The sequence below is a fragment of the Actinoplanes couchii genome, assembly GCF_016862075.1.
Lineage (GTDB): Bacteria > Actinomycetota > Actinomycetes > Mycobacteriales > Micromonosporaceae > Actinoplanes > Actinoplanes couchii.
Window position 1 is genome coordinate 113,489 of record NZ_BOMG01000032.1, and the last position, 57,671, is coordinate 171,159.

Sequence of the window (57,671 nt, forward strand, 5' to 3'; positions counted from 1 at the left end):
ATGCTCACCGGCGCCGCCCGGCTGTCGGACTTCCTGGAAACACGCGCCGCCCCGCCCGTGGGGGATACGGGCGGGGCGGCGGGCCTGTGATGATCAGCGAGGGAAGTCGCGGTAACTACCGGTGTAGTAGTCACCCACCTGCTGACGGTATTCCGAGGTCTCGAAGGTCTCCTTGTCGTACTCCGGAGACTCCTTGATCTGGTCCTTCGTACGGTCGACGTAGACCTTCTTCTCGGAGTGGTCGAACGTCTGGACCGTGCCGGCCGGGAGGAGGACCTTCCGTCCGAAGATCCACGGCCCGGTGTCGACGACGAGGAACGAGTCGCCGACGTCGTGGCTGGCCTTGTCGATCGAGCCGATGTGACCATCGGTGGCCTCGACCTTGTAGCCGACCAGGTCCACACCGGCCAGATCAGTGCCGGTCCGGTCCACGCCGGTCGTGCCGTACTCGTCGGTGCTCTCCGCCGTCACCGGGTCACTGCCCTGGTTCGACGGTTCGCGCCATGCCCACGGGGTGAACGGCGTCGGTTGCATAACGGTCTCCTCAAATAGTTGACTTGTCCGTCGAACAATCGGTTACCCGGTCTCCCCGTGGGCTAACCAAACTTCTACCGATTGATGTCCCCACCGGACAGTGCGCCCAGCTCAGCGCGGTCCGGCAGACCTTCGCAGTCACCCGGGACGGTGACCGCGAACGCTCCCGCGGCGATCGCCGTGCGCAGCCGCTGCCCGGCGTCCACACCGGCCAGACGGTCGGCGAGATAACCGGCCACGAAGGCGTCCCCGGCGCCGACCGGGTCGACCGCCGTCACCGGCAGCGCGGGCACCTCGTGCCGGGCGCCGTCGATCAGGGCGACACAACCGCGCGCGCCGTCCTTGACGATCACCTCGGACGGGCCCAGCCCGGCCAGACCGTCCACCGGGTCCTTCGAATCCACGAAGATCGCCGCCTCGTCCGGGCCGGCGAAGACCACGTCGGCCCGGCTCACCAGATCGCGCAGAACCGGGGCCGCGTCGGTGCGGGACCACAGCTTGCTCCGGTAGTTGACGTCCACCGACACCGGCACCCCGGCGGCGCGGGCCTCCTCCACCGCCGAGAAGACGGCCGCCCGGCAGGAGGCGCTGAGGGCCGGGGTGATGCCGGTGACGTGCACGATCCCGGCCGCGCGGATCTCGTCGGCCGGGAGGTCGTCCGGGCCGAGACGGGAACCGGCGCTGCCGGCCCGGTGGTAGTCGGCCTGGATGAACTGGGCCGACCGCTGGTAACGGATCATCAGACCGGTGTGGGCGGTATCGGTCACCTTGATCACCCGTACCCCGGCGGCAGTGAGTCTGGTGGTGATCAGACCGCCGGCCGCGTCGGGACCGAGACGCCCGGCCCACGTCGCGGAACCGCCCAGCCGGGCCACGCCGATCGCGACGTTGCTCTCCGCGCCCGCGACGCCGAGGGTGAAACCGCGGGCGTGCTCGACCGGGCCGATCCCGTCCGCGACGAAGATCCCCATCGACTCGCCGAAGGTGAAGAGGCCGGACCGGCTCATGACCGGGCGAACCGGACGGCGTCCACCGCGTGCCGGGCCCGGGCGGCCAGCGCGGTGAGGCTGCCGCCGGTGGCCGCGTCACCGACCAGCGGGCTGCCGACACCGACCGCGACGGCACCCGCGACCAGCCATTTCGAGATGTCCTCCAGGCCGATGCCACCGGTCGGCATGATCCGCACGTCCGGCAGCGGAGCCCTGAGGTCCTTGAGGTACGCCGGACCCAGCCCGCCCGCCGGGAACAGCTTGATCAGCGGGGCGCCGGCCCGGTGCGCCGCGTGCACCTCGGTCGGGCTGAACGCGCCCGGGTAGTACGGCACCGGCTGCGGGCCGAGGCCGCTGACCGGCGACACCAGGAAGGCGGCGCCGGCGTCGACGGCGGCTTTCGCGTCGTCCTCGGTGAGCACGGTGCCCGCGCCGACCAGCACCGAGCCGGACAGTTGCCGCCGCAGGCCGGAGATCGCCTCCAGGGCGCCCTGCGAGGTGAGAGTGACCTCCATCGCGGTGATCCCGGCGGCGACCAGGACGTCGGCGACCGCGGCGAACCCGTCGGAGGTGGGTGCGCGGAGGACAGCGACGATGCCACTGTCGGAGATGGCGGCGGAGACAGGATCGAGGGAAGTGAGTTGATCGGTCACCCCGTCGATCCTGCCCTCTAGTTCTCGAGTTGCCTACGGCTGCCGTTCAGCGAGGGCTGTGACTTCGGTGGGGTGTCCATGATCCCCAGTTCGTCCCGGACTGCCGCCTCGAACTGCTGCATCACCAGCGGCACCTGGGCGAGCAGCTCCCGGAAGTGGGTCTGCGGCTGCACACCGACCACGCCGGCCGGGTTCATCTCGCCGTGCAGGCGCTCCAGCTGCAGGTGCACCGCCAGGGCGGCACTGCGCACCGGGCCGGAGGCGAGCAGGCGCACCGGCATCAGCGCCGGGCCGATCTGGTCGACGTAGTTCAGGGCGGTCGGCGGCTTCTCACCGGCGTCGAAGGTCACCCGCAGACGGTGCGTGGCATGTTCGAAAGCGGCCAGCAGCCGGGTGTACGCCTCCTTGCGTTCGTCATACCACCGCCGGTCGCGGATTGTCCGGTTGAGTAGTTCACTGTTACGGGCGAAGACCAGGTGCGCCGCCAAGGCGCCGGCGAGTGCGAACACCACCGCCACCAGGGGCAGTCCCCACCACGGGATCTGAGACACCCGCATACCGTATCGAGCCGTCCGCGGGCGGGCTGTCAACAGCTCCCCCTTCGAGTGCTTGACCTCAACCTTTCTTGACATTCGAGACTTCGGTCATGAGAGCCGCCGTGTTCGAGAGCTACGGTCCGCCGGACGTCCTGCACCTCACCGACCTGCCCGATCCGGTGCCCGGGCCCGGCGAGGTGCTGGTCCGGGTGCATGCCGCCGGGGTTCAGCCGTTCGACGTCGCGGTCCGGCAGGGCCGCATGCCGTGGGTCGAGGCGTCCTTCCCGCAACAGATCGGGCAGGAGTACGCCGGGGTGGTCGAAGCCCTGGGCGAGGGTGTCACCGGCCTCACGATCGGTGCTCCGGTGCTGGGCTCGACGATGCTGAACGGCGCCGCCGAGCTGCTGACGGCGCCCGCAGGAAACGTCGTCGCCAAGCCCGCCGAGCTGGACTTCCCGACCGCGGCGGCCCTGGTCGCCGCGGCGCAGACGGCGTCCGGCGCGCTGGCCGAGCTGGCGGTGAGCGCCGGGGACGTGCTGCTGATCCACGCCGGGGCGGGCAGTGTCGGCACCGTCGCCGCGCAGCTCGCGGGTGTCCCGGTGATCGGCACCGCCAGCCCGCGCAACCACGACCATCTGCGGAGCCTGGGGATGGTCCCGGTGGAGTACGGGCCGGACCTGGTGGCGAACGTGCGTGCCACCGGACTGCGGCCGACGGTGGCCCTGGACGCCGCCGGCGGGGAGGCCATCGCCCAGTCGGTCGCCCTCGGCATCGCCCCGGAGCGGATCGGCACGATCGTCGACGACAAGGCCGCCGCCGAGCACGGCGCCGCCGTGGTCCGGGCCGGCCGGTCCCCGCAGCGGCTCGCCGCGGTGGTCGCCCGGGCCGCCGCCGGTGGGATCCGGATGCGGGTCCGCCCGTTCCCGCTGGACCGGATCGCCGAGGCGCACGCCGAGGTGGAGTCCCGCCATAGCCGGGGAAAAGTGGTCCTGATGATCAGCGAGTGATCCAGACCGTCAGGCCGTCCAGGAAGCGGGCCAGGCCGAACTCGAACAGGACGTTCAGGTCGAAGTCGAAGTCCAGATCGCCGCCGAACAGCTGCTGGTAGTGCGGCGCCGGGTTCTGCGCGGCGAACCTGGCGAACGCACCGGCCTGCCGCTCCATCCACTCGTCGTCGGTGATCCCGGTGTCCCGGACCGCGAGCGCCTCCGGCTCCAGGCCGCTGGCCACCCCGCGGACGAAACTGAAGAGCAGCACCTGCACCAGCATCCGGTCGGTGACGCCGAGCCCGGTCGGCCCCAGCGCGCCCATCAGCCACTCGCCGAGACGCAGCGCGTTGGGCGCCGGCTGCGGCCGGGTCACCGACATCGACGGCCCGAGCCACGGGTGCCGCTGGAAGACCTCCCACAGGGCGCGGGCGCACCGGTCCAGGTCGGTGCGCCAGTCGCCGGAGTACCGGGCCGGCACCCGCAGGTCGCCGAGCGCCGCGTCGATCATGGCGAGGACAAGGTCGTCCCGGCTGGGCACGTGCCGGTAGAGGGACATGGTGGCGACGTTCAGCCCGGCGGCGATCCGGCGCATCGAGACGTCGGCGATCCCGTCCCGGGCGGCGATGGTGATGGCCTCGGCGACGATGCGGTCCAGCCCGAGGTCGGTCTCCCGGGGCGGGACCGGTCCGGCCACCACGGTTCCGACGCCGGGGCGGGCGGTGGTCAGCCCCTCCTCGCGCAGGGCGGCGTGCGCCTTGGTGGCGGTGGCGATCGCGACACCCCACTCGCGGGTGATGGCGCGGGCCGACGGCACCCGGTCGCCGGGCCGTAGCTCGCCGGACTCGATGCGGTGGCGGATGGCGGTGACGATCTGCCGGTACGGCGCCTCCACGGTAGTACACCTGCCTTCCCGTACTAGTGCGGTTTGCCCTTTTCAGCAACGCTTTCTAGCGTCTAGTACATCGATGTACAGGGTACGCAGGAGGGTGGGGAGATGCGTGTACTGATTTCCGGGGCCGGGATCGCCGGACCCGCGCTGGCGTTCTGGCTGCACCGGGCCGGCGCCGAGGTGACGGTGGTCGAGCGGGCCCGCGCACCGCGGCCGGGCGGGCACGCGGTCGACATCCGCGGGACGGCCGCGCGGACCGTGGTCGGGCGGATGGGGCTGCGCGAGCCGATCCGCGCCCACCAGGTCGACGAGCGGGGGTTCGCCATGGTGGACCGCGCCGGGCGGCGGCTCGCCGAGGTCCCGGCGACCGCGTTCGGCGGGGAGGGCATCGTCGCCGAGATCGAGATCGCCCGTGGTGACCTGGCCCGGGTCCTGCTGGACGCCACCGAGGGGGTCGGCTACCGGTTCGGTGACCGGATCACCGCGATCGACGGCGGCCGGGTGACGTTCGCGAGCGGCGACGCCGGTGAGTACGACGTGATCGTCGGCGCCGACGGGGTGCACTCGGCGACCCGGCGGCTGGTGTTCGGCCCGGACCAGCGGTTCGTCCGCTACCTGGGCGGCTACACGTCCTATTTCACCGTGCCCGATCCCGGCGATCTGGACCACTGGATGCTGATGCACAACGCCACCGGCGGCCGGGTCGCGATGATCCGCCCGGAGACCGGCGGCACCGCCAAGGCCTCGCTCTCCTTCATGCACCCGGACCCGGGTTTCGACCGGCTGTCCCGCCCGGACGCCGAGCGGGTGATCACCGATCGGCTGGCCGGGGCCGGGTGGCGGGTGCCGGAGCTGCTGGCCGCGATGCCGTCGGCGGGTGACTTCTACTTCGACTCGGTCAACCAGGTTCGGGTGGACCGCTGGTGGTCCGGCCGGGTGGTCCTGCTCGGCGACGCCGGCTGGTGCGGGTCACCGCTGGCTGGGCAGGGCACCAGCATGAGCCTGGTCGGGGCGTACGTCCTCGCCGGTGAGCTGGCCGCGGCCGGTGATCCGGAGCAGGCGTTCGCGGCCTACCAGCGGGAGATGGCCGATTATGTGCGGAGCGGTCTCGAACTGCCGCCCGGCGGGATGCGGATGCTCGCGCCCCGGTCCCGGGCCGGGATCGGGCTGCGGGTGCTGTCGGCGCGGATGATGACCCGCTGGCCGGCCCGGCAGATCATGGCGAAGCAGTTCACCAAGGGTGAGCGGATCACCCTGCGCGACTATCCGGCGCTTGCCGTTCAGCGCAGGTAGACCAGACCGTCCAGCACCACCGACGGGCGGCCCGTGGTGCCCTCGGCCTGCACCCGGATGGTGTGCGTGCCGCTGCTGCGCCAGGTGCGCGTCCACACCGCGCGGGCGTACTGCGGTGACGCCGACCGCAGATCGACCACCCCCTGGAACTGCTCGTCCACATAGATGCGCACCCGTCCCGAGGCCGCCGTCCGGCCCGCCACCACGGCTGCCGAACTGCCGGTGAAGGTCCAGCTCAGCGACGCTCCGGCGGCCGCGGTGACGACGGCTTCGCCGCCGAGATGCCCCTGGTCCCGGACCGGCCGCCAGGTTCCGGTCCGCGGCGCCTCGGCCTCGGTCAGCAACACGGGTGTACGGGTGACCGAAGCGGCCGACGCGTTCCCGGCCCGGTCGGTGGCCCGCACGTCCCAGGTCACCGGGTCGCCGAGCCGGGCGGTACCGGCCACCGAGCGGGCCGTCCTGGGCAGGTTCCCGGAGGCGGCGCCGGTCACCCGTACCGCGGCGAGCCCGGTCTTGTCGGTGACCGACCAGCTCACCCGGACCGGAGCGGTGGCGCCGACCCCGCCCTCGCGCAACGACACCAGCGGCGTCCCGGCGAACTTCGGCGCCACCGGATCGGCGATCACGTCGGCGGTGGTGGTGGCGATCCGGCCGGACAGGTGGACCGCCCGCACGGTGACCCGGTGCCGTCCGGGGGCCAGCCGGATCCCGGCCTGCCGGTGCCCGGACGGCGCGGCGGCGGCCGGGCGGCCGTCCACGTAGACGTCGAACCGGTCCAGCATCCGGGTCGGGGTGTCCAGATCCCAGGCCGGTCCGGCCGCGCCCCGGGTGTAGTACGTCCCGGCGTATTCACGAGCGCCGTTGACCCCGCGGTACCGCAGCCCGGCCGGGGCGGCGCCGGCCACCGCCCGGATCCCCGGCAGCTGCGCGTACAGCGAGTTCCCCGGGCACTCGGTCCGGCCGGCGTCGCGGTGGCCGGAGATCCGGTTCAGCACCGCGACGCTCCCCTTCGGGTACCTGTTGCTGCCGCCGGAGGTCAGTCCGGCCCGGCCCAGCGGCGGATTCCCCCACGCGCCCAGTTTCCAGGCGGCCAGTTGCGCCACCGCCGCCCGGGCCGCCTGCGGAATCCCGGCGGACCGGTAGTCGCCGATCACCGCGATGGCACTGGCGTTCTCGTTGAAGCCCATGGTGTGCGCGCCGAGCACCGAGCGGTTGATCCCACCGGCCCGGCCTTCGAAGATCTGCCCGCACTTGTCGACGAGGAAGTTGTAGCCGATGTCGTTCCAGCCCTTGCTGCGGACGTGGAAGCCCTCGATGCCGCGGACGACGGCTGGCGATTCGGCACAGTCGTAGTCGTTGCCGCTGGCGGTGTGGTGCACGAACACGACGTGGACCGCGCCGGTGTACTCGGGCGCCTCCTTGACGATCGCCTCGTCGGCGCGCCATCCGCCCCGGCTGACCATCCGGGGCACCGGCCGGGCCGGGCGCGCCAGACCCGGTGCCGTCACCGTGACCGCCCCGACCGCCTGCCGTGCGACATCCGGCCGGTCGGCCTCGGCCCGGTCGGCCTCCGGGTTGATCAGGTCGACCCGGAGATCCTCCGGGAACGGGCCGGCGGCTCGGGTCTGGACGCCGTCGGACGGGCCCACCCAGAGCGGATCACTGGCGCCACGGAGCGCCGCGCCACCGGAGGCGTCCGGGTTGTCGATCTCCATCGACCGCCAGGACGTCCAGGTTCCGGTCCCGGCGACCCGGGTCCGCACCTCGATCACCCCGGCCGGCACCGTCCGCGGATCGGCCCAGGTCACGCCGACCAGGCTGAACGGTTCGGTGACCCGGGCCGAAGTCTCGGCCACCCGCAACGCCGATCGGGCCCAGACCGTGCTCTGTGTCATGGGGAACGTCTGCAGGGCCGGCGCCGGGCGGCGCACCACGGCGGCGGCCTCACCGGCGGCCACGCCCGGACCGGTCACGGGCGTGTGCACGACGGCGAGCGTCCCGGTGGTGGCCACCAGGGCGGCGAACAGGCGGTACATGTGAACTCCCCCGGCCGCCGCTTCGGACGACCGGCGACCACCAGAACACCTTGCCGAATGTCAGCAGGGCGGGTGGGGAGTTCGGTGAAAAAAGCTCAGATCTATCGGTTGAGCAGCCAGATCGCGGCGTTCAAGGCCGTCGCGAAGGTGACCCATGCCCAGTAGGGCAGCAGCAGGCCGGCCGCGAGCTTGGAGACGGGCCGGAACTTCCAGACCGTCACTCCGATCAGGATCCAGAGAACCACGATGTCGATCAGCGCGAGCCCGTATCGCCCGAACCCGAAGAAGATCGGGGTCCAGATCGCGTTGAGGACGAGCTGGGCGGCGTACCAGTTCAGCGCGGGCGACCAGCCGGTCCGGCGCCACACCAGCCAGCCGCTGACCGCGATCATCACGTACAGCACGGTCCAGACCGGGCCGAACACCGACGACGGTGGCGCCCAGCTCGGCTGCTGCAGACTCCGGTACTCCTCGACGGTCCCGGCCACCCCGAGCCCGCCGAGCAGCGCGGCCACCGCCACCGCCAGCAGGAACCCGCCCAGCGCGAGCCAGCCGGGAACCGAACCGCGCCTGTGCACCACATGACTGGTCATGACCACCCCAGTACCCGGAAGGCCTACTGTGCCAATCATGGCCGTCGACTACCGCAACCAGACCACGCTGATCACCGGCGCCAGCTCCGGGCTGGGCGCCCTGTTCGCCCGGCGACTGGCCGCCCGCGGCTCGAACCTGATCCTCGTCGCCCGGCGTACCGACCGGCTGGAGAGCCTGGCCGCCTCGCTGCCCCAGGTGCGGGTCACCACGATCGGCATGGATCTGGCCCAGCCCGGCGCGGGCGCGAAACTGGCCGCCGAGACCGCCGAGCGGGGCCTCACCGTGACCAGCCTGATCAACAACGCCGGTTTCGGCACGCACACGCTGTTCCACGAGGCCGATCCGCAGCGGATCACCGACGAGATCACCCTCAACGTGACCAGCCTGACCGAGATCACCCGGGAGTTCATCGGGCCGCTGCGCGCCCACGGCGGCGGGGTCCTGGTCAACGTGGCGAGCATCGCCGCCTACCACCCGGGGCCGACGCTGGCGGTCTACGCGGCGACCAAGGCGTACGTGCTGAGTTTCACCGAGGCGCTCTGGGCCGAGGCGCACGGCACCGGGCTGCGGGTGATGGCGCTGTCCCCCGGCCCGACGAAGACCGAGTTCTTCGAGGTGGCCGGGGAGAACGCGGACGGTGGCATGCCCCGGATGAGCGCCGACCGGGTCGTCGACCTGGCGATGCGGGCCCTGGACCGGCGTAACCCGCCGCCCAGCCTGGTCACCGGCCTGCCCAACCGGATCGCGGTCGGGACGGGCCGGCTGGCCGGGCGGCGGTTCACGATCCGCGCCATGGGGACGCTGATGCGTCAGAGCATCCGGCGGTAGATCACGGCCTGCCAGGGGGCCAGTGTCAGGACCCCCGTCGGGCTCGCCACCTTGGTCAGGTTGGTCAGCACAAGCTCGGCGCCGTCCCAGCCGTCGATCTCGGCGCGGACCGTCTCGCCGGTGAAGTTGCCGATCACCAGCAGTTCGGTGCGGTCCAGGCGGCGGGTGAAGGCGTACAGGCGCTCGTCGTGCGGCAGCAGCATGGTGAAGTCGCCGTCGGCGACCGCCGGTTCGGTCCGGCGCAGCTCGATCAGCCGCCGGTAATAGTGGAAGACCGAGTCCGGGTCGGCCCGCTGCGCCGCCGCGTTGATCTCGGTGTGGTTCGGGTTGACCGGCAGCCACGGTGTGCCGGTGGTGAACCCGGCGTGCGGCGAGTCGTCCCACTGCATCGGGGTGCGCGCGTTGTCCCGCCCCTGGGCCCGCAGGAACGTCAGGACGTCCTCCGGGTCACGGCCCTCCTGCTCGACCGCCTGCCGGTACATGCCGAGCGCCTCGATGTCCTGGAACTCGTCGATGCCCCGGAACGGGTGGTTCGTCATGCCGAGTTCCTCGCCCTGGTAGACGTAGGGCGTGCCGCGGTGCAGGTGCAGGACGGTGCCGAGCATCTTGGCCGACGCCACCCGGTGCTCCGGGCTGTCGTCGCCGTACCGGGAGACCACCCGCGGCTGGTCGTGGTTGTTCCAGTAGAGGCTGTTCCAGCCCTTCTCCGCGAGCCCGGCCTGCCACCGGCCGAGGATCGCCTTGAGCTTGGTGAGCTGCAGCGGGACGAGCCGCCACGGTTCGCTCCCGCGGTCCACCCAGACGTGGTCGAACTGGAAGACCATGTCGATCTCGTGCTGGTCCGGGTCGGTGTGCCGGATCGCCTCGTCGACCGTGACGCCGGGCATCTCACCGACGGTGAGCAGGCCCTCCCGGCCGGCGAAGACCTCCCGGTGCATCTCCTGGAGGAACTCGTGCAGGCGGGGTCCGGCGAGAAAACCCGAGGACCCGTCGGCGTACGCGGAACCGACGGGCAGCTGGCCGTCGAGCAGGGCACCGTCCGGCCCGAACGTCTTGGAGATCATGTTGATGACGTCCATCCGGAAGCCGTCCACACCCCGGTCCAGCCACCAGCGCATCATCGCGTAGACGGCCTGCCGGACCTCCGGGTTCTCCCAGTTCAGGTCGGGCTGCTTGCGGGAGAACAGGTGCAGGTAGTACTCGCCGGTGGCCTGGTCGAACTCCCAGGTGGAGCCACCGAAGACGGAGCCCCAGTTGGTCGGCTCGGCGCCCGGCGCACCGGGTTCCATGCCGTCGCGGGCGGGCCGCCACCAGTACCAGTCGCGTTTCGGGTCGTCCTTGGACGACCGGCTGGCCAGGAACCACGGGTGCTCGTCGGAGCTGTGGTTCACCACCAGGTCCATCACGATCTTCAGGCCGCGCTCGTGGGCGCCGGCCAGCAGCTCGTCGAACGTCTTCAGATCACCGAAGAGCGGCTCGATGTCCTGGTAGTCGCTGATGTCGTAACCGTTGTCGTCCTGCGGCGAGGGGTAGACCGGGGACAGCCAGAGCACGTCGACACCCAGCTCGGCCAGGTGGTCCAGGTGGTCGATGACGCCCCGCAGGTCGCCCATGCCGTCACCGTCGGCGTCCGCGAAGCTGCGCGGGTAGATCTGGTACACGACCGACTTCTTCCACCACGAATCCGTCATTCGTCTTCTCTAACACGAGAACCGCGCGCCCACCCGGGATGCATACTGAGCACGTGGTTATGGGCGAAAATTCGGCTTTGTCATGAAGATCGCACTGTTGGGGCCGATCGCGTGGCGCACCCCGCCCCGGCACTACGGCCCGTGGGAGCTGATCACCGGCCTGCTCGCCGAGGGCCTGACCGCGCGCGGCGTCGACGTCACCCTCTTCGCCACCCTCGACTCGGTGACAAAAGCGGCGCTGGACGGGGTGGTCCAGACCGGCTACGAGGAGGACGACCGGATCGACGGCCGGGTGTGGGAGGCGATCCACGTCAGCCACGCGCTCGCCCGCTCCGGCGAGTTCGACCTGGTCCACAATCATCTCGACTGGCTGCCGCTGGCCTTCTCCCAGCACTGCGCCGCTCCGATGCTGACCACCGTGCACGGCTTCTCCGGGATCAACATCCTTCCCGCGTACGAGCGATCGAGGTCGAGTTTCGTGTCGATCTCCGACGCCGACCGCTGCCAGGATCTGGACTACCTGGCCACCGTTCACCACGGCGTGGATCTGTCCGGGCTCCCGTTCCACGCCGACGGTGGCGACGATCTGATCCTGTTCGGCCGGATCCACCCGGACAAGGGAACCGACATCGCCATCGAGATCGCGCGCCGGGCCGGCCGCCGACTGGTGATCTGCGGAATCGTGCAGGACCGCGTTTATTTCGCCGAACACGTGGAACCCGCCATCGACGGGGACAGGGTCGTCTATCTCGGTTCGGTCGGCCCGGAGGAACGGGGAACGATCCTCGGATCAGGAGCCGCACTCCTGCATCCGATCCGGTTCGCGGAACCGTTCGGCCTTTCCGTGGTCGAGTCGATGGCCTGCGGGACTCCGGTCGTCGCGTACCGGAAAGGGTCGATGCCCGAAGTGGTGGACGAGGGGGTGACGGGACGCCTGGCCGACTCGGTGGACGAGGCTGTTGCCGCAGTTCACGGGATCGCCGAGATCGACCGGGCGGCCTGCTCGGCCCGGGCCCGGGAACGCTTCTCGGCCGAACGCATGGTCGATGACTACCTGGCGATTTACCGAAAAATCATCAGTTGAATACCTGGATCTTGTTAACGTCGCAATGTGAATTGCGCGTTAAACGGGCCGATTTTCCGGTGACTTTGTGCCGTCCAGACGCGCGCTGAGTCCGTGCTGCGGGTTAGCAGCCCGGCCGAAGAGAAAGGCCTGGTCATGCCCGCGACATACGGGTTTTTGAGCACTTATCCCCCCAGCCAATGCGGTTTGGCGACATTCAATGCGGCCCTCGCGACCCATCTGGCCGGGAGCGCCGGGACATCGGGGGTGGTACGCCTTCTCGACGGCGACAACACCAGCGGTGGGATAGCACTCGACCGGGCCGCGCCGCGCGTCGTGCACACCTGGAACACCGACCGGCCCGGCGGCTGGGTGTCCGCCGCCACCGCGCTCAACCGCTACGACGTGGCGATCGTCCAGCACGAGTACGGCATCTACCCGGGCGACGCCGGCGCCGAGGTGCTGCCGGTGCTCCGGGCGCTGCGGGTGCCGTCGATCGTGGTGCTGCACACCGTGCTCACCCACCCGGACCCGCGGCAGCGCACCGTCCTGGAGGAGATCGCGGCGACCGCCGACGCCGTGGTGACCATGACCGACACCGCCCGGCAGCGCCTCACCACCCACTACCAGGTGGACCCGCGCAAGATCACCGTGATCCCGCACGGGGCCGGCAGCCACAGCGGCACCCCGCGCGAGGACCACGACCGGCCGCACCTGCTGACCTGGGGACTGCTCGGGCCGGGCAAGGGCATCGAATGGGCGCTGCGGGCCCTGGCGTTCCTCGACGACCTCCGGCCGCGGCCCCTCTACACCGTCGCCGGGCGTACCCACCCCAAGGTCCTGGAACATCAGGGCGACACCTACCGGGAGTCGCTCAAGGACCTCGCCGCCGAACTCGGTGTCGACGACTGTGTCCGGTGGGCCGACGTCTACCTGGACCCCGCCGACCTGTCCCGGCTGATCCGGTCCGCCGACGCGGTGGTGCTGCCCTACGACTCGACCGAACAGGTCACGTCCGGCGTGCTGATCGAGGCGGTCGGCGCCGGGGTGCCGGTGGTCGCCACCGAGTTCCCGCACGCCGTGGAACTGCTCGCCGACGGTCCCGGCCTGCTCGTGCCGCACCAGGATCCGGAAGCGATGGCGATCGCCGTCCGGCACGTGCTCGCCGAACCCGGGATGCCCGGCCGGCTCGCCGGTCTGGCCGGTGGGCCCACCCTGCGCTGGCCCGCCGTCGCCGCGCGCTACCAGGCGCTCGCCGCCCGGCTGACCACCGACCACCGGCCGTTCGCGGCCGAGACCATCCCCGCGTAGGCATGGCGCAGACCCTGCGGCTGCTTCCGCCGCCACTCCAGTTGCGCGACGTGCCCGAACCCCGCTGGGACCACGTGTTCCGGCTCTCCGACGACACCGGGCTGCTCGAACACGCCCGGGACGCGATCGCCCGGCGCGAGCACGGGTACTGCGTCGACGACGTGTCCCGCGGGCTGCTCACCATCGCCCGCGAACCCCGGCCCGGACCGCAGCTGACCCGGCTGGCCGAACGGTACCTGGCCTTCCTCACCCACGCGCAGGGCGCCGACGGCGGCTTCCGCAACCGGATGACCTGGGACCGGCGCTGGCTCGACGAACCAGGCCTCGGCGACTGGTGGGGCCGGGCCATGTGGGGGCTCGGCACCGCCGCCGCCCGCGGGCCGAACGCGTGGATCCGCCGGGAGGCCCGCACCGCCTTCCGGCAGGGCCTGCACCGGCGGTCCACCTGGCCGCGGGCGATGGCCTTCGCCGGGCTGGGCGCGGCCGAGATGCTGCAGGCCGGGCCGTACGACCCGGTCGTCGCCGAACTGCTCGGCGACGCGGCCACCGTGATCGGGCTGCCCGGCTCCGCGCCGGGCTGGGTGTGGCCGGAACCCGATCTGACGTACGCCAACCCGGCGCTCGCCGAGGTGATCATCACCGCCGGTGACCTGCTCGGCGACGAGAGCCTGCTCGCCGACGGGCTGCGGATGCTCGCCTGGCTGTGCCGGATCCAGGAACGCGACGGCCACCTCTCGGTCGTCCCGGTCGGCGGCTGGACCACGGACTCCTCCCTGGCCGACCGCTTCGACCAGCAGCCGATCGAGGCGGCGGCCACCGCCGACGCCTGTGCCACCGCCGCCGCGGTCACCGGCGACGAGCGATGGGACGCCCCGCTGTTCCAGGCCATCACCTGGTTCCTCGGAGACAACGACACCGGAACCGTGATGTACGACCCCGAGACTGGCGGATGTTATGACGGATTGACGGCCAATGGTCCTAATCTGAACCAAGGAGCCGAATCCACCCTCGCGCTCGTCTCCACCCTCCAGCATGCCCGCACGCTGGCGAGCCGAAGCGCGACCCGACCGTCAGGTGGTCCAGCATGACCGCAACGGTGAACAACACCACGGACATCACCCGCCACGACATCACCATGACGCCGGACGGCCGGCGCGTCGTGATCAAACTGTTCGTCCCGGGTGAGGACGCGTACGCCGTCCACAACCGGGCGTCCATGCTCATCGAACGGATCCTGCGGTTCGACGAGAGCGAGATCAACGCGATGCTGGACGACGTGCTCACCCGGTTCTCCGGGCGGCACCACGACATCCTCGGTGTCTTCCAGCACCACTACGACGTGGTCCAGCACCGGGTGCCGCCGGAGATCGAACTCTCCCCGGCGGCCCGCAGCCTGATCGGCGCCTACTTCAGCCACGAGTTCTCGATCGAGGCCGCCGCCCTCTGCAACCCGTCCATGGTGCCGCACCCGGACCAGAGCGAACTGCTCCCCGGCGAACTCCGGGTCGCCATCAGCCTGCGGCAGATCGGTGAAGGGCACATCTCCTCGATCGGCTTCTGCTCGGCGATCATCGGCCCCGGACCGGCCCTGCGGATGGAGGACCGGGACGGCCCGCTGATGATCGGCCACCGGGTCGGCGCCAAACACATGCGCCACCAGCTCTGCGCCGCCCTCGCCGAAGAAGAGATCGACAACGAGGCTTCCGCGTACGTGCTGAACGCCCTGCCGGAACGCTACGACGACCACGAGTTCGAGGAGATCCTCGGGCACCTGCCGGCCGAGCTGCTGGCCCGGCCCACCACCCCGACCGCGCTCGAGTCCGTCCGGCGCATCGTCGGCTCCGACTACGCGGTCACCTTCCCGGCCACCGTCCCGCTGCACCAGCGGGTGCTGTGGCCGTCCACGCCCACCGAGTCCCGCGGCATGGAGGACGCCCGGTTCGTGCAGGTGCTCGACCCGGACGGGCGGATGGCGTACCAGGCGACCTACACCGCGTACGACGGGTTCAACATCGCCGGGCGGGTCGTCTTCACCCGGGACCTGCGGCACTTCGAGGTCACCACGCTGCACGGGCCGGCCGCCCGCAACAAAGGCATGGCGCTGTTCCCGCGCTACATCAACGGGCGGAAGTACGCGCTGTGCCGCTCCGACGGCGAGACCCTCGGGCTCAGCGTCCGCGACGAACAGCACCGGTGGCAGCACGTCGGGCCGATCCTGGTGCCCGGCCGGGGCTGGGACCTGATCCAGGTCGGCAACTGCGGCTCACCGATCGAGACCCCCGCCGGCTGGCTGGTCCTCACCCACGGGGTGGGGCCGATGCGGCGGTACGCGATCGGCGCCATGCTCCTGGACCTGAACGACCCGTCCCGGGTGGTCGCCGACCTGCCGGAGAGCCTGATCGACCCGGACGAGCTGGAACGCGAGGGCTACGTCCCCAACGTCCTGTACTCGTGCGGAGGCATCGTCCACGACGGGCGCTTCTGGCTCCCGTACGCCTCCAGCGACGTCCGCATCAGCTTCGCCAGCATGCCCCTGGACCAGCTCCTGACCCGCATGCGCCCGGTCATCTGACCGTCCCGTCCCACCGTCGTCACATGATGCTCCCTTGCCGCGGTGAGTTGGGGTGCGCTCCGCACCCCAACTCACTTCACATCGCGGACCACTTCACATCGCGGACCACTCCGCGTTCCGGATCGCTCGCGCGTCCGCGCCCCACTCGCCGCACGATGCGGGTCGCCGGCCTTCACCGGGTGCGTTGTCGTGTGCTTTTCGCCGCCACTGTCATGTTTAGGCGTATCGGCGGAAAGTGATTTTTGGGGTTGGTCAGACCTCTACCGTGGTGCCGGTTCGGGCGCTCGTGCGGGCCGCGTCGAGGATCTCCATGGCGCGGACCGAGTCCCAGGGGTCGACCGGCAGGGGGGCGTTGCCGGCCACGGCCTGGGCGACCGCCGGGTAGAACGTGTCCCAGCGGCCCCGGCAGCTCTCCACCGGCGCGCCGGTCGCGCCCTTGAACAGGTGACCCCAGCGGTGCTCCGGCTCCACACCCCAGCGGTCGCCGAGCAGGGCCGGGGTCTTGCCGGCCTTCAGCAGCGTCTCCTGGTAGTCGAGTTCGGGCGAGATGAACGTGCCCGCCGTGCCGGTGACCCGGAACCGGGGGCCCGGGCCGGCCTGCCGCCACGAACCCCACAGGTGCGACTCGACGCCGCCGGTGTGGTGCAGGGCCACGAAGAAGTCGTCGTCGAGCCCGCCGTCCGGGCCGTGGACCTCCGCGAACACCCGGGAGACCGGGCCGTGCAGCTGGAGCGCCTGGTCGACCAGGTGCGAACCGAAGTCGAGCAGAGTGCCACCACCGGCGGCACCGGGCAGACGGTCCGGCGCCCAGCGCTCCATCCGCGACTCGAACCGCTTGACCTCGCCGAGCGAACCCTTCTCCACCAGCCGCTTGATGGTCAGCAGGTCGGAGTCCCAACGGCGGTTCTGGTACACCGTCAGCGGCACCCCGGCCTCCTCGGCCGTGGTCACCAGCTTGCGGGCGTCGTCGGCGGTCAGCGCGAACGGCTTGTCGACGACGACGGCCAGCCCCGCCTCGATCGCCTCGACGGCCAGAGCGGCGTGGGTGGCGGCCGGTGTCGAGATGGCCACGGCCTGGACCCCGGCAGCGGCCAGATCAGCGATCGAGGCAAACGTCTCGACCCCCGGCAACTCTGCGGCCACCTGGGCCTGACGCTCCTCGGACGTGGTCACCACACCGACGAAATCGATGTTCGCCGCCGACGCGATCAGCGGCGCGTGGAACACCCGGCCGCCGGTGCCGAAGCCGACCAGCCCGAACTTCACCCGTTCGATCATGTCGGAAATTTTTACACACCGGTTGCCTGCCTGTTGCCGATGATTTCATCGGTGACGTGTGATGCGCGAGACATCACGGAGCGTATGGCTTGATCTCCCGCCCGATCCGTGCGCGGATCGCGAACATTTGCCGCTTGATCTAGCAAAAGGGCAGGTACCGCGCCTGTCGGATGGATGACGGCGGCAGCCGATCGGCGCGATCCGGATGAACAATTGCGGGATGGAACCCGCGCAGAAGGACCGGACGCCCTTTTCCGACATCGACGGCCTCACGGCACAGATGTCGGAAATCGTGCTCGACGCGCTCACCGCGATGGGCCGCCATCCGGAGATCCAGCGGGTCCGCGACATCGCCCTCGCCGGCCTGCGCCCCACCCCCGGCCAGCGCCTGCTGGACGCCGGCTCCGGCAGCGGCGAGGTAGCCCGCGCCCTGGCCGCCCGGGTGGCGGGGGCGTCGGGTGGGGTTCTCGCGGTGGATCACTCGTCGGCGGTGACGGCCGCGGCGATCAGCCGGCACGACGGCAGCAACGTGCGCTACCTGACCGGTGACGCCGGCGACCTGGACCTGCCCGACAACCACGTCGACGGCGTCTGGTGCGAACGCCTCCTGCAACACGTCGACGACGCCGACACGGTGATCCGCGAACTGCTCCGGGTGACCCGCCCCGGCGGCCGAATCTGCCTGATCGACACCGACTGGGGCTCCCTCGCCTTCGACGGCATGCCGGCCGGACTGGCCGACCTGGTGCTCCGCCACGTACACGGTCACTTCACCCCCCAACAACACGACATGGGCCGTACGCTCCGCCGCCGCCTCGTGGCAGCCGGCGTGCGTGACCTGACCGCAACCCCGTTCACCTGCTTCTTCGCCACCCCCGAGTCGGCCGCCGTGGTCCTGCCGATGGTCAACCCGGACGTCCCCGCCGACGCCTGGGCCACCCCACCCGGCCTACGCGAGGAGTGGCTGGCCTGCGTCGAGGCCGCCGGCGCGAGCGGTACCTTCCTGGCCGTCCTGACCATCTGGGTGGTGGCCGGCTCCACACCGCGATGAGCCTGCCCGTTCAGGAACGAGCCGGCTCCACACCGCGATGGACCCGCCGGTTCAAGGGCGGACCAGCCCCACGCCGCGATGAACCCGCCCGTTCAGGGACGAGCCCCACGCCGCGATGAACCCGCCCGTTCAGGGACGAGCCGGCTCCACGTTGCGATGCATCTGGCCGTTCAAGGGCAGGCTTCGGCGTCCAGGACCCGGGCCGTGGCGAGCGTGTCCGCGAACCGTTCCGGGGTCAGGTCGAGCCCTTCCGGGATCCAGGACACCGTGGTGCTGTCCTTCTCGGTCATCGCCGTCAGCACCTCGTCGGGGGTCAGCCCGGCCGAGCCCAGCAGCCCGATCTCCCGGACGTTGATCCCTGGTGGCAATGGCCCGTTACCGAGGTCGGTGCCGTAGCGGACGACCCCGCCGTACCCGACGAACCGCCGCAAGTTGTCGACGGCCACCTCCCGGGCCGGGTCGGGATCGCCCCAGCCGTGGATGTCCAGGGTGCTGATCCAGCGCATGGCCGAGGCGCAGGCGCGCAGCAGCGCGTCGTCGATCCGCTCGGTCCAGGGGGTGTGCGCGAGGATGTCGGCCCCCGCGGAGAGGGCGGCCTCCACCGTCCCGGAGCCCTCGGCGTGCACGACCACCGGGAGCCCGGCCGTGTGTGCGGCGCTCACCAGCGCCGTCAGCACCGATGGGGCGAGCTGTGGGCCGCCGGTGTGGGCGGTCACCTTGATGAGGCTTGCCCCGGCCGTCCGGAGGTCGGTGACCGCGGCGCCGGCATCCTCCGCCGTGCGGATCTCCCGCCAACTGCCGGGCGCCGCCCAGGAACGGTCGCTCGGGTAACCGCCCGGTGCGATCAGAAACGGTCCGGCGTACCGGATGCGCGGCAGTCCCGTCCCCTCCTGCCCACCCCGCTCGGCGAGCGCGGCGACCTCTGCCGGAACCCCGCCGAGATCCCAGACCTCAGCGATCCCGCCGGCCCGGACCGTGCCCAGATCGACGAGCGCCGAGTGCACGTGGGCGTCGACCAGCCCCGGCAGCAGCGTCCCCGGCAACCGGCGAGTGCCGTCGGCCGCGGGAGCCATCTCGGCCGGAACCGGCCTGGCCGTCCCATCCGGCGCCACTCGCAGCGCTACGCCCTTGCGCAGGCGCCCACCCCACCAGACCGCGTCCGCGGCGAGCCATTCGACCCGCCCGCGGGCGGCCGGTGACGGGGTCTCGTCGGCGCGGGTGACTGTTGGGCGTGGGCCTGAGCTTCGGCGTAGCGCCGACAGGCCGCAACCCGCTCCGGCGCCTGATCCGCAGCAGGCTGCCGCGGATGGTTCGGTGCCGGTCTCACACACGTCGGATTGCTCGGCACTCATCGTGGATCCTTCTCCAGCAGCTCCCGTAGCACCCGGAGTCCCTGGTACACCTCGGTGAAACCGGTGCTCAGCGGCGCCGGGCCGATGCGCAGGCCGTCGGGTCTGCGGTAGTCCGGGATCACCCCGCTGTCCCACAACGGGGCGAGCAGCGACTTGAACCCGTCCCGCCGCAGGGTCACGTGCCCACCGCGCCGGGCCGGGTCGCGCGGGCTGACGACCTCGACGCCGTACGGCGCCAGCCACTCGTCGGCCAAGTCCAGCACGAAACCGGTGAGCAGCAACGACTTGGCCCGGACCGCCTCGATACCGGCGGCGGCGAGCATGTCCAGGTTGGCGTGCAGCGGCACCATCGCCAGGATCGGCGGGGTTCCGCTGAGCAGCGCCCGGGCACCCTCGGCCGGCTCATAACCCGGCCCCATCTCGAACGCGGCCCGGTGCCCCATCCAGCCCTGGATCGGCTGCCGGATCTCACCCAGCAGCTCACTGCGCACGTAGGCGAACGCCGGAGCCCCGGGACCGCCGTTCAGGTACTTGTAGGTGCACCCGACCGCGAGGTCGACACCCCAGTCGTCGAGCTGGATCGGCACCGATCCGGCCGAGTGGCACAGGTCCCACATGGTCAGCGCGCCGGCCGCGTGGGCGACCCGGTTGATCTCCGCGACGTCGGCGAGCCACCCGGACCGGTAGGCGACGTGGCTGAACAGCACGAGCGCCGTGTCCCCGTCGACGACCTCGGCCACCTGAGCGGGGTCGATGCCGGTGACGGGATCGGTCTCGATCCACACGAGGCGCAGGTCGCGCTCGGCGGCGATGCCCTCCAGAACGTACCGATCGGTGGGGAAGTTGTCGGTGTCCAGCACGATGGTGCGGCGGCCGGGCCGGGCGTCCACGGCGGCCCGGGCCAGCTTGTAGATGAGCACGGTCGTCGAGTCCGCGATCACGGTCTGCCCGGCCGCGGCGCCGAGTGCCGCCGCGCCGAGCCGGTCACCGAGGGCGAGCGGCCATTCCAGCCAGCCCTCGTCCCACCCCCGGATCAGGCGGCCGCCCCACTGCTCCCGGATGAACTCGTCGACCAGCCGCGCGGTGGCCTCCAGCGGCCGGCCCAGCGAGTTGCCGTCGAGGTAGGAGAGCAGCTCGGCGGGTGGCGGGGTGATGAACTGCTCCCGCTGCCCGGCGAGCGGATCCGCCGTGTCCAGGGCGATGGCGCGTGCCAGCAGTTCGTCGGTCAACTCCGGACTCCGATCTCGGTACGGACGGCGTACAGCTCGGGGAAGAATGTCAGATCGAGAGCCGCCTTCAGGAAGTTCACCCCGCTGGAGCCGCCGGAGCCACGTTTGAATCCGATCGTCCGCTCCACCGTCTTGAGATGGCGGAACCGCCACAGCTGGAAGTTCTCCTCCAGATCGACGAGTTCCTCACAGGCCTCGTAGACGTCCCAGTTCTGTTCCGCCTTCTCGTAGATCTCCTGGAAGACGGCGACCAGCTCGGGCTGGTACTCATACGCTTCGGTGACGTCCCGGGTCAGGATCGACTCCGGCACCGGGTGCCCGCGTCGCGCCAGGAACTGCAGGAACTCGTCGTAGACGGTCGGGGCGTTCAGCGTCTCCTCGAGCAGTGCCCGGGCCTCCGGCTGCTCGTCGAAGATCTTCAGCATGCCCCGGTTCTTGTTGCCGAGCATGAACTCGATCGCCCGGTACTGGTACGACTGGAAACCCGACGAGGTGCCGAGGAAGCTGCGGAACTCCGCATACTCCGTCGGGGTCAGGGTGGCCAGGACGGACCACTGCTCGGTCAGGGTCCGCTGGATGTGCTTGACCCGGGCGAGTCCCTTGAGCGCCGGCCGCAGCTCGTCCTTGGCCAGGTACTGCCGGACCGCGTACAGCTCGTGGACGATCAGTTTCAGCCAGAGCTCCGACGTCTGGTGCTGCACGATGAACAGCAGCTCGTCGTGGTGCTCCGGCACGCTCACCGGGCGTTGCGCTCCGAGGATGTCGTCCAGGCGGAGATACTCCCCGTACGACAGATTGACCTTGAAGCTGGTGACTATGCCGTTTTCCAACGGTCGCTGTGCGGACATGACGAATCCTCCTCGCTTCTGAAGCAGATCACAGGGCTCCCCAGTACACCCAGCGGCCGTCGTGCCGGACGAACCGGCTCTTCTCGGCGAGGATGCCCGGGCGGCCGCCTTCGACGTAGCGCGCGCGGAACTCGACGGTCCCCTCCGCGTCGAAGACACCACCACCACTGCGATCCACCACCTCCAGGCGCGTCCAGCGCAGCCCGGGGTCGTTCTCGATGGTCTCGGGCCGCGTCTCCGGATGCCAGGTGGCCAGCACATGAGAACTGTTGTCCAGCGCATAGGCGCTGAAACGTGAGCGCATCAGCGCCTCGGGATCGGCCGCGGCCTTTCCGCCGTGCAGGGCGCCACAACAGCTTTCATACGCCCCGGCGCCGCACGGGCAGAGCGAGGGGACGGTCCTGGACCTGGGGGATCTGCGTGCCATGGCGCCAAGTCTCCCCCACCCCTGAGGCGGCCCCGGAAGTTATCCACAGCGCGAGGTTGTCCACAGGGCGGGTCGCCGCGGATCGCTCGCCGCGGTACTCATCTGGGCATGCCCGAACCGAACTCAGCCGGCCTGCTGCTCCACCACGATTCCGCTGATCACCTTCTGACAGCGGTCCAGTTCCTCGATGAGTCCCTGCATCTCCTCGATCGCCGACACCGCGTTCTGGGTGTCCGCCCGGATCCCGCCGACCTGCGTCCCGATCTCGCTCGTCGCCGTCGCCGTCTCGTTGGCCAGGTCCTTGACCTCGCTGGCCACCACGGCGAAGCCACGGCCCGCCTCACCGGCCCGCGCCGCCTCGATGGTCGCGTTCAACGCCAGCAGGTTGGTCTGCTTCGCGATCGTCGCGATCAGCTGCACGACCTTGCCGATCTCGGTGCTGCTGGCCTCCAGCCGCTGGATCACCTGGACCGCGGTCTCCGCCGCACGGACGGCCGCGTCGGTGGCCGCGGCCATGTCGTTGCTGACGTTGGCCAGCCGGTGCACCGAGTCGCGCTGGCGGTCCTGCGCCGACCAGTCCTGCTGGCCGCCGGACGACCAGCCCTCGTTCTGATCCCAGTCGGACATGGTGACAGCGACCCCTCTCTCCCGGTAGTCGTTGAAAAACATCCCATCCCGCCCAGGGGTCGCGGGGCGTTTTCCCCGATCCGGCGAACGCCGTCCCGTTCGTCCGGGTCACTCCAGCTCTGTTCGTCCGGGTCGCTTCAGCCTTGTTCGTCCGGGTCACCTCATCTCGAGGAGGGTTCTGTGCAACCGATCGAAGTGATCGCCGAGGGCCGGGCGGGCGCGCTCGGCCAGCACCAGCAGGATCGCCCGCGTCCGCACGGCCGCCGAGGCCTCCGGATCCATCGGAGCCGCCTGGTCCACTGTTGTCGCCGGATCCAGCGTTGTCGCCGGATCCAGCGTTGTCGCCGGGACCAGGTGGACAAGGTCGCCGGCGTCGGTGGACAGATCGGTCGGCCAGGGCCTCAACAGGCGCAATACTGTGGCACGACCACGCCGGGCCGGGACCGGATCGGCGTCGGCGGCCAGCACCAGGGCCGACGCCAGCCGGACCAGCGGGCCGCGAGCCGACAGCAGGCGGTAACCGGCGAGGCGGACCGCCGGGCGCGGATGGGACAGCAGCTTCCACGGCAACTCGGGCGCGATCCGGCGGCGGTAGGGGCGCAACGCCAGCGAGGCCTCCCGCACCACGGCCGGGGCCGGGTCGGTGAGCAGCGCGGCCGTGTCCTCGATCGGTACCGCGTCGAGGATCGTCAGCGCGCGGACAGCCGCCGCCCGGACCTTCCCGTCGGCATGTCCCAGCAGCGGTGTCAGCAGCGGAGCGTCCCGGTGGTCGCCGATCTCCGCGAGGCCGATGATCGACTCAGGGGCCGGGGCAGCCGCGATCGCCGCCCGGTAACGGCCGGCCGGATCAGCGGAGCGGCTCCTGGCGTACGCGCGGATCAGCGGAGCGGGGTCGGTCAGAAATGGGATTAGGTCGTCGGCGTACCCGAGATCGGCGAGACCGACGAGTGCGAGCGACCGGACCGCAGCCCAGCGGACCCCGGCCAGCTCCCGAAGGGCCGGTGCGTCACCCCGCCGGACCGCCTCCCGGCAGACCGTCCCGGCCGTCCTCAGCCGCACCACCGGATCCGATGCGGTCAGGGCGAAATTCAGCAGGTCCGGGTACGCCCACCGGCCCAACTGATCACCCACGGTGTACGCCAGACGGCGCCCGTGCTGGTCACGACCACGCAGTAGTGCCGGGGCGAGCCGGTCGAACTCATCCTCGACCAGTTCCCGGACGATTCGCAGAGCCGCGCCGCCCCGTCGGCGACCGGACAGACAGGAGGCCATCGGCAGGGCGCTCGACAGGAGTTCCCCGGGGCGTTCCCGGAGCAGCGCGGCCAGCGCGGCCCGGGCCCGGGATCGCACCTGCCACACCCAGTCGTCGCAGCGGAGAACCAGGAACGGGAGGTGTTCCCGAAGGCCCCGGGCCGCCATGACCTGAACGGCGCGTTCCCGGAGGCGGCCGTCCGGGTCGGCCGACGCCATCGCGACGGCGATCGGCCCGGCGGTGTCCGGATTCGCACCGAAGGTCTGGACGGTCGTCAGGATCCGCCGGCGCGGGTCGTCGGGCGGCACGTCGGCCACCCAGCGGGTGCCGTCCCATTGCTTGGCATCCAGGCGCCAGACGCTACGCAGCCGTTCGTCGAGCCGCGCCAGCAGCCGGGGCCGGGACAACAGCGGCCGCAACGCTTGGATCTCCAGAGTGGCCGCAACACCTGGATCTTCAGCCCGGGGCCCGATCCTGGTGATGTCGCTGTAGCCGGTTCCCGCACCGATGTCGGCGAGCCGGACGAGAAGACGGTCGACGGCGGGCCCGGCACCGGGCCGGCCCGCTTCGTCGAACAGGATCCCGAGAGGAGGTTCGATCCCGGCTGCGCTCATCGCGCCATCCTGCCGCCCACCACCAGCTCCCCGCACCCGCATTCGCACCCCAACACAACACAGGAACACAACGCAGGCAGAAAACGGTCAGATCGAGGCAGGCAAGCGCAGAGAAGATCCGACGCGGGCGAGGCAAGGCGGGATGAGCCCGCTCGAAGCGAGGTAGGTCGGGGTGACCCGGCAGAAGGAGGCAAGGCAGACGAACCGCGAGATAGGCGAACCGCAAGGCAGACGAACCACAGGCACGTGAACCACGAGATGAGCGAACCGCAGGCGGGCAACCCGCAAAGGCGAGCGAGCCGCGAGACACGGACAGCCCACAAGGCAGCGAACCGCAAGGCGGGCAGCCCGCAAGGCAGTGAAACCGCGAGACGCGCAGCCCGCAACGGCAGGCAAACCGCGAAGCGCCCGGCCCCCAACTGCGGGCGAGCTGCAAGGCAGGTGAGTGGCTGCGAGGTGTGGGGGTTGCGGGTCTTCAGTGGGCTGAGGTGTGGCGGCAAGAGGGGGCGGTGGGGCTTACGGAGGGTGAGATACTTCCGGGAGTTGGCGGGCGGGTGCAAGCGGCTGCAAGATTGGACTTCTGGCGGTTCTGTTTTTGCAAGGAATTGACGTAGGATTTTGATGTGACGAAACGACTCGCGGAAGTGGCTCGGAAAGCTGGCGTCAGCGAAGCCACTGTCAGCCGGGTGCTGAACGGGCGTAGTGGGGTTTCTGAGGCCACCCGGACTTCGGTGCTGACCGCGCTCGACGTGCTCGGGTATGAGCGGCCCACGAAACTTCGGGGGGAGCGGGCCCGGCTCGTGGGGCTGGTGTTGCCCGAGCTGCAGAACCCGATCTTTCCGGCGCTTGCCGAGGTGGTCACCGGGTCGCTTGCCCAGCGTGGGTTCACGCCGGCCCTGTGTGCGCGGACGATCGGGGGCGTGCCGGAGTCCGACTATGTCGAGATGCTGCTGGATCACCAGGTCAGTGGGGTGATCTTCGCAGGTGGGTCGTATGCGCTGGACGATGCCTCGCACGATCACTACCGGCGGCTCACCGAGCGCGGGCTCCCGGTGGTCCTGGTCAACGCGGGCGTCGACGAGCTGGGCTTTCCCCGGGTCTCCACCGATGACGCGGTGGCCGTCGAGCAGGCCTACGGGCATCTGCGATCGCTGGGGCACGAACGGATCGGGATGGTGCTCGGGCCGGAGGGGCACATCCCGTCGCGCCGCAAGCTGGTCGCCATGATGCAGGCCTCGGACACCGAGGTGGAGGTCGAGCGGTCGAGTTTCTCGATGGAGGGCGCCCGGGTCGCGGCCACCAAACTGGTCGAGCGTGGTGTCACCGGCATCATCTGTGCCAGTGACGTGCTCGCGCTCGGTGCGATCCGGGCGGCCCGGCGGCTGGGCCGGGCGGTTCCGGCTGATGTGTCGATCGTCGGGTTCGACGATTCGGCGTTCATGACCTGCACCGATCCGCCGCTGACGACGGTCCGGCAGCCGATCGAGACGATGGGGCAGGCCGCGGTGGATCTGCTGGTCAGCCAGATCGACGAGGGCCGGGAGTTCTCCGACGAGCTGCTGTTCGAGCCCGAGCTGGTGGTCCGCGGATCGACCGCCCCGGCCCGCCGGACCTAGCCCGGAGAAGCCGACCCGAAGCGGTACAAATGCGGGAACCGAACCGGCCCGCAAGAACTGAACAAGTACCGGAACCGAGCGACCCCAGAGGCCGCCAACCGCACGAAGCGGTTGGCGGCTTCTTGCGTACCAAAGCAATAAAAGCAGTCAAAAAGACCCCACAGCCAGCAACTGCCGACTTGCAGTCGTGTTTTTTCAAAGGACTATCGAAACCTTGCGGCAACATGGGTGCGTAGTTACAGTGACTCCACTCACTACGGGAAACAGTCCTCACGAATACCCGCAGTGACCATTCGCGCATCTCATCGACGTCCGTCATGCGGACGTATCCCGTTCCCGGAGGGGTGGCAGATATGTACCGGAAGGTTGCGGCGCTCTCGCTCGTGGCCGGCCTGGGGCTGAGCCTGACGGCCTGCTCCACCAAGAGCGACGACAGCGGCACGACAGCCGACGGCAAGGTCACGATCACGGTCGACTGCCAGCCGAACGCCGCCCAGAAAGAACTGCTGGACAACTGGAACGCGGACGTCACCGAGTTCCAGAAGCAGAACCCGGACATCACCATCAAGAGCATCAGCGTCGGCCAGCAGTGCAACAACCCGCCGGACTTCACCGCCCGGCTGGCCGGTGGCACCACCGCCGACGTCTTCTACGGCTACATGACCGACCTGCAGCAGGTACTGGACTCGGGTCAGGCACTGGACGTCACGCCGTACGCGAACAAGGACAACGTCCCCACCTGGGACAGCATCGACCCGGCGTTGACCAGCGTTTTCACCGACGCCGGCAAGATCTACGCGGTTCCGGTGAAGAACTATTCGATGGGCCTGGTCTATAACAAGACCCTGTTCGCCAAGGCCGGTCTGGACGCGAACAACCCGCCGAAGACGTGGGCCGAGGTCCGGGACGCGGCGAAGAAGATCGCGGCCACGGGCGACGGTGTCTCCGGCTATTCGGAGTACAGCGCCGGCAATACCGGCGGCTGGCACTTCACGTCGCTGCTCTACTCGCAGGGCGGCACGATCCTGAGCGAGGACGGCAAAAAGGCCGCCTTCAACGGTCCGGAAGGCAAGCAGGTCCTGCAAAACCTGAAGGACATGCGGTACGGCGACAACAGCATGGGCGCCCGCCAGCTCCTGCAGTGGGGTGACCTGCTGACCAACGCCGCGGCCGGCAAGGTCGGCATGTTCGTCGGCGCGCCGGACACCACGCAGGCGATCGTCAGCCAGTTCCAGGGTAAGTACGAGGACTGGGCGATGGCCCCGCTGCCCGGCCAGGACGGTCCGGCGAAGGGCACGCTCGGTGGCGGCGAGGGCTACTTCTTCAAGAAGGACCTCACTCCGGAGCAGGTCAAGGCCGGTCTGAAGTGGATCGCCTACCAGAAGCTCACTCCGGGTAAGGGCCAGTTCGACTACGCCCGGGCGAAGCCGCAGAACTACCCGGTGGGTCTGCCGCAGCCGCTGCTGTTCGCGAACGGCAGCGAGGCGCAGAAGCAGGAGCTGGAGCTGCGCAAGGCGAACGCCAACATCGACACCGCGAACTTCCAGCTGTTCGAGGCGACCCCGGTCCCGATCAAGGGCGAGCCGCGGGACGCGCAGGCGATCTACGCGGTGCTCGACTCGGCGATGTCGGGTGTGCTGACCGACCCGAAGGCGAACGTCGACACCCTGCTCAAGACCGCCGAGGACAAGGTGAACCAGCTGCTGGCGGCCGGTAGCTGAGCATGGTCACCATCGCACCCGCCGCACCGGTGCAAGCCGGTGCGGCGGCCCCCGGAAACACCGGGCGACAAAGCAGGATCAAGAGAAATCTGAGCGGGTACGCCTTCCTGATCGGCGCGATAGCCTGCTTCGCCCTGTTCATGTGGTACCCGATGATCCGCGGCTTCGTGATGAGCTTCCAGCGCACCCGCCGCGGCGAGACCACCTGGGTCGGCTGGGACAACTACATCCGGATCCTGGACGACCCGAGTTTCTGGATCGCCTGGAAGAACACCTTCTACTTCACCGGCCTGGCCCTGGTGGTCGGGTTCGTGGTGCCGTTCTTCGTGGCGCTGCTGCTCAACGAGTTCCGGCACGCCAAGGGTTACCTGCGGGTGCTGGTCTACCTGCCGGTCATGCTGCCCCCGGCGTCGGCGCTGTACCTGTTCAAGTACTACGCCTACGACCCCAGCGAAGCGGGCCTCTTCAACGCCGTACTGAAAAGCCTGAATCTCCCGACCTCGGAGTGGATGCAGTCACCGGCCATGACGATCCCGGCCATGGTGCTCGCCTCGACATGGATGAACATGGGCGGCGCGGTGCTGATCTACCTGGCGTCGTTGCAGAACATCCCGGGCGAGTTGTACGAGGCCGCCGAGCTGGACGGCGCCGGCCTGTGGAAGCGGATCTGGCACGTGACGATCCCGCAGACCCGGCTGATCCTGGCCCTGCTGGCGATGATGCAGATCGTCGCGACCATGCAGCTCTTCGTGGAACCGCTGATCCTGGCGAACGGTGCGGGCACCCAGGACTCGGCCACCTCGGTCGCGTACCTCATCTACCAGCACGGCTTCTTCCAGAACGACCTGAACGGCGCCGCCGCCCTCGGCGTGATCATGCTCGGCGTGCTCGCTGTCTTCTCCGGGTTCTACCTCCGGCTGACTACCAGGAACGAATCATGACCCGGACCCTGATCTCCTCCACCCAGCTGAAGCGGAGTCGTGTCCGCTACTGGACCCTGCTGGCCGTCGTCGTCACGGTGTTCACCCTGGTCTTCATCGGCCCGCTGTACTGGATGGTCACCGGCGCGCTCAAGTCGGCCCAGGAGGTGGCGCAGACCCCGCCGACGCTGTTCCCGCGGGATCCGGACCTGTCCAACTACACCGCCGCGTGGGAGCAGCTGAATCTGGCGAAACTGCTGTTCAACACGTTCTACTACGCGGCCGGCGCGGTGGTCTTCCAACTGATCTTCGATACGGCGGCGGCGTACGCGCTGTCCAAGCTCCGCCCGGCGTTCGGCAACGTGGTGCTCGGCGCGATGCTGGCGACCCTGATGATCCCGGCGATGGTGCTGATCGTGCCGCAATACCAGACGGTGATCAGCCTGCCGGTGATCGACGTGAGCCTGCTGGACTCGCCGTTCGCGATCTGGCTGCCGATGGTCGCGAACGCGTTCAACATCTTCCTGTTGAAGCGGTTCTTCGACTCGATCCCGGAGGAGCTGATGCAGGCCGCCTTCGTGGACGGGGCGTCGCCGCTGCGGACCCTCTGGTCGATCATCCTGCCGATGTCGCGGCCGATCCTGGGCGTGGTGTCGATCTTCGCGGTGACCGCGGTCTGGAAGGACTTCCTCTGGCCGCTGCTGGTGATGCCGCACCCGGAGACCCGCACGGTCAGCGTCGGCATCTACACCTTCGCCGGCGGCATCCCGCAGAACGTGGTGATCGCCGCGTCGGTCATCGCCGCGCTGCCGACCGTGATCATCTTCCTGATCTTCCAGCGCAACATCATGTCCGGCCTGACCTCAGGCAGCCTCAAGGGATGAGCGGGTCAACCATGCAGTGGTGGCGTGACGCAGTGATCTACCAGGTGTACCCGCGCAGTTTCGCGGACGGGAACGGCGACGGGGTCGGCGACGTGGCCGGCATCCGCGCGCGGCTCGGTCACCTGCGAGATCTCGGGGTCGACGCGATCTGGATGAGTCCGTGGTACCCGTCGCCGATGGCCGACGCCGGGTACGACGTCTCCGACTTCCGGGACATCGACCCGGCCTTCGGCACCCTGGCCGAGGCGGAGGCGCTGATCGCCGAGGCGCACGAGATCGGCATCCGGATCATCATCGACGTCGTTCCGAACCACGTCTCCAGCGAGCACCCCTGGTTCCGGGCCGCTCTCGCGGGCGGCCCGGAGCGGGACTACTTCTGGTTCCGTAAAAGCCAAAATATGCCTACAAACTGGGTTGGGGAATTCGGCGGCACCACCTGGACCAAGGTCGACGACGACACCTGGTACCTGCACCTGTTCACCCCGGAACAACCCGACCTCAACTGGGAACATCCCGACGTACGAGCGGAATTCGAGAGCATTCTGCGGTTCTGGTTCGACCGGGGCGCCGACGGGATCCGGATCGACTCGGCGGCGCTGCTGTTCAAGGACACCGCGCTGCCCGAGGTGACCGACGGCGAACCGCACCCGTTCCACGACCTCGACGCGGTGCACGACGTCTACCGCTCGTGGCGGCGGATCGCCGACGAATACGCCGACCGGGCCCTGATCGGCGAGGTCTGGATGCCGGACGTGGAGCGGTTCACCAACTATCTGCGCCCGGACGAACTGCACGCGGCCTTCAACTTCGACCTGCTCGGGTGTGCCTGGGATCCGTACAAGATGAGGTCGTCGATCGAACGCACTCTGGAGTCGCACGCCCACATCGGCGCACCGCCCACCTGGGTCCTGTCCAACCACGACGTGACCAGGCACGTCACGCGTTACGGCCGCGCCGACACCACGTTCAGCTTCGACAACAACCTGGACGGCACCCCGGTCGACCTGGAACTGGGCACCCGCCGGGCCCGGGCCGCCGCCCTGCTCACCCTCTCGCTGCCCGGCGCCGCCTACATCTACCAGGGCGAAGAGCTGGGTCTCTGGGAGAACGAGACGATCCCCGAAGATCAGTTCCAGGATCCGATGTACGCCCGGCGAGGGCACTCCCGGGACGGCTGCCGGGTGCCGCTGCCGTGGTCCGGCGACGAACCGCCCTACGGCTTCTCGGCGGTAGAGAACCCGGCAGATCCGTGGCTCCCCCAGCCCGCGGAGTGGAAGGACCGGACCGTCCAGACGCAAACCGGCGACCCCAATTCGATGCTGGAGCTGTACCGGTCGGCGATCCGTCTGCGCGATTTCACCGGTCAGGAACTCACCTGGCTCGAAGAAGAAGCGGAGTTGCTCGCGTTCACCCGCGGGACCGGCTTCGCCTGTGTGCTCAACCTGTCCGAGACCCCGGTTCCCCTGCCGGAGCACCGGACCCTCCTGCTCGCCAGCAGCCCGCTCGACGGTGCACTCCTCCCCCGGGACACCGCGGTCTGGCTGCGGTTGTAAGGCGAAAACCGCACCAAGGAAGGGATCATGGCCAACCGAACCGTCCCACTGGTAGCACTCGCCGCCGTCCTCGCGGCAGCCGCGGTCACCGCGGTGACCTGGCAATCCCCGGCGATGGCCGCCGGACCATCCCCGTTCGACATCCCCGGCCGCGGCGCGACGGTGCCGTTCACCGAGTTCGAGGCCGAGAAGGCGGTGCACACCGGCACCTCCACCGGCACCGACCGGACGTACGGCACGCTCTCCTCGGAGGCGTCCGGCCGGGAGGCGGTCACCCTCGACGCCGTGGGTGAGTACGTCGAATTCACCCTGACCAAACCGGCCAACGCGGTCACCTTCCGCTACAGCGTCCCGGACGGGCGGACCGCCGCCCTGGACGTGCGCACCGGATCGACGCTGATCAAGACGGTGCCGGTGACCTCGAAGTACTCCTGGTTCTACGGCTACTACCCGTTCACCAACAACCCCGCGGACGGTCGGCCGCACCACTTCTACGACGAGGCGCGGACGCTTTTCGGGACCACCTACCCGGCCGGTACGAAGATCCGGATCCAGGTCGGGTCGGTCGCGCAGTCGCCGAGTTTCACCATCGACCTCGCCGACTTCGAGAACGTGCCGGCCCCGATCGCCAAACCGGCCGGCGCGACCGACGTGGTCGCCGACTTCGGCGCCGACCCGACCGGCGCCACCGACTCGACGGCGAAGTTCCAGGCCGCGGTGAACCGGGGCGGTGTGGTCTACATCCCGCCGGGCAACTACACCCTGTACAGCCACGTGATCGCCGACCGGGTGACCATCGCCGGCGCCGGTCCGTGGTACTCGGTCCTCGGTGGACGGCACCCCACCCAGCGTGACCAGGCGGCCGGCATCTACGGCAAATACGCCGGTGAGGGCGGCCCGAGCCAGAACGTGATCGTCAAGGACCTGGCGATCATCGGCGACATCCAGGAACGTGTCGACGAGCACCAGGTCAACGCGTTCGGCGGCGCGATGTCGAACTCCACGATCGACAACGTGTGGATGCAGCACACCAAGGTCGGCGCCTGGATGGACGGGCCGATGGACCGGTTCACCATGAAGAACAGCCGGATCCTGGACCAGACCGCGGACGGCGTGAACTTCCACATCGGCGTCACCAACTCCACCGTCACCAACACGTTCGTCCGCAACACCGGCGACGACGGGCTGGCGATGTGGGCGGAGAACACGCCGAACGTCGGTAACTCGTTCACGTTCAACACCGTGGTCGCGCCGATCCTGGCGAACAACATCGTCAGCTACGGCGGCCGGGACATCACGATCAGTGACAACGTGATGGCCGAGACGGTCACCAACGGTGGCGGTCTGCACGTCGGCAACCGCTACCCCGGTGTCACCGGGCCGACCGCCGTCGCCGGCACCTGGACGATGGCCCGCAACACCCTGATCCGCACCGGGAACTCCGACTACAACTGGAACTTCGGCATCGGCGCGCTGTGGTTCTGGCCGGACCAGGGCGCGATCACCGGGGCGACGATCAACATCACCGACACGAACATCCTGGACAGCTCGTACGCCGGAATCCAGTGGATCGGGAACCAGACCACCGGGCTGAACCTGACCAACGTCAACATCACCGGCGCCGGCACGTTCGCACTGCAGGCGCAGGCCCCGGTCACCGGACGGTTCACCAACGTCAAGGCCAGTGGGATCGCCCAGAACCCGCCCACCTACAGCTGTGTCGGCACCGGATTCGCGATCACCGACGGTGGTGGCAACTCGGGTTGGCAGACGGCCACTCCCTACTGCGGCCCGTGGCCCGCGCCGAACTGGGGAACGATCCCGCCGACCACCCCGCCCACCACACCTCCGACCACCCCGCCGACCGGGAACCTGGCGGCCGGGAAGACGGCGACGGCCACCGGTCAGGCCGATGTCTACGGTCCGGCGAACGTGACCGACGGTAACGCGAGCACCTACTGGGAGAGCACCAACAACGCGTTCCCGCAGTCGATCACCGTCGATCTCGGGCAGAGCCGTGCCATCGGACGGCTGGTCCTCAAGCTCCCGCCGGCGGCGGCCTGGGCCACCCGAACCCAGACGATCGCGGTCCTGGGAAGTGTCGACGGCTCGACGTTCAACACGGTCAAGTCGAGTGCCGTCCATACGTTCAACCCGTCGACCGGCAACACCGTCACCATTGATGCAGTCAACACGAACGCCCGCTACGTCCGGTTGACGATCACGGCGAACTCCGGCTGGCCGGCGGGTCAGCTGTCCGAGCTGGAGGTCTACGCCTCCTGAGGCGTCCGGGCGGGCGGCAACCACCGAAGCCGCCCGCCCGGCGAACACCCCGGAACACCTCTCACGGAAGAAAGGTGCGCTCCCTCGTGTCCAGAATATCCCGGATGATGGTCGCCGTCGTGGCGACATCCAGCCTGATAGGCGTGCTCCTGCACGCCCCGGCCGCCAACGCCGCCGCCCCCAACCTGGCCGCCGGCAAGGCCTTCACCTCCAGCAGTGCCTCCGGCGTCTACTCGCCCGCGAACGCCGGTGACGGCAACCCGAACAGCTACTGGGAGAGCGGCAACAACGCCTTCCCGCAGTGGTTGCAGGTCGACCTCGGCGCCACCACCGAGATCAACCAGGCCGTCCTGAAACTGCCGCCGGCCACCGCCTGGGCCACCCGGACCCAGACGCTGACGGTCCAGGGCAGCACGAACGGCTCGACGTTCAGCACGCTCAAGGCGGGTGCCGTCTACACGTTCAACCCGACCACCGCGAACACCGTCACCATCGATCTCGCCACCACGAGCACCCGCTACGTGCGGCTGACGTTCACCGCGAACTCCGGCTGGCCCGCCGGTCAGCTCTCCGAACTGGAGCTGTACGGCCCCGGCGGCGGCACCGAGGAGCCGGAGCCCCCGACCGGCACCGACCTGGCCACCAGGAAGCCGATCGAGGCGTCGTCGACAACACAGAGTTTTGTCGCGACGAACGCCAACGACGGCGATCTCGCCACCTACTGGGAGGGCGGCACCCTCCCCGCCGACCTGACCGTGAAGCTGGGCGCGAACGCCACGCTGACCTCGGTGGTCGTCAAAGTGAACCCGGCCGGCGCGTGGGGCAGCCGGACCCAGACGTTCGCGATCCTCGGGCGGGAGCAGAACGCCACGGCGTTCACCACGGTCGCTGCCAGTAAGGCGTACACACTCAATCCCTCGACCGGGAACACGGTGACCGTGCCGGTGACCGCGACCGTCGCCGACCTGCGTCTCGCCTTCACCGCGAACACCGGCGCGCCGAGCGGTCAGGTCGCCGAACTGCAGGCGTTCGGTTCCTGGGCGGCGAACCCGGACCTGACCATCACGTCGACCGCCTACTCCCCGGCCGCGCCGGTGGAGACGGACGCGATCACCGCGTCGGCCACGGTGCGCAACGCGGGCACGGCGTCCGCGGCGGCCTCCACAGTCAATTTCTACCTGGGTACGACCAGGGTGGGCACCGCAACGGTCCCGGCGTTGACGGCCGGCCAGTCACAGACGGTGTCGACGAGCATCGGGGCGAAGGACGCCGGCAGCTACCAGCTGTCCGCCAAGGTCGACGAGGCCGGCGCGATCATCGAGTCGAACGAGACGAACAACTCCTGGACCCACCCGTCCGCGCTTGTCGTCACGCCGGTGAGCAGCGCCGATCTGGTCGCCTCGGCGGTCACGTGGTCCCCGGCCACCCCGGCGGCCGGCAACACCGTGTCGTTCTCGGTCACCGTCAAGAACCAGGGTTCGGCGCCGACGTCGTCCGGGACCCACGCCGTCACGGTGACGGTCCTCAGTGGCACCACGGCGGTCCGCACGCTGACCGGCTCGTGGACCGGTTCGCTCGCTGCGGGCGCGTCGACCACGCTGAACCCGGGGTCGTGGACCGCGGCTAACGGCCGGTACACGGTCCGCACCGCGATCGCCGTGGACTCCGCGGAACTGCCGGTCAAGCAGGGCAACAACACCAGCGAGAAGCCGCTGTACGTGGGCCGCGGCGCGAACATGCCGTTCGACTTCTACGAGGCCGAGGACGGTCAGACAGGTGGCGGCGCGGCGGTCGTCGGACCGAATCGGATCGTCGGCGACCTAGCCGGTGAGGCATCCGGGCGCAAGGCGGTAACACTGAACCAGACCGGCTCGTACGTCCAGTGGACCAGCCGCGCGGCGACCAACACCCTGGTCGCGCGGTTCTCCATCCCGGACGGCACGAACGGCTCGATCAACGTGTACGTCAACGGCACTCTCAACAAGACCCTGCCGCTGACCTCGAAGTACGCGTGGCTGTACGGCAACGAGGCGGCACCGCAGAACTCCGGCAGCGACCCCCGGCACATCTACGACGAGGCCAACATCGTGCTGACCGGTTCGTTCCCGGCCGGCAGCACGATCAAGCTGCAGAAGGACGCCGCCAACTCCGGCCCGATCGCGATCGACTTCATCAACCTGGAGCAGGTGGCGCCGATCGCGAACCCGGACGCCGCGAAATACGTCGTCCCGTCCGGTTTTGATCAGCAGTCGGTGCAGGCCGCGCTGGACGCCGCCCGGCAGGACACCAGCAAGCTCGGCGTCTACCTGCCGGCCGGTGACTACCAGACCGCCAACAAGTTCCAGGTGTACGGCCGGGCCCTCAAAGTGGTCGGGGCGGGACCGTGGTTCACCCGCTTCCACACGCCGGCCGGCCAGACCGAGACGGACGCCGGGTTCCGGGCCGACGCCACCGCCAACGGGTCGACGTTCGCGAACTTCGCCTTCTTCGGCAACTACACGATCCGGATCGACGGCCCCGGCAAGGTGTTCGACTTCGCCAACGTCGCCGACATCACCATCGACAACATCTGGGCCGAGCACGTGGTCTGCCTCTACTGGGGCGCCAACACCGACCGCATGAAGATCACCAACTCGCGGATCCGGAACACCTTCGCCGACGGCGTCAACATGACCAACGGCAGCACCGACAACCTGGTCGACAACAACGAGGCCCGGGCCACCGGCGACGACAGCTTCGCGCTGTTCTCGGCGATCGACGCGGGCGGCGCCGACGAGATCAACAACGTCTTCTCCAACCTGACGTCGATCCTGACGTGGCGGGCGGCGGGCATCGCGGTCTACGGCGGTTACGCCAACACGTTCAAGAACATCTACATCGCGGACACCCTGGTCTACTCGGGCATCACGATCAGCTCGCTGGACTTCGGCTACCCGATGAACGGTTTCGGCGCCGACCCGCCGACCGTCCTGGACAACATCTCGATCGTCCGGGCCGGTGGCCACTTCTGGGGCAACCAGGTCTTCCCGGCGATCTGGGTGTTCTCCGCGTCGAAGGTGTTCCAGGGCATCCGGGTGTCGAACGTCGACATCGTCGACCCGACCTACTCGGGCATCATGTTCCAGACCAACTACGTCGGCGGGCAGCCGCAGAACCCGATCAAGGACACCGTCTTCACCGACGTCAGCATCACCGGGGCGAAGAAGAGCGGTGACCAGTACGACGCGAAGTCCGGGTACGCGGTCTGGGCCAACCCGCTGCCGGAGGCCGGACAGGGCCCCGCGGTCGGCTCGGTGACCTTCACCAGGCTGCGGCTCAGCGACAACTACCGGGACATCGAGAACCCGACCAGCACGTTCACCATCAACCGCAACTGAGATCCGGCGGTCCCACGTCCGGTTTGCCGGGCGTGGGACCGTCTGTCCCCCGACCGGGAATTACCGGTGGCCGAAACTTGCCAACCGGTTCTACCGTCGGGGCATGCAGCCCGATCCGCGTACCGGTGCCGGATGGCAGCGGCAGCCGGAACCGCCGGTCACCTGGTGGTGGTTCCTCGTCCCACTGCTGACCTGTGGCCTGGGCACCGCGCCGATGGTGCTGACCGGTGCGATCAAACTGCGGTCCCAGCTGCACGGGATGCTCGCCGGCGGCTACTTCGCGGCGATCCTGGTCAACTGCGGGCTCTCCGCGGCGACCGGTGACGGCCCGGACAGCGCCGCGACAGCCGTGGTCAGCATCGCGTACATGATCGTCTGGATCATCGGGACGGTGCACGTCGCCTTCCTCGGCGCGCGGGTCCGCAACGAACACCTGATGCGCCACCCCCAACCGCGGGTGTACGGCACGGCGAGCCCTCGTACCGGACAGGTCCGCTACCCACCGCAGCGGTCCGCGCCGCCCCCGCTGTCCCACTACCCGCCGCCCCCGCCGCCCTGGCACCAGCCCGGCGTCGACCCGGCGCTCGCGCGCGCCCAGTGGCGGGCCGGCCGCCGTGAGGAAGCTCGCAAACTCCAGGCCGCCCAGCCGTCGATGGCCGCCGAGCTGATGATCGGACGACCCGACAAACCCGGCCGCCAGTACGACGACGGAGGCCTGGTCGACGTCAACCACGTGCCGGCCGACCATCTGGCCCGCCACCTGCACATCGACCGTCCACTGGCCGACCAGATCGTGGCCGCGCGGGAGCTGCAGAACGGGCTGTCCACCCCGGACGAACTGATCCTCTACTGCGACAACCTGACCCCGGAGAAACTGGCGACGTTCCGTGACCGGCTGATCTTCATCCCGCGCTGAGGACGCCGCTGACCTGCTGGTCCTGATACCAGCGGCGGTCGTGCTCCCGCATCCGGGCCAGAACACGGGCGGCGTGCCACAGATGCGGCCCGTCCGAGGGCGCGGCCCGCTCCCGGACCGCGTCCCGCCACGACCGCCGGGCCAGGATCACCCGGAACCGCCGGATCAGCCGGTCCCGCTCGCCGACGGTGCACCCGATCTCCTCCGGCGGGCACCCCAGCAGGAACTCACCGAGGTAGGCGGCCCGCATCCACCGATCGAGAGTCGGCGCCTTCCGCCCGAGATGCCGTGCGTAGGCGGCGAGAACCGCCCGGGCCGGCGGATACCCGGTCAACCCGGTCCCCATCCCACCGGCGAACGTCATCACGGTCAGCAACCGCCCGGTGTGATCGACAAGCGCCTCGTCCGGATCGGCGGCCGTGATCGCCTCGTGCAGATGGGCAAGGGTGGCGACCGTACCGGCGAAATAACCGTTGAGGTGGTCGCCGTCGCAGGCGTTCCTCAACAGCCAGTGCCGGGCCCGGCTAGGACGCTCGCAGAGAGCCTCGACGTAGTAGACACGACTCCAGCCGCCGCTCCGGTCGGCCAGCCAGATCAGCGGCTCGACGGCCTCCCGCCGGCGGCCGAGGGCGAACGCGACGAGCGGGGCGAGGCTGTCGCCCAGCAGACCGAGCGTCCGGATCAGGGGGATGTCGTCGGGGTGATGGTTCTCGGACAGCAGCGCCAGGCCGATGCGGGCCGCGCATTCGTGGGTGCTGTTGCGGAGCAGCCAGCGGCCGGCGTGGCGGGCCCGGTCGGGGTCCGTGCGCTGGATCGCGGCGGCCAGGTGCGGGTTGTGGCGGCTGGGTACCGCCACGTCGTGGAAAGCGTCGAGCAGGTCCTCGGGACGGTTGTCCGGCCGGGCGAAATGGTGTTCCAGCACGGCGGCCGCGGCCATCCCCTGCTGGTGCCGGGCGTCCGGGCCACGGGTCCGGCAGCGATGGACCCGCCGGTACTCCTGGATCAGGGCGCAGTGCGCATCCGGATCGTGGGGAGAGACGGGGCAGGCGGGGGAACCCGGCGAGTCGGGGTCGTGCGGGAACAGGCGCAGGGCGAAGGCGTGGAGGGTGCCCGGGGCACCGGCCGGCGCGGTCACCGGGTGTGGTGGTGCTCGATTCTCGAGATCATGACCGGATCATAGAGGTGATGTGAAAAACCGGCCACGCCGCGGCCCCGGCCGACCGTCACAGGCCTGCCTCGTAGTTGCCGCCGTCGGAGTCCGCGTAGTCGTGGCGGTCTCCGGGCTCTCGGAGGGTGTGGGCCGGATCCAGGCTCACCACGCCGTCCTCCTCTCTGGACTCGGAGAAGTACGAACCCGCTCCGATCAGGACCAGCACGGCCACCAGGCAGCCGAGGACGCCGGGCACGCCGCCCCAGTCGTAGCGGACGTCCTGGGTCAGGAACAGGGCTCCGGCGGCCACCGCGGTCAGGTAGACGGTCACGCCCACCAGGAGCTGATGATGCCGCCGGGCGCGGACCCACTCGGCGCTGGAGAGGCGGAGCGGAACGGATTCGCCGCAGGTGCCGCAGGTCGCCGAGGTGTCGACGATGCCGACTTCGGGGCGGTGCCCGGTGATCGGGTACAGATCGTAGGTGCCGTCGGCGGCGGTCCGATGCGCCAGCTGGAGCCTGGGCGTCGCGCCGACCGGAAGCGGGCGCAGTCTCATCTCTGCAGGTTATCGACGGTGGTGACGCCGGTCGATGGACCGAAGAGGTGCCCGCCGCCCGCGAACGGGCGGGCCTGGACAGAGAAGTGCCCGGCACCCCGGGAAGGGCGCCGGGCAACGGTGGTCAGACCGCGGACTTGGCGGAGATCGGGTGGGCCTCACCGCGGATCGGGTCGACCGCGTACATCCGGGCCTCGGTCAGGTCGAAGAACATGCCGCTCAGGCGGAGACGGCCGGCCGCCTCCGCGGCCCGCACCGTCGGATAGGTGCGCAGGTTGATCAGCTGCTGGTAGACGTTGTCGGTGCAGCAGCGTTCCTCGTCGCCGAGGTCGCCGAACCGGACCCCGGACTGGGCGAGCCATCCGGTGAGCGACGGGCCCAGAGACGAGCCGGTGGATCCGGCGGCGTCGTTCATCAGGGCCCGGACCGCGCCGCAGCCGGAGTGGCCGCAGACGGTGATCCGGTCGATGCCGAGGACGTCGACGGCGTATTCGATGGCCGCGCCGACGGACGTGTCGCCGGCGCCGTACGGCGGGACGATGTTGCCGATGTTGCGGACGCAGAACAGGTCGCCCGGCCCACTCGCGGTGATCATGTTGGGGACCAGCCGGGAGTCGGCGCAGGTGATGAAGAGCTGTTGCGGGCGCTGGCCGTCGCGGGCCAGGTCGGCCAGCTCCGGGCGGACCAGCGGGGCGACCGAGCGTTCGAACTCGGCGATGCCCGCCTCCATCGCGCCGCGGGCCTGCTGGTCCATGTTCTGCCAGCGGGACCACGAGCCGATCAGCCGCGGGGTGCGTTTGCCGTCGCCGAGCCGTCCGGCGGTGGCCTGGTGGAACCAGGAGTCGTGGACCTCCCGGATCCGGACCGAGCCGCCGGTCCGTTCGTACCCGGACTTCCAGTCCTTGATCGTCTCGAAGGCGCCGTGGTCGAGGTAGTCGAGGTGCAGTTCGACCTCGACGTGTGCCCCGGGCGGCAGGTTGCCGAGCTCCTTGCTGAGCCGGGCCGATTCGACGAACGACAGGGTGCCGCTGATGGTGACCAGCCAGTCGCCGGGCGCCTGTTCGACCAGGCGGATCTCGGAGCGGGTGAGCCGCCAGAGGATCATGATCGCCGCGGTGATCATGCCGAGGGCGACGCCGGTGAGCAGGTCGGTGAGGACGACTCCGGCCGCGGTGACCACGTAGGTGGGCAGTTCCCGGTGCCGGGTGTAGGTGCGGATCTGCGCCAGGCTGATCAGGCGCAGACCGACCACGATCAGGACGGCGGCCAGCACCCCCATCGGGATGGTCTCCATCAGACCGGCGAAGAGCAGCACGAACGCCGCGATCCAGACGCCGTGCAGGATCGCCGAGCCGCGGGTGCGCGCGCCGGCGGCGACGTTGGTGGAACTGCGCACGATCACGCCGGTGACCGGTAGGCCACCGAGCATGCCGGACACCGTGTTGGCGGCGCCCTGACCGATGAGTTCCCGGTTCAGGTTGGCGCGCGGGCCGTCGTGGAGCTTGTCGACCGCGACGGCGGAGAGCAGCGATTCGACGCTGGCGACGATCGCGATGGTCAGCACCGCGACGGTGATCTCGCGCATCGGCGCGTCCGGCCAGGTGGGCCGGATCAGCTCGGCGAGCGGTTCGTCGGGCAACTGGACCCGGGTGACGTCGGCGCCGATGGCCGTGGCCAGCGCCGTCATCGACACCACCGCGACCAGGGCGGCGGGTAGCAGGGAGGCCTTGACCAGGCGGGGCCAGAAGATCAGGATGGCGACCGTGCCGAGGCCGAGCAGGGTGGTCACGCTGTGATGGCCGGCGATCTGGCCGGGCAGGTCGAGCATGTTGCGCCAGGCGGAGCTCTGTGGCGCTCCGCCGAGCATCACGTGGACCTGGCTGAGTGCGATGACCAGCCCGATCCCGGCGAGCATGCCGTGCACGACGGCTGGTGAGAGGGCTAGGGCGGCCCGGCCGAGCCGGGACACGCCGAGGGCGATCTGGACCAGGCCGGCGACGGCGACGATGGCCGCCGTGCCGGCGAAACCGAAGTCGGCGACGGTCCCCGCGACGATCACGGTGAGACCGGCAGCGGGCCCGCTGACCTGTAGCGGGGCTCCGCCGAGGGCACCCGCCACGATGCCGCCGACGACGGCGGCGACGAGGCCCGCGAGTAAGGGCGCTCCCGATGCCGCGGCGATGCCGAGCGACAACGGGATGGCGATCAGGAACACGACGATGGACGCCGGCAAGTCCCGGCGCAAAAACTGCGTCAAGTCGGACATGTCGGTAATTTACCTGAAGCGAGTTAACGGGTCATTACGTAACCACTCCTTACCGTTGAGGCACAAAAAAGGCGGTCGCGCGGCAGAATGCCGCACGACCGCGCAATCAGAGGAAAAGGCGGGTCAGGCCTTCCACATCTCCTGGTTGGCCTCGTAGATCTCCCGAAGGATCGCCGGTACGTCGTACGTCAGCTTCCAATCCGGGAAGTGCTCCTCGAATCGCCGGGTTCCGCTGATCCACCACTGGTGGTCGCCGGCCCGGTTCTCCTCGACGTACTCGGTGCGCGCCTCGAGCCCGGTGATCTCTTCGGCGATCTTGAACGCCTCGATGTGCGAGCAGTTCGAGAACCGGCCGCCACCCATGTTGTAGACCTCGGCCACCCGCGGCGCCTTGTGGAAGGCCCCGAACGCGGTGATCAGGTCGTGCGAGTGGATGGCGTCGCGCACCATCTTCCCCTTGTACCCGAAGATCCGGTACGTCCGTTGCTCCATCACGCAGCGCATCACGTACGCCAGGAAGCCGTGCAACTCCGCCGCCGAGTGACCCGGACCGGTCAGCGTGCCACCCCGGAACACCGCGGTCGGCATGCCGAAGTACCGCCCGTACTCCTGGACCATGATGTCGGCCGCCACCTTCGAGGCGCCGAAGACCGAGTGCATGCTGCTGTCGATCGTCATCGTCTCGTCGATGCCGCCGTAGTACTGGTGGTCCTCGGGCAGCTCCCAGCGGGTCTCCTGCTCGACCAGCGGCAACGAGTTCGGGGTGTCGCCGTAGACCTTGTTGGTCGAGGTGAAGATGAACGGCGCCTCGATCGCGTGCCGGCGGGTCGCCTCCAGCATGTTGATCGTGCCGACCGCGTTGACGTCGAAATCGGTGAACGGCTCGCGGGCGGCCCAGTCGTGGCTCGGCTGCGCGGCGGCGTGGATCACCAGGCCGACGTTCGACCCCAGGCCGGTGAAGAGCTTGTCCAGACCGTCCCGGTCCCGGATGTCGATGCTGTGGTGCGTGTACCGGTCGCCGACCTCTTTGACCAGGCGCTGCAGGTTCCACTGGGTGGACCCGTCGGCACCGAAGAAGTAGCCACGCATGTCGTTGTCGACACCGACCACGTCCATGCCCAGCCCGGCGAAGTGGCGGACCGCCTCCGAGCCGATCAGACCGGCCGAACCGGTGATTACGACGACGCTACTCATTAGGACCTCCGGTTTCGGGCGTCACCGGGCGAGAGTACCGGTGAGCTGGTGCAGTCTGACCGTCCGGGCGGCTGTGTCGTGATCGTCATGCTTGACAGTGGCACGAAATGGGCACGTCACGGGTTCGCTACATCCGATGGGGAAGCTCCGACCAAAACACCGGATTGCTGACCAGTTGCAAGGGCGGTCTCGATGACGGAGTCACTTCAGGCAGAACAGCACCGGAGCCCGCAGGGTTCCGCGCTGACCCTCGGCGTGGAGGAGGAACTGCACGTCGTGGATCTCGGCACGCGGGAACTCGTACCGCGCGCCCCGGAGATCCTGGACCGCCTGGACGCGGCGCACTTCTCCGCGGAGCTGCACCGATCGGTGGTGGAGACGAACACCCCGGTCGCCGCCACACTCGACGATCTGCGCGAGGGCGTGGCCGGGCGCCGGCGCGAGGCGATCCGGGTGGCCGAGTCGCTCGGGCTGGGCCTGGTCGCGGCCGGCACCGTCCCGCTGGTCGACCTGGACGCGCTGCCGGTCACCCCGACCTCGCGCTACCAGCGGATGCTGCACGAGTACCAGATGCTGGTCAAGGAGCAGCTGATCTGTGGCACCCAGGTGCACGTCGGGCTGCCGGACCGGGACGAGGCGGTGTCGGTGGCGCAGCGGGTCGCGCCGGTCCTGCCGGTGCTGCTGGCCCTCTCCACCAGCTCGCCCTACTGGATGGGTGAGGACTCCGGGTACGCCAGCGTCCGCTCGCTGGTCTGGACCCGCTGGCCGACCGCCGGCGACAGCGGCCCGCTGCACTCGGCCGAGGAATACGACGCCCTGGTCAGCGACCTGATCTCGTCCGGGACGATCAGCGACCCGAAGATGGTCTACTTCGACGTCCGGCCGTCCGCGCACGTGCCCACGGTGGAGCTGCGGGTCACCGACGCCAGCCCGGACACCGAGACGGTGGTGCTGCTCGCCGGGATCTTCCGGGCCCTGGTGCTGCGGGCCCGGGGTGAGCACCGGTCCGGGCTCGCCCTGCCCCGGTCCCGCCCGCCGCTGCACCGGGCCGCGATGTGGCGGGCCGCCCGGTCCGGGATGGAGGGTGACCTGCTCGACCTGCCGCGCTCGCCGGTTCCGGTGCCGGCCGCCGTCGCGGTCGAGCGCCTGGTCGGTGAGCTCCGGCCGTACCTGGAGGAACTCGGCGACTGGGACCAGGTCTTCGACCTGACGCTGCGGGCGCTGAGCCGGGGCAGTTCGGCGGCCCGGCAACGGCGTGCGCTGGGCCGCCGGGGCCGGCTCTCCGACGTGGTGGACATGCTGGTGGCGGAGACCCGGGGCGGTGTGATCGAGACCGACCCGGCCGGGGTGCCCGCGCCGGCGCTGATCGAGGCGTACTCCGCCGACGGGGACGAGGCCTTCCCCGAGGGGCGGGTGGATCCGGCGTACACCGGCATCCTTCCGGTTCTGACCTCGCTCGGCGCGACCGGGCTGCGGCAGCGCGAGGACGCGAAGGACGACGAGCAGCGGGCGCGGGGCATCACGTTCAGCGTCGCCGGTGAGGCGGCGACCCGACTGTTCCCGTTCGACCTGGTGCCCCGCGTCGTGCCCGGAAAAGACTGGAGCGAACTGCGCAAAGGCCTGGTCCAGCGGGTACGGGCACTCAACGCGTTCCTCGGTGACGTCTACGGCGACCGCCAGGTGGTGGCCGACGGGATCATCCCGGAATGGGTGATCGACGGCTCGCCCGAACTCCGGGCCAGCGGGGCGCTGATCAGCCGGGCCTGTATTCGTACCCAAGTGGCAGGTGTTGACCTCGTCAGGGACGGCGACGGCAAGTGGTGCGTCCTGGAGGACAACCTGCGGGTGCCGTCCGGGATCGCGTACGCCATGCAGAACCGCCGTCTCACCTGGAGCGTCCTGCCCGAGCTGCCCCGCCCGGCCGGCCTGATCTCGGTCGAGGAGACGCCGAAACTGCTGAAGAGGGCGCTGCTGGAGGCGGCCGGCCCGGCGGCCGGTGACGACCCGGCGCTGGTGGTGCTGAGCCAGGGTCCGGACGACTCGGCCTGGTTCGAGCACAAGATGCTGGCCGAGGCGATGGAGGTGCCCGTCGTCCGCAGCACCGAACTGTTCGTCGACGAGGGCCGGGTGTGGCGCCTGCGGGACGGCCACCGGCACCGGGTCGACGTGATCTACCTGCGGATGGGCGAGGACAGCCTGGTGCACTCGCCGGGCGCGGACGGCATGCCGCTGGGCCCGAGCCTGGTGGCGGCCCTGCACGCGGACACCGTGGTGCTGGCCAACGCGCTGGGCAACGGCATCGCCGACGACAAGGCGGTCTACGCCTACGTCCCCCGCCTGATCGAGTACTACCTGAACGAGAAGCCGCTGCTGGCCGACGTCCGCACCTACCTGTGCGGGATCCCGGAGCAGCGGGCCGAAGTGTTGAGCCGCCTCGGCGAGCTGGTCTGCAAGCCGGTCGACGGCTACGGCGGCGACCGGATCGTGATCGGCCCGCACGCCAGCCGCGACGAGCTGGAGGCGCTGCGCCGGCAGATCCGGACCACGCCGCACCGCTGGGTGGCGCAGGAGGTGGTGAACCTGTCGACCCATCCGGTCTTCGACGGCCACCGGCTCGCCCCACGGCACGTGGACCTGCGGGCGTTCGTCTTCACCGGCACCGAGTCGGTGGTCGCCCCGGCCGCGCTGACCCGGGTCGCCCCGGCCGGCAGCATGATCGTCAACTCCTCACGGGGCGGCGGCTCGAAGGACACCTGGTTGCTCGGATAACGGGAGGTTTTACATGTGCGGGATCGCCGGCGAGATCTGTCACGGCGACCGGCGAGCGGATGCTTCCTCAGTGGAACGGATGCTGCCTCGTCTCGCGTCGCGGGGACCGGACGGTGACGGGTTGTGGGACGGTGGCCGGATCGTCTTCGGCCACCGTCGCCTGAAGATCATCGATCTGTCGGAGGCCGGCGCCCAGCCGATGACCGACGCCGAACTCCGGCTGACCGTGGTCTTCAACGGCTGCGTCTACAACTACCGGGAGTTGCGCGCCGAGCTGGAGGCGGCCGGTTACCGGTTCACGTCGACGTCGGACACCGAGGTCATCCTCAAGGCGTACCACCGCTGGGGCACCGACTGCGTGAACCGGTTCCTCGGGATGTTCGCCTTCGCGGTCGCCGAGCACGACACCGGCACCGTCGTGCTGGCCCGGGACCGGCTCGGGATCAAACCGCTCTACCTGGCCGAGTCGCCGGGGCGGCTGCGGTTCGCGTCGACGCTGCCGGCTCTGCTCGCGGCCGGTGGGGTGGACACCACCATCGACAAGGTGGCGCTGCACCACTACATGACGTTCCACTCGGTGGTGCCGGCGCCGCGGACCATCCTGTCCGGGGTGCGCAAACTGCCGCCGGCCACGGTCCGGGTCGTCCGGGCCGACGGCACGTCGACCGAGCGGGTCTACTGGGAGGCGACGTTCACCCGGCCCGGTGTCACGAACGAGAAGGACTGGACCGCGGCGGTACGGGAGAAGCTGCGCCAGGCCGTCGACCGGCGGATGGTCGCCGACGTGCCGGTCGGTGTGCTGCTCTCCGGCGGGCTGGACTCCAGCCTGATCGTGGCGATGCTGGCCGAGCGCGGGCAGAGCGGGCTGACCACGTTCAGCATCGGGTTCGAGTCCGGCGGCGGGGAGAGCGGGGACGAGTTCTTCTACTCGGATCTGATCGCCAGGAAGTTCGGCACCCGGCACCACCAGATCATGATCGGTCAGGACCGGTTCCTGCCCGCGGTGGCCCGCACCGTCGCCGCGATGAGCGAGCCGATGGTCAGCCACGACTGCATCGCGTTCAACCTGCTCAGCGAGGATGTGGCGGAACACGTCAAGGTGGTGCAGACCGGCCAGGGCGCGGACGAGATCTTCGCCGGTTACAGCTGGTACCCGCCGCTCGCCGGGGTTCCCCGCGAACGGGCCGCCGCGGCGTACGCGAGGGAGTTCTTCGACCGGCCGCACGACGTGCTGACCGGGCAGCTCAACCCGCAGTGGCTGCCCGACGGTGACGTCAGCAGCGAGTTCGTGGCGGCGAGTTTCGGCCGGCCCGGAGCGGACACCGCGGTCGACGCGGCACTGCGGCTGGACTCCCGGGTGATGCTCGTCGACGATCCGGTCAAACGGGTCGACAACATGACTATGGCGTGGGGGCTGGAGGCGCGCGTACCGTTCCTGGATCACGAGTTGGTGGAACTCGCCGCGACGTGCCCGCCGGACCTGAAACTGGCCCACGACGGCAAGGGGGTGCTCAAGGAGGCGGCCCGCGGGCTGGTGCCCGACGAGGTGATCGACCGGCCGAAGGGATACTTCCCGGTTCCCGGGATCCGGCACCTCGAAGGCCCGATGCTGGACCTGGTGCGGGACACCCTGCACGCGCCGGCCGCCCGGGACCGGGCCCTGTTCCGCCCGGAGTACGTCGAGGCCCTCCTCGCCGACCCGAACACCCCGCGCACCACCCTCGGTGCCAACCAGTTGTGGCAGATCGCGCTGCTGGAGATGTGGTTGCAGCAGTTGTAGACGAAGGGATCCTTGTGGAAGGTCAGCTCCATCGTGTCGACGTGACCGTGCTCCCCGCGGGGTTCAGCCGCATCGAGTCGGAGATAGCCGGCAACTGGTCGCCGAGCCTGTCCCCGGACGGGCGGCACATGGCGTACGTCTCCGACCGCGGCGGCTCACCGGCCGTCTGGGTGCAACCGGTCGGCAGCGAGCTGGCCTTCCGCGTCGACACCGGCCCGGAACCGGTGTCCGCGGTCCGCTGGTCCTCCGGGGGTGGCTGGCTGGCCTGCCAGATCGCCCCCGGCGGCGCGCCCCGGCAGGAGATCTGGCTGGTCCGGCCGGACGGCTCCGACCTGCACCGGGTCGCCGGGTTCGGCGCCGACACCGCGGACAACATGCGGTGGCTGCCCGGCCGGCCGGTGCTGGCCCTCACCGAGAACCTGACCAGCGCCGTCCTGATCGACGTGACGACCGGGGACCGGACGGTGGTCGCGGAGGGGCCGCTCCTCTCACTGTTGGACGTCGACCCGGCCGGGCGCTCCGCGCTGCTGCGGTACGGGCCCCGGGGCGCGCGTTCGATCGTCCTGCGGGACGTGGCCACCGGCGCCGAGAAGCCGGTGACCCGGGGCGAGCGCGCGGTGTTCAGTCCCGGCGGCGGTTGTGTCTACGCGCTCAGCCAGGACGGCGAGTTCCCGGTCCTGCTGCGGATCACCGGGGACGCGGTCGAGGTGCTGGCCTCCGGTGGTGAGGTCGAGGACTTCACGATCACCGCGGACGGGCGTACCGCCGCGGTGGTGTGGAACGTCCGGGGCGGCGAGTCCGAGGTCGCGCTGATCGGCCTGGACCACGACGGCGATCGCGCCCCGCACCCGGTCACCCCGCTGCCCGGCCTCGTCGTCGGCGAGCTGACCTGGAGTTTCGACGGGTCGGTGCTGGGTTTCACGGCCGAGGGCCCGGGGCAGCCACACGGTGTCTGGGTGTGCGAATCCGGTCAGATCCGCGCGGTGTCCGCGGAACCCGCGGCGGCCGGCGCGGTCCGGCCCCGGCTGCTGTCGTTCCCGGCGCACGACGGGCTCACCCTGACCGGCTGGCTGTTCGCCCCGGCCGGGCCCGGCCCGCACCCGGCGGTGGTGTGGCTGCACGGCGGCCCGGAGGCCCAGGAGCGCCCCGGTCACGGCCCGCTCTTCCAGTCCCTGGTGGACCGGGGCATCGCCGTCTTCGCCGCCAACGTGCGCGGCTCGTCCGGGTTCGGGCGCTCGTTCGTCGACGCCGACAACGTGGCGCTGCGGTACGGCGCGATCGAGGACGTCCGGACCTGCGCTGATCACCTTCGGTCGACCGGGATCGCCGGGCGGATCGGGGTGATGGGCCGCTCCTACGGCGGTTACCTCACGCTGGCCGCGCTGACCTGGCACCCGGACCTGTTCGACGTCGGCGTCGACATCTGCGGCATGTCCGACTTCGCCACGTTCTACCAGCACACCGAGCCGTGGATCGCGGCCGCCGCGGTCAGCAAGTACGGCCACCCGGACCACGACGCCGACCTGCTCCGCGACCTGTCCCCGATCCACCGGATCGACCGGCTGCGGGCGCCCCTGCTGGTGGTGCACGGCGAGAACGACAGCAACGTGCCGGTGATCGAGGCGACCCGGGTGGTGGAGGCCCTCGCCGCCCGGGACCACCCGCACCGCTACCTGCTCTTCCCGGGCGAGGGCCACGAGCTGCTGCACCGCACCGCCCGCGCGACGTTCCTGCGGGAGACCCTCGCCTGGCTGGAGACCCACCTGTGCGGGCTGGGACACACCCGGGAGTGAAATAGCAGGTCAGCAGGGGTGCAGTGAGCAGGCGCACGTTGCCGGTGGCCGCTGGTGAGGAGAAATGTAGGAGTCGCACATTACTGACTCCAGCGGAAGGCACCTCATGCGCCTGCGTCCCTGGGCGGTGTGGTCTGCCGGTCTGGCCGCCTACATCGTCGCCGTGCTGCACCGCAGTTCGATCGGGGTGGCCGGGCTCGACGCCCAGGAGCGCTTCGGGGTCGGTGCGGGTGCTCTGGCCTCGTTCGCGGTGCTGCAGCTGCTGGTCTACGCCGCGCTGCAGATCCCGGTCGGGCTGCTGCTCGACCGGTTCGGGTCGATGCGGCTGGTGGTCTCCGGCGCCCTGGTGATGGTGGCCGGGCAGACGCTGATGGCGTTCACCGACGGCATGGGCGGGGCGATCGCGGCCCGGGTGCTGGTCGGCGCCGGCGACGCGATGACGTTCATCAGCGTGCTGCGCCTGGTGCCGTTCTGGTTCCCGTCCCGGCAGGTGCCGCTGCTCAGCCAGGTGACCGGGATCGTCGGGCAGCTCGGGCAGGTGCTGTCCGCGGTGCCGCTGGCCATCGTGCTGGCCGGGCCGGGCTGGACACCCGCGTTCCTCGGCACCGCGGCCGCCGGGGTCCTCGTCGCGATCGTGGCGTTCGCCGCGCTGCGGGACACCCCGGAGCGCCGGATCAACAGCGGCGACGCGATGAGCTGGCAGCGGCTCGGCACCGACCTGGGCAGTTCGTGGCGGCACCCGGGCACCCGTCTGGGGCTGTGGGCGCACTTCACCACCCAGTTCACCGGCACCGTCTTCGCCCTGATGTGGGGTGTGCCGTTCCTGGTCGCCGGGGAGGGCCTGAGCCGCAGCACGGCCGGTGTCCTGCTGACCGTCTTCGTGCTCACCGGCATGACCGCCGGGCCGATCCTGGGGCTGCTGACCCAGCGGCACCCGCTGCGCCGGTCCTGGATGGTCCTCGGCATCGTGGCGATCAACATGACCGCCTGGGCGGCGGTGATCGCCTGGCCGGGCCGGGCCCCGCTGTGGCTGTTGGTGGCACTGGTGGTGGCGATCGGGCTGGGCGGCCCGGCGTCGATGATCGGTTTCGACTTCGCGCGCAGCTTCAACCCGCCGAGCCGGCTGGGCACCGCGACCGGGGTGGTGAACGTGGGCGGCTTCACCGCGTCCCTGGTCACCATCATGCTGATCGGCCTGATCCTGGACTACCGCACCGGCGGCGGTAACGACTATCACATCGACGACTTCCGGATCGCGATGTCGGTGCAGTTCGTGGTGGCCGCGGCCGGGGTGGTGGGGATCCTGCGCACCCGGGGCCAGACCCGGCGGCACGTCGCGGCCGAATCGGCGGGTTTAGCACCGGCCCACGAGGTAAAGGCTTCCTAGTCCACGCATCGAGAGCCGTTGAACGAGGGCTCACTGACGCAGGGAATCAGGAGGATATGTCTGAGCAGGCAGCGGGCCGTTTCTGGTCCGGAATCGACGTTCCCAAGACCGTCGCCGGCACTCTCGCGGCCGTCTCGGCAGCCGTGCTGGGCTCCTTCCTGGGAGTCGCCGGCACCATCATCGGGGCCGCGCTGGCGAGCTTGATCAGTTCGATCGGCACGGAGGTCTACCACCGGTCGATCAACCACGGCACCAAACGGCTCCAGTCGGCGTTCGTGATCGCCCCCGCCGCGGTGGGCACCCCATCGGTGGAGGCGGCAGCCGAGGAGAAGGTGGAGGCCGCGGCCGAGGAGAAGCCCGGGCGGCACTTCCAGTGGGACAACATCCATTGGAAGCGGGTCGCCCTGATCACCGGCGCGTTCTTCGTGCTCGGCATGGGTGTGCTGACCACTGCCGAACTGTTCGCCGGGCGCTCGGCGGCCGACGTGACGAGCGGCCGCGAGACCGGCAGCCCCACCATCGTGTTCGACCGGGCCAGCGAGAACAGCAACGACGAGAAGGCGCCGGCTGTGACGCCGTCCGAGTCTCCGGCCGAGCAGAAGACCGAGCCGACCGAGGCCCCGGAGACCGCCGAGACAGGTGTCCCGGCCACCACCGAGCCCAGCCCGGCACCCACCGAACCGGCCGTGACCACTCCGGCGGAGGAGCCGCTGGAGACCGGTGTCCCGGAGCAGGATCAGGAGCAGACCGAGGACGCCACCGGGGCAGTGAGCCAGGAGAGCGAGTGAGCATGGACGTCAGCGACATCCTGATCGACGGTTACGGCCGTCTGCCGGAGACCATCGAGGCAGCGGTCCGCGACCTCACCCCGGAACAGCTGCGCTGGGCGCCGAAACCGGGCGCCAACTCGATCGGCTGGCTGGTCTGGCACCTGACCCGGGTGCAGGACCACCACCTGACCGGGGTGATCGGCGGCGAGCAGATCTACGTGACCGGCGACTGGGGCCCGCGGTTCGGGTTGACCACCGATCCGGACGACACCGGGTATGGGCACACCCCCGAACAGGTCGCGGCTGTGGCGCCGGCGAGCTGGCAGACCCTGGTGGAGTACTACGGCGCGGTGCACGACCGTACCGGCAAATGGGTCGGCACCCTGACCGCCGCCGACCTGGACCGGATCGTCGACCGCGACTGGGATCCGCCGGTGACCCTCGGGGTGCGCCTGGTCAGCGTGCTGGACGACGACGCCCAGCACGCCGGACAGGCGGCCTATCTGCGCGGACTTCTCTAGAAGGACGCGGGTGCGGTGAAGGGCAGCCGGATCAGGAACCGGGTGTCGCCCGGCTGGGAGTGGACCTCGATGTCGCCGCCGTGCGTGTTGACCACGATGCGGTAGGAGATGTCGAGGCCCAGCCCGGTGCCCTCGCCCACCGGCTTGGTGGTGAAGAACGGCTCGAAGATGCGTTTGCGCACCTCGGGCGTGATCCCCGGCCCGCTGTCACCGACCGAGACGACGAGCTTGTCGTCCTCCTGGTAGGTGCGGATGGTGAGCGTCCCGGCGGCGTGCATGGCCTGGACCGCGTTGTCGATGATGTTGGTCCACACCTGGTTGAGTTCGGCCGGGTGCGCCGGGATCTCGGGCAGCGTGCGGTCGTAGTCCTTGACCACCCGCACCCCGTCGCCGATCTTGTGACCGAGCATGACCAGGGTGCTGTCCAGCCCGGTGTGCACGTCGATCCACTGGTGCGCGGAACGGTCCACGTGGGAGTACTGCTTCGCCGCGTGCACCAGGTTGGACACCCGGCCGGTGGCGTCCTCGATGTCGCTCATCAGCTGCTCGGTCTCCAGGGCGTAACCGATCCAGTGGATCGCCTGGTCCAGCAGTTCCGGGGAGGCCAGCCGGGTCTCCAGCTCGCTGAGGCAGTCGGTGTCGATGCCGCCCTGGGCGAAGACCGGCGCGATGTCCCAGCCCGCGGTGATCGACCGTTCCTCCATCCACTCGCCGAGCTCGTCCTCCAGGTCGGCGACCTGCATGGCGGTCATCACCGGCGCCTTGGCGGCCCGTTCGATGACTTCCTCCTGCAGTTCCAGGAGGGCGACGAGCCGATCCGGGGCGACCTTGCCGGCCGCGAGCTTGCCGAGTTTCATCCGCATCGCGGCGACCCGCTGGCGCAGCGCGCTGGTGGCCCGGGACGCCGCCGCGGCCGGGTTGTTCAGCTCGTGCATCAGCCCGGCGGAGAGCGCGCCGAGGGCGGACAGCCGCTGCCGTTCGCCGATCACCGCCTGGTTGTTGCGGATCCCGAGGGCGAGGCCTTCGAGCAGGTGGATCGCCATCGGGAACCAGTCGCGCATCAGCCCGCCGAAGTCCTCGGCGGAGACCACGAAGAACTCGGCGTCGGACAGCGCCCGCATCGACGCCATGTATTTGCGCGGCAGCCCCTCGTCGCGCAGGTACGCCTGGGTGGCGCCCATGTAGACGCCGCGCTGGTCGGTGCGGTTGGTGGTGACCTCGTCGTCGCCGACCCGGGTGGTCAGCGAGACCGCGCCGCTGAGCAGCACGAAGAACGACTCGGCCGGGTCGCCCTCGCGCACCACCAGGCCACCGGAGCCGACCCGCATGGTGCAGCCGTGCTCGGCCAGCCAGGTCAGCTGCTCACCGGTCAGTTTCTCGAACAGGAACAGGGTCTTCAGATCGTCCGGGGTGAGCCGGCCGGGCTCGCACGGCTCGATCACGATGGGCTCGACGGTCATTGCGCCTCCAGATAGCGGTGGACCAGCGCGACGGCCATCGCACCCTCACCGACCGCCGAGGCCACCCGTTTCACCGAGCTGGCCCGGACGTCGCCGGCCGCGAAGATGCCGGGGACACTGCTCTCCAGATAGAACGGATCCCGGTCCCGATCCCATCCCCGCGGGCGCTCCCCGTTCAGAAGAAGGTCGGTGCCGGTCCGGATGAAGCCCTTGTCGTCGCGGAGCAGGGTTTCGCCGAGCCAGTCGGTCCGCGGCTCGGCCCCGATGAAGACGAACAGGTAACCGCACTCGACGGTGGCCTTCGTGCCGTCCTTGCTGTCACAGATGGTGATCGCCTGCAGGTGGCCGTCGCCCTGCGCGCCGATCACCTCGCAGCGGGTCCGGACCTCGATGTTCGCCACCGCGGCCAGCTGCTGGATCAGGTAGTACGACATCGACGACTCCAGCGAGTCCCCACGGACCAGCAGAGTGACCCGGTTGGCGTACCGCGCGAAGAACAGCGCCGCCTGCCCGGCCGAGTTGGCGCCGCCCACGATGTAGACGTCGGTGCCGGAACAGGCCGGGCCCTCGGTGGCGGCCGAGCCGTAGAACACGCCCGAGCCGGTCAGCCCGGCCACCCCCTCGGCCAGCAGCGGCCGGTAGGAGACGCCGGTGGCCAGCAGGATCGCGTGCGCGGAGATCTCACCGCCGTCGGCGAACGTCAGGGTCCGGGCCGAACCGTCGGCCCGCAGCCCGACGACCTCCCGGGTGGTCAGCGTCTCGGCCGCGAACTTGTCGGCCTGCCGCCGGGCCCGGTCGGTGAGCTGCGCGCCGGAGATGCCGTCCGGGAAGCCCAGATAGTTCTCGATCCGGGAACTCTGGCCGGCCTGCCCGCCGACCGCCTGCCGCTCGATCAGCAGCGTCTTCAGGCCCTCCGACCCGCCGTAGACCGCGGCGCCCAGCCCGGCCGGGCCGCCGCCGACGATGACCAGGTCGTAGAAGTCCCGGTCCGGAACGGTGGAGAGCCCGGCCACCTCGGCGACCTGCTGCACCGTCGGATGCGGCAGGGCCCGGCCCTCGGCGGTCACCACCATCGGCACCGACTCCGGCCCGAAGCCGGCGGCCTCCAGCAGCCGGCGGCCCTCCGGCTCGTCGGCGCCGAAATACTTGTACGGCACCAGGTTGCGGGCCAGGAAGTCCCGGATCTGGAAGGACGGTTCGCTCCACCGGTGCCCGACCACCCGGATGCCGGGCAGTTCCTGGTCGCCGCCGGCCTGCCAGGCGTCGAGCAGCGCATCGAGCACCGGATAGAGCTTCTCCTCCGGCGGATCCCACGGCTTGAGCAGGTAGTGGTCGACGTCGACCACGTTGATCGCCTGGATCGCGGCGTCGGTGTCGGCGTAGGCGGTCAGCAGCGCCCGGCGAGCGTGCGGGAACAGGTCCATCGCCTGCTCCAGGAACTCGATGCCGTTCATCTGCGGCATCCGGTAGTCGGCGAGGATCACCGCCACCCGGTCGCCGCGCAGTTTCAGCTCGCGCAGCGCCTCCAGGGCTTCGTCGCCGGAGGACGCGCGGACGATCCGGTACCTGTCGGCGTAGCGTCGGCGCAGGTCGCGGGCGATGGCCCGGGAGACGGACGGGTCGTCGTCGACCGTGAGGATCGCGGCTTGGCCCATGTTCTGGTTCGTCCTTCAGCTCTGGGGGTTACGCTGGAGATAGTTCTGAATGTACGGACAAGTCGCTTTTATCTCGATGTCGCGGTCGCGGGCGTCGGCGAGAGCCGAGGCGGCCAGGCGGCTCGCCAGCCCCCGGCCGGAGAACGCCTGATCGACCTCGGTGTTCAACAGCTCGATCTGCCCGGCTCTCCGGACGTAGGCGAGATTGCCGACCGCCTCACCACCGAGCTGCACCTCGTAACGCTGCCGCTCGAAGTTGTCGACCACCACCGCATCGGACGGATCGTGCGCGACCGCCGACGCGCTGCCCTCCACCCGCAGCTTGCGCCGGGCCCGCTCGTAGAACGACGTGCGACCGAACCGGATCACCTTCGCGGCGGCCGGCACCGGGGTGATCTCCAGCCGGTAACCGGGCGTGGCATACCCCTCGATGATCCCGTCCACCTCGATAGCCAGCCGGCCGCTGGTCGGCAACACATCCAGGCTGAGCTGCTCGGACGTGTCCAGCACCAGGGACCTGTTGAACGACGAGTGGGCGGCCGCCGCGGACACGATCAGCGCCTCCACGTTCGGCGACACGATCGGGCCACCGGCCGAGAAGCTGTACGCCGTCGACCCGGTCGGCGTGGAGACGATCACCGCGTCGGCGGCATAGTTGACGAACCCGCTGCCCTCGACCCGGATCCCGACCGCGGCCAGCCCCTCCCCCGGCACCCGCACCAGCGCGACGTCGTTGAAGGCGGACACCTCACGCCCGTCCGGCAGCACCGTGCGCACCGCGGTCCGCGTCTCGACCTTGTAATCGTGCTCGTCGATCGCGGTCAGCGCCTCGTTGAGCGCCGGCAGATCCACCTCGGCGAGGAACCCCAGCCGGCCGACGTTGACCCCGAGCACCGGAGTCTCCCGCCCCTCGACCAGACGCATCGTGCGCAACATCGTGCCGTCGCCACCCAGGCTGACCAGCAGCCCGGCCCGATCCACCATCTCCGGCGCCTCGACCGCCTCGGCCGTGCACCCGCTGATCCGGCTCACCTCGTCGGGCAGCCCCAGCACGGTCACCCCACGCGCCTCGGCCCACCCGGTGATCGCCTCGATGGCGGCCCCGCAATCCCGCCGCGGATGCAGCACCAGCCCGACGACCTTGACCATACCCATGGATCCCAGCCTTGCATGCCGGGCCCGGTTTCGGCGACCACGTCAGAGCCACCCCGACAAACCACCCATATTGTACGTTCCAGGAGGTCCCCGCCAATTCCACGAGTCCCCTGGCGGCCACGCGAGGCCCGCCCCCCTCCAGACCGCCCGGCGACCGCCGGGCCGGACGCGGTGGTCACCGGCACTCGGGCGGCTCAGGCGCTCCGGGTGGCTGTTACCAGGAAGCGGTCGGGGACGTCCTCGTACGTCGTCAGCGTCCAGTTCGCGCCGGCCAGCAGCGGGCCGAGTCGTTCCGCGCTCAGCGGCTCACCCGGGCGCAGGGTCCGGCCGTGCTTGGCGGCCAACTGGGCCCGGCCGAGCGGCTGGAAGATCACCAGGGTTCCGCCGGGCCTGGTCACCCGGGCGAGTTCCCGCAGGCCGGCGACCGGATCGGGCAGGTGGTGGACCAGTCCGGCGGCGAAGACCACATCCGCGGCGCCGTCGGCGATCGGCAGACGACGGGCGTCGGCCAGCACCAGGTCGGCACAGTCACCCCGCCCGGCCGCACGGGCGGCGGCCAGCATGTCCGGCGTCAGGTCCAGCCCGAGCACCCGCCCACCGGGCCCGACGGCGGCGGACAGCGCCGGCAGGGCGCGGCCGGTGCCGCAGCCCACGTCCAGGACGACGTCGCCGGGGCGGACTCCGGCCAGGCGGACCGCCTCGCGGTAGCGGGGCATGTCGTCGCCGAAGCGGGTGTCCCACTCGGCGGCCCGGGCGGCGAAGAAGGCCTGGCTCTCGGCCCGGTACCAGCGTTCCACGTCGGCCAGGTCGGGGTGCAGGTGGCGGATCACCGGCCAGTCCGGATCGCGGTGGTCGATGACCACCTGGGCCCGGCCCTCGCCGTCGCCCTCGGCGAACCGGTGCCGGGGGCCGCCGCGGAGAAAGACCAGGATCTGGTCGGTGGCCGGCTCCAGGACGTTCAGCGCGGAGTCGAACATGCCGCCGCCGGGACCGATCAGACCCAGGACGGCGTCGACGTTCCAGGCGCGGGCGGCGGCCGGGAAGGCGGCGGCCAGCCGGGCGGCGAACGCGGCGGCGGCACCCGGATCGCCGCCGTCGACGATCACGGTGAGCGGGGCACGCGGCGCCAGGACCTCGGCGAGCAGTGCGGTGACTTCGGTGATGCGTTCCGGCACGAGCCCAGCATGACGGGGTCGGTGTGACGTGCGCAACATCATGTCAGGTGCAGTTTTGTCCCGTTTCATCACCGGAAACCACCCGAAGCGAGCAGTCCTACCGTGGCTCGGCCG

47 protein-coding genes (2 of these 47 running past the window's edge) are annotated in these 57,671 nt (G+C 70.1%); 23 read left to right on the top strand and 24 right to left on the bottom strand.

The features are described from left to right. Positions 1-90: the final stretch of a TioE family transcriptional regulator gene (locus Aco03nite_RS10030; RefSeq protein WP_239145051.1), read on the top strand. The gene continues 654 nt to the left of window position 1, outside the view; only the last 90 of its 744 coding nucleotides appear in the window; its start codon lies off the left edge, out of view; the stop codon is at positions 88-90. A gap of 3 nt (positions 91-93) precedes the next feature. Here Aco03nite_RS10030 and Aco03nite_RS10035 read toward each other — a convergent pair whose 3' ends face one another. The 4 genes from Aco03nite_RS10035 to Aco03nite_RS10050 form a co-directional block, all read right to left on the bottom strand. Then, positions 94-534: a PRC-barrel domain-containing protein gene (locus tag Aco03nite_RS10035; RefSeq protein ID WP_203794548.1), complete on the bottom strand. Its 441-nt coding sequence runs from the start codon at positions 532-534 to the stop codon at positions 94-96. A 74-nt stretch (positions 535-608) separates the two neighbouring features. Continuing rightward, entirely contained in the window at positions 609-1,541 is a 933-nt protein-coding gene (locus tag Aco03nite_RS10040) for a sugar kinase (protein ID WP_203794549.1), read from the bottom strand. Further along, positions 1,538-2,176, bottom strand: coding sequence for a bifunctional 4-hydroxy-2-oxoglutarate aldolase/2-dehydro-3-deoxy-phosphogluconate aldolase (locus Aco03nite_RS10045; protein WP_203794551.1), 639 nt, complete (start codon positions 2,174-2,176; stop codon positions 1,538-1,540). The genes Aco03nite_RS10040 and Aco03nite_RS10045 overlap by 4 nt, the downstream gene beginning before the upstream one ends. Positions 2,177-2,193: 17 nt before the next feature. Beyond that, a complete protein-coding gene (locus Aco03nite_RS10050; protein ID WP_239145040.1) occupies positions 2,194-2,733 on the bottom strand; it encodes a hypothetical protein in 540 nt (179 codons plus the stop codon). Positions 2,734-2,822: 89 nt separating this feature from the next. Here Aco03nite_RS10050 and Aco03nite_RS10055 point away from each other — a divergent pair, with 89 nt between their 5' ends. Then, on the top strand, positions 2,823-3,719 hold the full coding sequence (locus tag Aco03nite_RS10055) for an NADP-dependent oxidoreductase (RefSeq protein ID WP_203794555.1): 897 nt from the start codon (positions 2,823-2,825) through the stop codon (positions 3,717-3,719). Here the strand turns inward: Aco03nite_RS10055 and Aco03nite_RS10060 are convergent. Further along, on the bottom strand, positions 3,709-4,593 hold the full coding sequence (locus tag Aco03nite_RS10060; protein WP_203794557.1) for a TetR/AcrR family transcriptional regulator C-terminal domain-containing protein: 885 nt from the start codon (positions 4,591-4,593) through the stop codon (positions 3,709-3,711). The two genes, Aco03nite_RS10055 and Aco03nite_RS10060, sit on opposite strands and share 11 nt — an antisense overlap. 102 nt (positions 4,594-4,695) lie before the next feature. Here Aco03nite_RS10060 and Aco03nite_RS10065 point away from each other — a divergent pair, with 102 nt between their 5' ends. After that, positions 4,696-5,883 (top strand): FAD-dependent monooxygenase, encoded by a 1,188-nt coding sequence (locus Aco03nite_RS10065; RefSeq protein ID WP_203794559.1) that lies wholly within the window; start codon positions 4,696-4,698, stop codon positions 5,881-5,883. On the opposite strand, the gene Aco03nite_RS10070 is transcribed toward Aco03nite_RS10065, so the two are convergent. Both Aco03nite_RS10070 and Aco03nite_RS10075 read right to left on the bottom strand, forming a co-directional pair. Beyond that, a complete protein-coding gene (locus Aco03nite_RS10070) occupies positions 5,871-7,919 on the bottom strand; it encodes an N-acetylmuramoyl-L-alanine amidase (RefSeq protein ID WP_203794561.1) in 2,049 nt (682 codons plus the stop codon). The genes Aco03nite_RS10065 and Aco03nite_RS10070 overlap by 13 nt on opposite strands. A 101-nt stretch (positions 7,920-8,020) precedes the next feature. Beyond that, positions 8,021-8,512, bottom strand: coding sequence for a TspO/MBR family protein (locus Aco03nite_RS10075; RefSeq protein WP_203794562.1), 492 nt, complete (start codon positions 8,510-8,512; stop codon positions 8,021-8,023). A 37-nt stretch (positions 8,513-8,549) separates the two neighbouring features. On the opposite strand from Aco03nite_RS10075, the gene Aco03nite_RS10080 reads away from it, so the two are divergent. After that, positions 8,550-9,341 carry an SDR family NAD(P)-dependent oxidoreductase gene (locus tag Aco03nite_RS10080; protein ID WP_203794564.1) on the top strand — a complete coding sequence of 264 codons (792 nt, stop codon included), beginning with the start codon at positions 8,550-8,552 and terminating at the stop codon, positions 9,339-9,341. Here the strand turns inward: Aco03nite_RS10080 and Aco03nite_RS10085 are convergent. Further along, a complete protein-coding gene (locus Aco03nite_RS10085; protein ID WP_203794566.1) occupies positions 9,323-11,032 on the bottom strand; it encodes an alpha-glucosidase in 1,710 nt (569 codons plus the stop codon). The two genes, Aco03nite_RS10080 and Aco03nite_RS10085, sit on opposite strands and share 19 nt — an antisense overlap. An 82-nt stretch (positions 11,033-11,114) precedes the next feature. On the opposite strand from Aco03nite_RS10085, the gene Aco03nite_RS10090 reads away from it, so the two are divergent. From Aco03nite_RS10090 to Aco03nite_RS10105, 4 genes are all read left to right on the top strand, one after another. After that, positions 11,115-12,116: a glycosyltransferase family 4 protein gene (locus tag Aco03nite_RS10090; protein ID WP_203794567.1), complete on the top strand. Its 1,002-nt coding sequence runs from the start codon at positions 11,115-11,117 to the stop codon at positions 12,114-12,116. Between the two features lie 135 nt (positions 12,117-12,251). Further along, a complete protein-coding gene (locus Aco03nite_RS10095) occupies positions 12,252-13,406 on the top strand; it encodes a glycosyltransferase (RefSeq protein WP_203794569.1) in 1,155 nt (384 codons plus the stop codon). Positions 13,407-13,408: 2 nt separating this feature from the next. Beyond that, positions 13,409-14,494: a glycosyltransferase gene (locus tag Aco03nite_RS10100; RefSeq protein ID WP_203794570.1), complete on the top strand. Its 1,086-nt coding sequence runs from the start codon at positions 13,409-13,411 to the stop codon at positions 14,492-14,494. After that, positions 14,491-15,978: a glycoside hydrolase family 130 protein gene (locus Aco03nite_RS10105; protein WP_203794572.1), complete on the top strand. Its 1,488-nt coding sequence runs from the start codon at positions 14,491-14,493 to the stop codon at positions 15,976-15,978. Before Aco03nite_RS10100 ends, Aco03nite_RS10105 begins: the two co-directional genes overlap by 4 nt. 252 nt (positions 15,979-16,230) lie before the next feature. Here Aco03nite_RS10105 and Aco03nite_RS10110 read toward each other — a convergent pair whose 3' ends face one another. Continuing rightward, the gene (locus Aco03nite_RS10110) at positions 16,231-17,256 is read right to left on the bottom strand and encodes a Gfo/Idh/MocA family protein (RefSeq protein ID WP_203794574.1); all 1,026 of its coding nucleotides are present in this window, start codon (positions 17,254-17,256) and stop codon (positions 16,231-16,233) included. Positions 17,257-17,476: 220 nt separating this feature from the next. On the opposite strand from Aco03nite_RS10110, the gene Aco03nite_RS10115 reads away from it, so the two are divergent. Then, positions 17,477-18,307, top strand: a complete 831-nt coding sequence (locus Aco03nite_RS10115) for a methyltransferase domain-containing protein (RefSeq protein WP_203794576.1) — start codon at positions 17,477-17,479, stop codon at positions 18,305-18,307. A gap of 170 nt (positions 18,308-18,477) precedes the next feature. Here the strand turns inward: Aco03nite_RS10115 and Aco03nite_RS10120 are convergent, their stop codons facing one another. The 6 genes from Aco03nite_RS10120 to Aco03nite_RS10145 all read right to left on the bottom strand — a co-directional run bounded on the left by Aco03nite_RS10120 (position 18,478) and on the right by Aco03nite_RS10145 (position 24,656). Then, on the bottom strand, positions 18,478-19,659 hold the full coding sequence (locus Aco03nite_RS10120; protein WP_239145041.1) for an amidohydrolase family protein: 1,182 nt from the start codon (positions 19,657-19,659) through the stop codon (positions 18,478-18,480). Beyond that, positions 19,656-20,888 (bottom strand): kynureninase, encoded by a 1,233-nt coding sequence (kynU, locus tag Aco03nite_RS10125; protein WP_203794577.1) that lies wholly within the window; start codon positions 20,886-20,888, stop codon positions 19,656-19,658. Before kynU ends, Aco03nite_RS10120 begins: the two co-directional genes overlap by 4 nt. Beyond that, entirely contained in the window at positions 20,885-21,736 is an 852-nt protein-coding gene (gene kynA / locus Aco03nite_RS10130; protein ID WP_203794579.1) for a tryptophan 2,3-dioxygenase, read from the bottom strand. The genes kynU and kynA overlap by 4 nt, the downstream gene beginning before the upstream one ends. Positions 21,737-21,764: 28 nt before the next feature. Beyond that, a complete protein-coding gene (locus tag Aco03nite_RS10135; RefSeq protein ID WP_307837636.1) occupies positions 21,765-22,079 on the bottom strand; it encodes a YchJ family protein in 315 nt (104 codons plus the stop codon). 207 nt (positions 22,080-22,286) lie between these two features. Continuing rightward, a complete protein-coding gene (locus tag Aco03nite_RS54020; protein WP_203794582.1) occupies positions 22,287-22,790 on the bottom strand; it encodes a methyl-accepting chemotaxis protein in 504 nt (167 codons plus the stop codon). A gap of 156 nt (positions 22,791-22,946) precedes the next feature. Then, positions 22,947-24,656, bottom strand: a complete 1,710-nt coding sequence (locus Aco03nite_RS10145; protein ID WP_203794584.1) for a HEAT repeat domain-containing protein — start codon at positions 24,654-24,656, stop codon at positions 22,947-22,949. A gap of 623 nt (positions 24,657-25,279) precedes the next feature. Here Aco03nite_RS10145 and Aco03nite_RS10150 point away from each other — a divergent pair. The 8 genes from Aco03nite_RS10150 to Aco03nite_RS10185 all read left to right on the top strand — a co-directional run bounded on the left by Aco03nite_RS10150 (position 25,280) and on the right by Aco03nite_RS10185 (position 37,926). Continuing rightward, complete coding sequence (locus Aco03nite_RS10150) at positions 25,280-26,272, top strand: LacI family DNA-binding transcriptional regulator (protein ID WP_203794585.1); 993 nt, start codon at positions 25,280-25,282, stop codon at positions 26,270-26,272. 353 nt (positions 26,273-26,625) lie between these two features. Beyond that, the gene (locus Aco03nite_RS10155) at positions 26,626-27,993 is read left to right on the top strand and encodes an ABC transporter substrate-binding protein (RefSeq protein WP_203794587.1); all 1,368 of its coding nucleotides are present in this window, start codon (positions 26,626-26,628) and stop codon (positions 27,991-27,993) included. 2 nt (positions 27,994-27,995) lie between these two features. Continuing rightward, positions 27,996-28,934 carry a carbohydrate ABC transporter permease gene (locus Aco03nite_RS10160; RefSeq protein WP_203794589.1) on the top strand — a complete coding sequence of 313 codons (939 nt, stop codon included), beginning with the start codon at positions 27,996-27,998 and terminating at the stop codon, positions 28,932-28,934. Next, a complete protein-coding gene (locus tag Aco03nite_RS10165) occupies positions 28,931-29,797 on the top strand; it encodes a carbohydrate ABC transporter permease (RefSeq protein WP_203794591.1) in 867 nt (288 codons plus the stop codon). The genes Aco03nite_RS10160 and Aco03nite_RS10165 overlap by 4 nt, the downstream gene beginning before the upstream one ends. Beyond that, the gene (locus Aco03nite_RS10170) at positions 29,794-31,350 is read left to right on the top strand and encodes a glycoside hydrolase family 13 protein (protein ID WP_203794593.1); all 1,557 of its coding nucleotides are present in this window, start codon (positions 29,794-29,796) and stop codon (positions 31,348-31,350) included. Before Aco03nite_RS10165 ends, Aco03nite_RS10170 begins: the two co-directional genes overlap by 4 nt. A 27-nt stretch (positions 31,351-31,377) precedes the next feature. Next, positions 31,378-33,633 carry a discoidin domain-containing protein gene (locus Aco03nite_RS10175; RefSeq protein WP_203794595.1) on the top strand — a complete coding sequence of 752 codons (2,256 nt, stop codon included), beginning with the start codon at positions 31,378-31,380 and terminating at the stop codon, positions 33,631-33,633. Between the two features lie 107 nt (positions 33,634-33,740). Further along, positions 33,741-37,010 (top strand): discoidin domain-containing protein, encoded by a 3,270-nt coding sequence (locus Aco03nite_RS10180; RefSeq protein ID WP_203794704.1) that lies wholly within the window; start codon positions 33,741-33,743, stop codon positions 37,008-37,010. A 103-nt stretch (positions 37,011-37,113) separates the two neighbouring features. Next, positions 37,114-37,926 carry a ComEA family DNA-binding protein gene (locus tag Aco03nite_RS10185; protein WP_203794597.1) on the top strand — a complete coding sequence of 271 codons (813 nt, stop codon included), beginning with the start codon at positions 37,114-37,116 and terminating at the stop codon, positions 37,924-37,926. Here Aco03nite_RS10185 and Aco03nite_RS10190 read toward each other — a convergent pair. The 4 genes from Aco03nite_RS10190 to Aco03nite_RS10205 all read right to left on the bottom strand — a co-directional run bounded on the left by Aco03nite_RS10190 (position 37,913) and on the right by Aco03nite_RS10205 (position 43,092). Then, positions 37,913-39,061 carry a hypothetical protein gene (locus Aco03nite_RS10190; protein ID WP_203794598.1) on the bottom strand — a complete coding sequence of 383 codons (1,149 nt, stop codon included), beginning with the start codon at positions 39,059-39,061 and terminating at the stop codon, positions 37,913-37,915. The two genes, Aco03nite_RS10185 and Aco03nite_RS10190, sit on opposite strands and share 14 nt — an antisense overlap. An 88-nt stretch (positions 39,062-39,149) precedes the next feature. Further along, complete coding sequence (locus tag Aco03nite_RS10195; protein ID WP_203794600.1) at positions 39,150-39,632, bottom strand: hypothetical protein; 483 nt, start codon at positions 39,630-39,632, stop codon at positions 39,150-39,152. Between the two features lie 124 nt (positions 39,633-39,756). Next, entirely contained in the window at positions 39,757-41,898 is a 2,142-nt protein-coding gene (locus Aco03nite_RS10200; protein WP_203794601.1) for a SulP family inorganic anion transporter, read from the bottom strand. Between the two features lie 123 nt (positions 41,899-42,021). Further along, the gene (locus tag Aco03nite_RS10205) at positions 42,022-43,092 is read right to left on the bottom strand and encodes an NAD-dependent epimerase/dehydratase family protein (protein WP_203794603.1); all 1,071 of its coding nucleotides are present in this window, start codon (positions 43,090-43,092) and stop codon (positions 42,022-42,024) included. A gap of 192 nt (positions 43,093-43,284) precedes the next feature. On the opposite strand from Aco03nite_RS10205, the gene Aco03nite_RS10210 reads away from it, so the two are divergent. The 6 genes from Aco03nite_RS10210 (at position 43,285) to Aco03nite_RS10235 (ending at position 52,112) form a co-directional block, all read left to right on the top strand. Continuing rightward, complete coding sequence (locus Aco03nite_RS10210; protein ID WP_203794605.1) at positions 43,285-45,861, top strand: carboxylate--amine ligase/circularly permuted type 2 ATP-grasp protein; 2,577 nt, start codon at positions 43,285-43,287, stop codon at positions 45,859-45,861. Between the two features lie 13 nt (positions 45,862-45,874). Further along, the gene (locus tag Aco03nite_RS10215) at positions 45,875-47,641 is read left to right on the top strand and encodes an N-acetylglutaminylglutamine amidotransferase (protein WP_203794607.1); all 1,767 of its coding nucleotides are present in this window, start codon (positions 45,875-45,877) and stop codon (positions 47,639-47,641) included. 41 nt (positions 47,642-47,682) lie between these two features. Next, positions 47,683-49,434, top strand: a complete 1,752-nt coding sequence (locus tag Aco03nite_RS10220) for a S9 family peptidase (RefSeq protein ID WP_239145042.1) — start codon at positions 47,683-47,685, stop codon at positions 49,432-49,434. A gap of 106 nt (positions 49,435-49,540) precedes the next feature. Next, positions 49,541-50,821 carry an MFS transporter gene (locus Aco03nite_RS10225; RefSeq protein ID WP_203794610.1) on the top strand — a complete coding sequence of 427 codons (1,281 nt, stop codon included), beginning with the start codon at positions 49,541-49,543 and terminating at the stop codon, positions 50,819-50,821. Positions 50,822-50,877: 56 nt separating this feature from the next. After that, positions 50,878-51,609: a hypothetical protein gene (locus tag Aco03nite_RS10230; protein WP_203794612.1), complete on the top strand. Its 732-nt coding sequence runs from the start codon at positions 50,878-50,880 to the stop codon at positions 51,607-51,609. Between the two features lie 2 nt (positions 51,610-51,611). Beyond that, a complete protein-coding gene (locus Aco03nite_RS10235; RefSeq protein ID WP_203794706.1) occupies positions 51,612-52,112 on the top strand; it encodes a mycothiol transferase in 501 nt (166 codons plus the stop codon). On the opposite strand, the gene Aco03nite_RS10240 is transcribed toward Aco03nite_RS10235, so the two are convergent. From Aco03nite_RS10240 to Aco03nite_RS10260, 5 genes are all read right to left on the bottom strand, one after another. Next, positions 52,109-53,572 carry an ATP-binding protein gene (locus Aco03nite_RS10240; RefSeq protein WP_203794614.1) on the bottom strand — a complete coding sequence of 488 codons (1,464 nt, stop codon included), beginning with the start codon at positions 53,570-53,572 and terminating at the stop codon, positions 52,109-52,111. The two genes, Aco03nite_RS10235 and Aco03nite_RS10240, sit on opposite strands and share 4 nt — an antisense overlap. Further along, complete coding sequence (locus tag Aco03nite_RS10245) at positions 53,569-55,227, bottom strand: NAD(P)/FAD-dependent oxidoreductase (protein ID WP_203794616.1); 1,659 nt, start codon at positions 55,225-55,227, stop codon at positions 53,569-53,571. The genes Aco03nite_RS10240 and Aco03nite_RS10245 overlap by 4 nt, the downstream gene beginning before the upstream one ends. A gap of 15 nt (positions 55,228-55,242) precedes the next feature. Further along, entirely contained in the window at positions 55,243-56,382 is a 1,140-nt protein-coding gene (locus Aco03nite_RS10250; protein WP_203794618.1) for an NAD(+)/NADH kinase, read from the bottom strand. A 194-nt stretch (positions 56,383-56,576) separates the two neighbouring features. Further along, positions 56,577-57,557: a class I SAM-dependent methyltransferase gene (locus Aco03nite_RS10255; protein ID WP_203794620.1), complete on the bottom strand. Its 981-nt coding sequence runs from the start codon at positions 57,555-57,557 to the stop codon at positions 56,577-56,579. 97 nt (positions 57,558-57,654) lie between these two features. Beyond that, a protein-coding gene (locus Aco03nite_RS10260; RefSeq protein WP_203794622.1) for a GNAT family N-acetyltransferase crosses the window boundary here: on the bottom strand, positions 57,655-57,671 show its final stretch. Its footprint extends 535 nt past the window's final position; only the last 17 of its 552 coding nucleotides appear in the window; the start codon falls outside the window, past its right edge; it ends in the stop codon at positions 57,655-57,657.

Excerpts from the sequence above, each read along its gene's own strand:
- Aco03nite_RS10035 (WP_203794548.1), bottom strand. The coding sequence starts at position 534 with ATGCAACCGACGCCGTTCACCCCGTGGGCATGGCGCGAACCGTCGAAC.
- Aco03nite_RS10040 (WP_203794549.1), bottom strand. The coding sequence starts at position 1,541 with ATGAGCCGGTCCGGCCTCTTCACCTTCGGCGAGTCGATGGGGATCTTC.
- Aco03nite_RS10050 (WP_239145040.1), bottom strand. The coding sequence starts at position 2,733 with ATGCGGGTGTCTCAGATCCCGTGGTGGGGACTGCCCCTGGTGGCGGTG.
- Aco03nite_RS10055 (WP_203794555.1), top strand. The coding sequence starts at position 2,823 with ATGAGAGCCGCCGTGTTCGAGAGCTACGGTCCGCCGGACGTCCTGCAC.
- Aco03nite_RS10065 (WP_203794559.1), top strand. The coding sequence starts at position 4,696 with ATGCGTGTACTGATTTCCGGGGCCGGGATCGCCGGACCCGCGCTGGCG.
- Aco03nite_RS10070 (WP_203794561.1), bottom strand. The coding sequence starts at position 7,919 with ATGTACCGCCTGTTCGCCGCCCTGGTGGCCACCACCGGGACGCTCGCC.
- Aco03nite_RS10075 (WP_203794562.1), bottom strand. The coding sequence starts at position 8,512 with ATGACCAGTCATGTGGTGCACAGGCGCGGTTCGGTTCCCGGCTGGCTC.
- Aco03nite_RS10080 (WP_203794564.1), top strand. The coding sequence starts at position 8,550 with ATGGCCGTCGACTACCGCAACCAGACCACGCTGATCACCGGCGCCAGC.
- Aco03nite_RS10085 (WP_203794566.1), bottom strand. The coding sequence starts at position 11,032 with ATGACGGATTCGTGGTGGAAGAAGTCGGTCGTGTACCAGATCTACCCG.
- Aco03nite_RS10090 (WP_203794567.1), top strand. The coding sequence starts at position 11,115 with ATGAAGATCGCACTGTTGGGGCCGATCGCGTGGCGCACCCCGCCCCGG.
- Aco03nite_RS10095 (WP_203794569.1), top strand. The coding sequence starts at position 12,252 with ATGCCCGCGACATACGGGTTTTTGAGCACTTATCCCCCCAGCCAATGC.
- Aco03nite_RS10100 (WP_203794570.1), top strand. The coding sequence starts at position 13,409 with ATGGCGCAGACCCTGCGGCTGCTTCCGCCGCCACTCCAGTTGCGCGAC.
- Aco03nite_RS10105 (WP_203794572.1), top strand. The coding sequence starts at position 14,491 with ATGACCGCAACGGTGAACAACACCACGGACATCACCCGCCACGACATC.
- Aco03nite_RS10110 (WP_203794574.1), bottom strand. The coding sequence starts at position 17,256 with ATGATCGAACGGGTGAAGTTCGGGCTGGTCGGCTTCGGCACCGGCGGC.
- Aco03nite_RS10115 (WP_203794576.1), top strand. The coding sequence starts at position 17,477 with ATGGAACCCGCGCAGAAGGACCGGACGCCCTTTTCCGACATCGACGGC.
- Aco03nite_RS10120 (WP_239145041.1), bottom strand. The coding sequence starts at position 19,659 with ATGAGTGCCGAGCAATCCGACGTGTGTGAGACCGGCACCGAACCATCC.
- kynA (WP_203794579.1), bottom strand. The coding sequence starts at position 21,736 with ATGTCCGCACAGCGACCGTTGGAAAACGGCATAGTCACCAGCTTCAAG.
- Aco03nite_RS54020 (WP_203794582.1), bottom strand. The coding sequence starts at position 22,790 with ATGTCCGACTGGGATCAGAACGAGGGCTGGTCGTCCGGCGGCCAGCAG.
- Aco03nite_RS10145 (WP_203794584.1), bottom strand. The coding sequence starts at position 24,656 with ATGAGCGCAGCCGGGATCGAACCTCCTCTCGGGATCCTGTTCGACGAA.
- Aco03nite_RS10155 (WP_203794587.1), top strand. The coding sequence starts at position 26,626 with ATGTACCGGAAGGTTGCGGCGCTCTCGCTCGTGGCCGGCCTGGGGCTG.
- Aco03nite_RS10160 (WP_203794589.1), top strand. The coding sequence starts at position 27,996 with ATGGTCACCATCGCACCCGCCGCACCGGTGCAAGCCGGTGCGGCGGCC.
- Aco03nite_RS10165 (WP_203794591.1), top strand. The coding sequence starts at position 28,931 with ATGACCCGGACCCTGATCTCCTCCACCCAGCTGAAGCGGAGTCGTGTC.
- Aco03nite_RS10170 (WP_203794593.1), top strand. The coding sequence starts at position 29,794 with ATGAGCGGGTCAACCATGCAGTGGTGGCGTGACGCAGTGATCTACCAG.
- Aco03nite_RS10175 (WP_203794595.1), top strand. The coding sequence starts at position 31,378 with ATGGCCAACCGAACCGTCCCACTGGTAGCACTCGCCGCCGTCCTCGCG.
- Aco03nite_RS10180 (WP_203794704.1), top strand. The coding sequence starts at position 33,741 with ATGGTCGCCGTCGTGGCGACATCCAGCCTGATAGGCGTGCTCCTGCAC.
- Aco03nite_RS10185 (WP_203794597.1), top strand. The coding sequence starts at position 37,114 with ATGCAGCCCGATCCGCGTACCGGTGCCGGATGGCAGCGGCAGCCGGAA.
- Aco03nite_RS10195 (WP_203794600.1), bottom strand. The coding sequence starts at position 39,632 with ATGAGACTGCGCCCGCTTCCGGTCGGCGCGACGCCCAGGCTCCAGCTG.
- Aco03nite_RS10200 (WP_203794601.1), bottom strand. The coding sequence starts at position 41,898 with ATGTCCGACTTGACGCAGTTTTTGCGCCGGGACTTGCCGGCGTCCATC.
- Aco03nite_RS10205 (WP_203794603.1), bottom strand. The coding sequence starts at position 43,092 with ATGAGTAGCGTCGTCGTAATCACCGGTTCGGCCGGTCTGATCGGCTCG.
- Aco03nite_RS10210 (WP_203794605.1), top strand. The coding sequence starts at position 43,285 with ATGACGGAGTCACTTCAGGCAGAACAGCACCGGAGCCCGCAGGGTTCC.
- Aco03nite_RS10215 (WP_203794607.1), top strand. The coding sequence starts at position 45,875 with ATGTGCGGGATCGCCGGCGAGATCTGTCACGGCGACCGGCGAGCGGAT.
- Aco03nite_RS10225 (WP_203794610.1), top strand. The coding sequence starts at position 49,541 with ATGCGCCTGCGTCCCTGGGCGGTGTGGTCTGCCGGTCTGGCCGCCTAC.
- Aco03nite_RS10230 (WP_203794612.1), top strand. The coding sequence starts at position 50,878 with ATGTCTGAGCAGGCAGCGGGCCGTTTCTGGTCCGGAATCGACGTTCCC.
- Aco03nite_RS10235 (WP_203794706.1), top strand. The coding sequence starts at position 51,612 with ATGGACGTCAGCGACATCCTGATCGACGGTTACGGCCGTCTGCCGGAG.
- Aco03nite_RS10240 (WP_203794614.1), bottom strand. The coding sequence starts at position 53,572 with ATGACCGTCGAGCCCATCGTGATCGAGCCGTGCGAGCCCGGCCGGCTC.
- Aco03nite_RS10245 (WP_203794616.1), bottom strand. The coding sequence starts at position 55,227 with ATGGGCCAAGCCGCGATCCTCACGGTCGACGACGACCCGTCCGTCTCC.
- Aco03nite_RS10250 (WP_203794618.1), bottom strand. The coding sequence starts at position 56,382 with ATGGGTATGGTCAAGGTCGTCGGGCTGGTGCTGCATCCGCGGCGGGAT.